The sequence below is a fragment of the Ardenticatenales bacterium genome (assembly GCA_020634515.1).
Classification (GTDB): Bacteria; Chloroflexota; Anaerolineae; order Promineifilales; family Promineifilaceae; genus JAGVTM01.
In genome coordinates this window covers 519,043-576,713 of the sequence record JACKBL010000001.1, presented here as the reverse complement: position 1 = coordinate 576,713, position 57,671 = coordinate 519,043, and the positions used below count along the sequence as shown (strand labels likewise).

The window sequence follows — 57,671 nt, the reverse complement described above, 5'->3', positions numbered from 1 at the left end:
CCCGGCATAGCCCGCTACAATGACTTGTGGATATGGGATAAGCAAGAAGACACCTTTTACCCGCTGACCGACGTGCATCCTGAGTTGACGTCAGGCTCTCTCCACCCCCATTTCAGCAATGATGGCACGCAGTTGTTCTGGAGCAATCTCGAAGGAGCCGTCCCGGACGGAGACCCCTACCACGTCTACGGCGATATAGGGCTGGCCGTCGCCGATTTCGTCGCCTCGCCCGCACCCCACCTGGAAAACGTAACCTACTACAACCCGGGCGAAAATCCAGTCTACTTAGAAACACATGGCTTTGGTCCTGACGACAACTGGCTCTACTTCTCTTGCACCCCGCACGACAACATGGAAGACGTCAGCGCCGACATCTGCCGCATGGACTTCTCCAATCCCACGGAGATCACCTCCCTCACCCATACCTCTGGCCTGAATGGCGAATTTGCCGCATGGGACGAGCATGCCCACCTCTCCCCGCTTAACGACGCCTATGTCTGGGCTTCATCCCAACCGTACGACGTGCCCGAAAACAATATGCCGGCAATTAACGAGACTCTCAGGCTCGACCTATGGCTCATGGGCACGGATGGCAACAACCAACAGCGCCTCACCTATTTCAACGAGCCTGGTCATCCGGAATATACGGGGTACCGCGCCATAGTTTCCGACAATGATTGGAATCCCGATGGTTCACAAGTGATCATCTACGTCCAATTCCCGGATAACGTTATGAGAAACCATATCTGGCTTCTCTCGCTTGAGCCACCCGCGGGCACGCCTACGCCCACGCCCACGCCGACCGAGATCATCGGCACCCCTACGCCAACTATCACGCCACCTCCAACAGTTACACCGACACCGACCCCTGTCAATGCGCCCGTCGTCAACCTGCTTAGCCCGCTTGATGGGGCTGAACTGACGACCCGTCATGTCACTGCTACATTCACGACCAGTAACCACGACATCGGCGCGTATGGCGAGTCACACATTCATTTCTATCTGGACGACTATCCCGAACCCTTGATGTTCTTCAACGGGAATGATCCTGCCCAGTTTGGGCAACAAACTGTCCAGGTCAACTTTCAGCCGACGGCCCTGGCGACCTGGATCAGCAGCGACACCCTACGCTTCAACAATCTGACCAATGGCCTGCACACCCTGACTGCGCGGCTTGTAGATGCCCAGGGCAATGTAGAAGATAACCCGGGGGCTTCGCAGACCATCACATTCACCGTCAATGTTCCCCCGGATGATCTGGCGATGCCCGCTGCCCTGATTCTGGTAAAAGAGGAACCGAATCCCAATGATGGCATGGGCGCTGTTTTTGACAGCCAGCCGGATGTCGTTGGCGACCTGTATCTGCTCAGTCCCGTTGCTCCCGATGGCGTCCTCACCCCGCTGACCAATGTAGCCGCTGTTGGCGGTGGCGTGACAGATCCCGAACTCTCCTGGGATGGCCAGCGCGTGCTTTTTTCCATGCGCCAAAACGCTGACGACACCTGGCATATTTGGGAAATGAACCTTGACGGCAGTGGTCTGCAGCAAATCACCTTTGACCCACCCTTTAGACACATCAATGATCAGGACCCGGAGTACCTTCCTGACGGGCGAATCATTTTCGCCAGTGACCGTCGGCAAATATTCCAGTCGCGCCCTTTTGCGGGGGTGATCACAACCCAGCTCTACACCGCCAATGCCGATGGCACGGATCTGCGCATGGTGGAGCCTAACCCCAGCTCCAATATCAACCCGCAGGTATTCCCCGATGGACGGATTTCCTTCGATCGCTGGGACTATCTCACTTCGCTGCGCTCCCGGTATACGGTGTGGGACATGAATCAGGATGGCTCCAGCGGATTTGTTTCCTACGGCGGCTTTTCTCCGCCCTTCTACCCCCCCACGGAGAACGCTATTGGCATTGAGCGACGGTCTCTGGCAGATGGACAGATGGTTGGCATTTTTACCACCCGCGAACAACTGCCAGGCCGGATGGGCATCTTTGACAATCGCGGTGGAGACGTGGCGGACCTGCCGGGACCCCTCTATGTTGGGCCGGAGGGCCTTTATCGCACGCCGAATACGTTGACGAGCAATGAACTGGTTTTCAGCTACTCCGCCATCACGGATACGTTAGAGGCGCAATTTGGCCTGTATTCCATGTCCTGGAGTGGCGAGCAGGTGCTGGTTGATGACCCGACTGTTTCGACTGCGCACGGTCCGGGCACGAACTACTTCTTCCGTGTCTATAACATTCAGTTGGCTGAACCGGGTCGCATCTATATTGAGGTCACCGGCAGCGCCGACCACAATAACGACGATGAAGATGACGATCTGTGGGTCATGATTGATGGTGATGAGTATCTCGCTCGCTTGACTCAGAGACTCGATGGCGAAAAGATTCACAGCCTGACGCACACTTTCCGCGTTGATGTAGACCTGAATGCCGGCATACACGAAATCAAAATCGCCGTTGATCGCACCCCCACCCTGGAGCAAGTCCGAATCGTACACACCATCCAGGCCGGGGAACCCGTCCTCTTGTACGACGATCCGGCGACCAACGAAATATCCCCCATCCCCGTGCGCTCCCGTATTTTGCCTCCCACGCAGCCGGAAAACATCAATCCCGAGCGCAATTGGGGCACCTTCGTCGTGCGCGACACCAGTCTACGCGGCGACGCCAGCCAGCCCGACGATCAGTCCCCCGAAGGCGATCCCAACTACCCCTACCATTTGGACCCGACGCAACTGGCCGGGCTGCGCGTCTACCAGAGCATAAACAGACACGATCTTGACGAAGACATCCTGGCCGGCGTCTCCTTGTTTGAAGCGGTGCGCGTGATCGGCGTAGCGCCCTCCAATGAAACGGGCACAACCATCTTCACCACGTTCGCTAATCACACAACCGCCTGGGACCTGATCGGCCACAACGGAGCCGCCATTGTCCACGAACGTGTATGGAACTCCGTGCAACCAGGAGAAGTACGTTCCTGTACCGGTTGCCACGAAGGTCCGTTCCCCTACACGCCCCGCGAGATTGGCCCCCTCCCGGAGGCAACGGACCTGCGCGCCCGTGGCGAAGTCTACACCTTTGTAGACCATGCCCTCCCCATCCTGCAAAATCGCTGCCAGACGTGTCACCTGGGCGATAATCCGGGAGGCGGCTTAAACCTGCGCGGTGATCGGAACACCTTTGATGCCCTGGTTACTCCCGTCCCTGAGCGTTTGCCAGAGGCCTATATGCAAAATGGCGACGCGCGCGGAAGTTTCTTTTTTCAATTACTCACCGGCGACGCCCACGGCGACGAGATACATCAGGCGCGTATCGACGCAATCAATAGCAGCGTGGACCACACAGCCCTCCTAACCCCTGAAGAATACTTCAAGCTGGCTACCTGGATTGACACCGGCGGCGGCTTCGCCTATCTCATTGCCGGCGAAGCAACCACCGTTCCCCAGGTGATCGGTGTCCTCCCGCCCCCTGACGGCAACAACATTCCCCAAAACAGCGGCATTGTCGTCCGTTTTAATGCCCCCATTGATCGCGCCACGGTCGACCAGGACACTTTCACCCTGATAGCCGATGGCGCGCAAACGCCCGTCGCCGGTGACTGGGCGTGGGGCGGCAACCGCGAACTGCTATTCCGGCCCATCGCTCCCTTGCCTCAGGGCCAGTACGAACTCACCCTCGGCGGTGGTATTTTGGACATCAAAGCGGACACCGTGGGACAGCCGATCACCACCACGTTCAGCATCAGCTTCACCGTCGCCGCGGAACAGGATGTCGCCCCGCCGCAGATCGTCCAACTCCTGCCGGATGGCAGCCTCACGACGCCTATCAGTCCCGTTGTCGCCCGCTTCAGCGAGGCTATCAACCCCGGCAGCATCACCGAACACACCCTGTGGGTCAAGTCAGCGCAAGGATACGACGTAGATGGGCGTGTTGGCGTCAGTAGCGACGGGCGGGAGGCCGCTTTCGTCCCCTGGCAACCTTTTGCCGCCGGTGAGTCTTACACGCTCTATGTCAGTGGCGATGTGCGCGATCTTGCCGGCAATGCCTTAGGCGCACCCGGCAGCGTCATCTCCCACACGTTCACTATCCAGATGGCACCCAATCCGCAACACCATAGCCTGATTGTCGCGGCGGATGCCGGCATTGACGCAGAAGCCCTCACGTTCAATACCAACGGCGACCGTGTCCTCGTTGCCAACCAGTATGATGACGCCGTGACCCTCTTCGACAGCACAACCTGGGAAGCGCTCAGGACCTACGACCTGAGCGTGGGCGCCGGCCCACTGGACGTCGCCTTCTCACCCGATGGCGACCTGGCCTACGTCCTCAACTACCTGGGCAACAACGTTCAGGTATTGCGGTTAGCAGACGGCGCAACACTCACCACTTTTGATGGGATGGGAGAACCCTACCGCCTCGCTATCAACCAGGCGGGTACAACCCTTTACGTCACCGACATTGGCGACCCACCCGCCGTACATCAACTGGACGTGGACCCCAACAGCCCCGGCTTTGGCCAGATTACCCGCTCCCTGTCTCTGACCGAAATTCCACACGACATCGTCATCAATCCTGATGACAGTCTGCTCTACATCACTTCCAACGAGAGCCTCATCACCCTTGATGCCGATCTATGGGTGCGAACAAAGACCATACCGACCACCTACGGATCCGTGAAGAATGTGACGCTCTCTCCCGACGGGCGTCAGGCCATCATACCCGACACAGACCGGCGGATTCTGCAGGTCTTTGACCTGATTGTAGGCCGACACGTTATCGATCTTCCCTGGGAGGCCGTACCGGAATATGTCGTCTATAGTCCCGACGGGCAATTCATCTACGTCACCGAACAGACCACCAACGTCATCGCCATCTTGGATGCGGCCACCTTGCAGATCGTTGACCATCTACCCATCTCGGTTGCCGCAGACGGAAATATCGCCGCCCTGGCCTTTGGCGCCGATGGACACACGGTTGTTGCCCTGGAGAACAACGTAACCAGCAAATTGTGGGTCTTCTACCGGGCCGATCAAAACGACGTCACGCCCCCGATGGTTACGCAGACATGGCCGGGTGATGGGCAAACGGGAATTCCCGTATTTGGTCCGGTACACATTGACCTGTCGGAAGCCGTTGACAACCTCAGCGCCAATGAGCAGACGGTTTTCCTGACGGATGGCAGCGGCGTCGTGAGCAGTACCGTGAGCGTGGATGCCGGCAATCAATCCCTCTGGCTGCACCCCCTTCAATGGCTGACGCCGGGCATCACCTACACGCTGCACATCAGCACCGGGCTGCGCGACCTGGCGGGCAACCCACTGGCGGCGGAAGTCACCAGCGCATTCACCGCCGCCGCCACGCCGACGCCGGCCCGCCTCGGTTTGTGGGTGACGCCTGCCGCCGGCAACAACTTGCGCGGCGTGGCCGTCACCCCGGATGGCGGTCGGGTGCTGGTCACCACCTATGGGGGGACACTCCGCTTCTTTGACGTAGACAACTGGGATAGCCGCTGGCTGGACCTGGGAGGCAGTGCCGGCCACATCACCATCAATCCGGCGGGCACGCTGGCCTACGTCCTGCGCCCGACCCAAAACGACGTGGTGGTGATAGACCTGGCTGCGGAGACGCCCATCGACATGGATGGTCAGACCGGCGGGCTGCAAGGCATCCCCGTGGGCGCGTCTCCCTTCCGCTCTCTGCTCCATCCCAGTCAACCCCTGCTCTATGTGGTCAACGAAGACAGTGGGGATGTCTCCCTCATCGACACGTTGACGCGGCAGGAAATTGCGCGCTGGCCGGTCAACGGCGTGGCCGCGGAAGACAACAATGCCCACGGCATCGCCCTCAGCGCCGATGAGGGACAGTTGTACGTCACCTATGACAGCACGCTGGCCGTCCTGGACGCCGGCGACGGCCACCTGGTGAAGCAGTTGGACGGCTTCTCCGCTTTTTCGCTGCGGGACGTGGTCGTTCCGGGGGATGGCAACCAGGTGTGGGTGGCGTCCGCCACGACCAACGAATTGATCGCCATCGACATGCGTACAGACACGGTCGTGGCCCGCATCCCCACGGGTGAAATGCCCACCTGGTTGGCGCTCAGCCTCGATGGCGAAACGCTCTATGCCATCAACAAGAACGATGGCGGGGTGTCCCTGTACCACTGGCGCACGGGTACGCTGTTAAGCCGGTATGACAACGCCGGCGCCGCCAACGGCCTGGCCTTGAGTCCCGATGGAGAATGGGTTTACGTGACAAACGAGGGAGCCGGGGAGGTTTTGGTCTACAAACATGTCAATGTGTCAGACGCGACCGGACCACAAGTGCTTGCGCTGCAGCCCCATGACGGGCAGGTTGACGTGCCGCCCTACGACGACGTGCGTATTGACCTGTCGGAAGCGGTGGGCATCTTGAGCGCCAATGAGCAAACGGTTTTCCTGACGGATGGCAGCGGCGTCGTGAGCAGTACCGTGAGCGTGAATGCCGGCAATCAATCCCTCTGGCTGCACCCCCTTCAATGGCTGACGCCGGGCATCACCTACACGCTGCACATCAGCACCGGGCTGCGCGACCTGGCGGGCAACCCGCTGGCGGCGGAAGTCACCAGCGCGTTCACCACCGCCGCCACGCCGACGCCGGCCCGCCTCGGTTTGTGGGCGACGCCCGCTGCCGGCAACAACTTGCGCGGCGTGGCCGTCACCCCGGACGGCAGCCGGGTGCTGGCGACCAACTATGGGGGAACGCTCCGCTTCTTTGACGTAGACAGCTGGGATAGCCGTTGGCTGGACCTGGAAGGCAGCGCCGGCCACATCACCATCAATCCGGCGGGCACGCTGGCCTACGTCCTGCGCCCGACCCAGAACGACGTGGTGGTGATAGACCTGGCTGCGGAGACGCCCATCGACATGGACGGTCAGACCGGCGGGCTGCAAGGCATCCCCGTGGGCGCGTCTCCCTTCAGTTCGCTCCACCATCCCGACCAGCCCTTCCTCTACGTGGTCAACCAGGAGAGTAGAAATGTCTCCCTCATCGACACGTTGACGCAGCAGGAAATCGCACGCTGGCCGGTCAACGGTGGGGCGGAAGATGGCCACGCGCACGCCGCCGCCCTCAGCCCTGATGGGCAATACCTGTATGTGACTTACGATGGCGGCCTGTCTATCCTGGATGCGGCGAATGGAGAAATGGTAAAAGCGTTTGATGATCTCCCCGGCTGGGGTTTCTCTGGCATTGTTGTCGCGGACAATGGGGATCGGGTATGGTTCGCTTCCCCGGCCACCAATCAGTTGCTCATGCTTGACACACGTATTGACGCCGTGACAGCCCAAGTATCGGTAGGCAACATCCCGACCTGGCTGGCTCTCAGCGCCGATGGAGAAACGATCGTCGTCAGCAATCAGGGCGGCGGCGTTTCCCTGGTACACTGGCGTACGGGCACACTCGTCAGCCAGTATGATTTCTCAGGTCCGGCGTATGGACTGACACTCAGCCCGGATGGGCAGCGAATTTACGTGGCTAATGACGGGGCGGATGCCGTCATGGTGTACCAGTATGGTGAACTGTCGGACGTGACGCCCCCGCAAGTGATCCAGGTGCGACCCGGTGATGGAGAAAACGACGTGCCATTGTACACGTCGGTGATCGTTAGCCTGTCGGAAGCCGTTGACAGGTTGACTGTAGATGAGCGGACGGTGTGGCTGAGTGCGGGAGACAGTGTGGTCAACGGCACGTTGAGTATAGGGCTTGAGAATGATTTGGTCTGGTTCCGGCCGGATGTCTCTCTAAACCCAGGTGTGACGTACACGTTGCATATAAGTTCTGGGGTGCGGGATTTTGCCGGCAATGCACTGGGCGAGGAAGTGGCGACTTCGTTTACGACGGCCACGCCACTGGATCCCGTGACGTTGGTTTCCCGCCCGCAAGCGTTTTCCAGTTACAGCCCCATGGCGCTGGCCATGTCGCCAGATAACGCGCTACTGGCCGTATCTAATCGCTGGCAAGACAAGGTGACGCTGCTTAACCCGACGACAATGTGGCCGACGGCGCCTCTTATTCCCACCGGCGATGAGCCAAAAGGGCTGGTGTTTAGCAACGATGGCAGTTTGCTTTATATCGCGCACGACGGCACTGATTCGCTGGTGGTGCTTGATGTCGCTACGCGGCAGGTGCAGCAGACGTTTACGGGGTTGGTGGATGCGGAAATGGTCGTTTTAAGCCCGGATGGGACGATGGCGTATGTAACCGGGTATACGGGTGGTGGGGTTGATCTGATCGATCTGAGCAGCGGGCAGGTGATCCCGCAGTGGCACGTCCTGGACAGGCCGGGTCAGCCGGTTTTTGCGCCAGATGGGACGTTGTATGTGCCGGCATTTAACCGCCTCTGGCGCTACAATGACGATGGCACCTGGACGGACCTGTACATGGGGGGCTACTACACGCTGGATATTGCCATCAGCCCAGATGGTCGCTATGCGTTCCTCAGCCAGCCATCGATGGATCGCCTGCAAATCATCGACCTGTACCTGTGGCAGGTGGTAGCATCGCTCTCCGTACCGGACGATCCGCGTCAGATGGCATTGTCATCCGATGGCCGGGTGCTGGTTATGGTCAGCACCGGGGCCGGCGCCATCCAGGTCGTGGACATCCTCACCCTGACCACCTTGAACACGACATTTATGCCGGGCAGCTCCCCCCTCTCTTTGGCCTGGGACGAAGCGGATGACTGGCTCTTTGTAGGGAACCTCAGTGGCTTCCAGGTAAGCAGCTTTGACTTCGTCTACCCGTAGGGTATCAACGAACGCGCGTTTAGTATGTGCTGAACGTCACATGAAGGACTACAAAAGTCTTTGCCGGGCGTATGGATGTCGATGCTGGACTGAGACTTTTGTAGTCTACTGGAGTCTGGCGAAATCCACATAGGGTGGCCGGAGTCGCGGCTTTAGCCGGGTCCAATGCCATATGGGGGCCGGCTGAAGCCGCCACGCCAAAAACGCCAGTGTCTAGAGTCTATTTTCAGGGTAACGGCTTTGGACCAATTTTCTCTACCGTCCGAAGATAACTTCACACTTTTTACGGACGGTTACTGACTGAGGAAAACGGCTTCGCATTCGGCGGCGGGACGTTTGACCCGGCAAACTTGTACCGCCCAGCGCACCTGATGGGAGAGACAGACGGTGCGTTCCTTGCTATTTTTGCCCGTCACCCGTAGGCGCGGCGGCAATCCATCCAGATACAAATCGCGCGGATGCAAGGGGGCGACTTCGGCTCGAAAAACACAGGGTGGGCGACTGGCGGCGATCCCGAGGCGACTCTATAATTGCCACTTATGGGAAAGCGATTGGACGGTCTGATCATCAAGGCACAAAGCGGCTTCTTCACCGTGCGCACCGCCGCGGGAGATTACGTTTGTCAGCTTCCGGGACGACTGAAAAAAGAGCGGCTGGAAAGCGACCTGGCGGCGGCGGGGGACCACGTTACCATTTCCATCCTTACCGAAGACACGGGCATGGTTGAAACCATCGCCCCGCGCCAGCGCGTCCTCTCCCGCGCCCGTCCCAGCGGACGCAACACGCGGGACACCCTCAGCGACCGCGAACAAGTCCTCGTCGCCAACCCCGACCAGGTCGTGCTGGTCTTCTCTGTGCGCCAGCCTGCTCCCAGCCTGCGCAAACTGGATCGCTTCCTCGTCGTCGCCGAACGAAACGACCTGCCGGCCATCGTCTGCGTCACCAAAACGGACCTGGTCCCCCTCGCCGAGGCGGCAAAACTGTTTCAACTGTATGCGGACATTGGTTACCGGGTTCTCTACACCAGCGCTCATACTGGCTTGGGATTGGATGAACTGCGCCGGGTGCTTGCCGGCAAAATCTCCGTCCTCACCGGCTCATCTGGCGTGGGAAAAACCAGCCTGCTCAACGCCTTGCAACCCGGCCTCGGCCTGCAAGTGCGCGCCGTAAGCCAGGCCACGGAAAAAGGATTGCATACCACTCGCTACGTGGAATTGCTCCCCTTCGCCGGCGGCTACGTGGCGGACACGCCCGGCATCCGCAGCCTGGCTCTCTACGACATAGAAGCAGATGAACTGGACGCCTATTTCCGCGAGATCGCCCCTTTGGTAGCCGCCTGCCAGTTCAGCGACTGCACCCACGCCCACGAACCCGGCTGCGCCGTGCGCCAGGCCGTAGCCGATGGTCGCGTCTCCCCCGCTCGCTACGATAGCTACCTGCGCTTGCGCGAAGAACAAGAAATGCTTGACCAGGCCGCATATGGGTTGTTATAGTATTGTTGTTTATTGTTCGGCGTCTTTTCTTTTTGGCCGCGGAGGGAAGCAACATTTAATTGGCGAATTCGTGAATTGTCGAATGGCTAGCGCGAAAAGCATTCAGCAGTTCCACAATTAATGATGCCCTTCTTCTCCACCTGACTGAAACACACGTGATCGGTCTATGACTGGAGATTCTTCATGAGACGGATGGGACTATCGTTGCTGGGGTTGCTACTCTTGGTAGCCTGTGGTCAGGCAGCACCGCCGCCAGACGCAAGCATTGCCGCGCCCCCCGCGATTTCGCCGGAATTTACCGCATTTTATGCGGATTATGGGGGACTGCGCACATTTGGCTACCCGCTGACCGGCACGTTTGTAGACCCGGACAGCGGCCGCGTGGTGCAATATTTTCAGAACCTGCGCCTGGAGTTGGCTTCCGGCGATGGGCAGGTTGAGGTGACGCCATTGGGCAGTTGGGCGCTGAGGGAGTTGGGGACGCAGGATGATGGCGCGGATGCCCCTGCCGCGCCCTTCCGTGATTTCTACGAACAGTATGGGGGGGCTACGTTGTTTGGCGCGCCGCTGTCCACCCAGCGCGAAGAGGGAGGGCGCTGGGTACAGTATTTCCGCAACGCGCGCCTGGAGTGGCATCCTGAGGAACCGCCTGACCTGAATGTGCAGGTGGCGCAACTGGGGCAGGTTCACTTCCTGCGTTCGGGAGCCGTCTACACTTACTATCAACAACGGCGTATCCAGGATTTCATCCCAGATGATCTTGCCGGCATTCAAGAAGTCACCCTATCCACCTCCATCCGCTACCCGATCCTGTTCGCCGGAGACGAGCAGCATCTCATCGTCACCGTGCGCACCCCGGACGGGTACGCGGTTCCTGACGCGCTCCTGCGCGTGACCATTCGCTACGAGGATGGAAGCACGCACATAGTGACCATGCCGCCCGCGGACCGTGCCGGCATTTCCGAGACAACTGTGCTGCTGGACGATTGGCAACCGGGACGTACCGTACACCTGCAAGTCCAGGCAGAGTCAGTCACAGGCCGCGTCCTGGGGAAACACGGGCTGAGCTTCAAAACCTGGTGGTAAGGAACGGAAATTAAATAAGACAACGAAGTCGTTCCCTTACCGTTCCTGCAAACGGACGATGCCATTCCATACTTCATTTCATCGTCCGTCCTAATTCGGAACGGTCTGCGCCGGCAGGCTACTGAAATATCAGTACCACCGGCTGCGGCACAAGAACCGTCATCACCCGTTCCGGCAACATGAAGGGAACATCGTAGATCAACTGCCCATTCGCCTGATCCGTAAACATCTTGAAGCCACCATACTCAAAACCCGGCTCACTCGCATACTGTAAATAGTTTCGAATCTTTGGGCCGGGGGGGCCATAGCCATCACCATCAATCACCAACTCCACATGCGGATAGTTGATGATGTCTTGCTTGTTGGTGAACATACTATCCTTGAACTGATGCACAATCAGCACACGGTTCACACCCATTTCCAGCGCGATTTTTTCCATTTCCGCCTGCAACTGATTAATGTCCGCCGCATCCAGCGTACCCAACTGAATGCCCGGCTCCTGCTCATCATTCATGGCAAATTCGGGGTCCACCGCCAGATGTACATGCGGATAATAGAGAAACTCACGCACCCGCTCGAATTCATCCATGAGGTTGGCGCGGCCAATCTGCAGGTCAAGAACAACGGCGGCGTTGTTACGCTCCGCCGTAACCAGCCAATCATAAATCAGGCTTTTGTCGATCTGTCGGCTGCACAGGGGGTAGGCGGAACAAGACTTGGCGACGGTCGTAATCATGTGGAAGGTGGGGATGGAGTAACGCCCATCCGTCACCCAGGGCTGGTACTCCGCGATGACACCGCGCAGCATTCGCACCGTTTCGTTGCGGTACTGATTACCCAGGATGCCGAGGCCGCGCCCTTCCGGGCTGCCGTAGAAGGCCACAAGGCGAAACTGAGTCAGATAGGGGCTGGGGCTGCCGGGTGAAATAGCCAGGGGCGGCAAGGGAGGCAAGGGAGCCGGCGGCGTAGCGGGCGCAAAGTTCGCGGGATCCCACAACCAGGAGAGAATCGGCCAGGGTGGTGGTTCGGGAGTCGGCGTAAGCGTAATCGTGGGGGTATCGGTAGGCAGCGGTGTATTCGTCGCCGTGGCTGTGGCGGTGCCGGTGGGTGTCGGGGACGGCGTGCCCGTGGGCGTTTTGCTGGGAATCGGCGTTGGCGCGCGCGGGGAGGGGATAGACGTGGGCGTGTTGATAGGCAGGAGGGTGGGCTGTACGTCGCTGACGGCCTGAGGAGTGGGGGTGACAATGGGCGCGGGCGGATTCGCAGGGGTACGCGCACAGGCAGCCGCTACGATTAGCAGGAAGAAAACAGACAAATAATGGCGAATTTGGGTAAATGTGCTAATGATGCACCCCTTTTGCGGTGAAGCGGTATGTGTGTTGGCGGATTTGGAAAGGAGCAATCCGCCACGAAAAGTGTCCCCTCGGGAAGAGCGGGATTGATGACGGCCCTAAATCCAATGTCCGGCGCGAATGCGCCGAATTTCGCGGATTTTGGTTATTGGCTGGAGTCTGGCGAAATCTACATATGGTGGCCGGAGTCGCGGCTTTGGCCGGCTCAAACCGCCATATGTGAGCCGGCTGAAGCCTCCACTCCAAAAAAGCCAGTGTCCAGTTATTGACAGAATATCGCATAGATGCCTGGCTCAATTCGTGTGATTCGCGCTATTCGCGCCCAGCAAAGTGGAATGCTGAGGATTGGCCGCAATATAAGTGAACAAACTTGACAGGTCCGCGGAGACCTGTCAGGTACGCAGTCCAGGTCATGCAATCGCCGGTCTGAGTCTCATTCAATCCGTGGCGCGCAAGCGCATCTCGCGCAGACGCCGCCGACCCGCGCGGCCCAGGCTGCGCAGCGGATGCCACGCCCACAGCAGCAGCAGGCTGGCCGGGTTTTTCACCTGATAATAATCGGCCAGGTAGGTGCGGCCAGGGAAAAGGACGCGCCAGGGACCGCGCAGTAAGTCAAGAAGTCGGTCAGTGGTCAGCAGCCGCCACACAATGCGACGCCCCCCATAGAGCGCGCGCGTGCGATTGACCACATCGCTTGGCCGCAAATAGCGGCCAAACAAGGCCCGCTTCCAGGCCGCGGGCGCGAGTTGGTGTAGCAGGGCGACGGGCATGGGCGTGCCCAACAGCGCCTCTGTGAACCATAGAGAAAAATAAGCAACCTGCACGGCATGGGTTCCCTGCGCCAGGCGCACAAAAGCAGGCCAGAAATCGGGCTGCCCCTGATAGTGACGAACGACGCGGTCAATGTCCAAGTAGTGACGCAAGCCGAGATCGTTGAAACGGTGTTGCAAGCCTGTGTGCAAGCAAAGATGCAGGAGCATGGCGGCGGGCGCAGGCTGCCAGAGATTGGCTTCCGGATCCAGGGGGATGGCCGTGGCCCAGATATGGTTCAGGTCCAGACGGGCCACCTGGCTCACCAATACCACCTGGCGCAACGGCCAATGGAATTCCAGCTCAATTTGCTGCCCCAGGACCCATTTGGTGAGGCGCAAATGCCAGCCGAATTCCTCCATTGCCGCCCGATTCTGCTCGCCAGCCTGCGCCTGCTCCTGGTGCAAGATGTAACCATCCGCTTGCAGGGCGGCCAGGGCAGCTTCCGCCTGGCGCGGCAACACGGCTACATCCAGGTCGCCCATAAAGCGCAGTGCGACGTTGTCGTACACTGTTTGCGCCAGCGCGCCTCCTTTGAGGACAAGCAGGCGAATGTCGTAGGTTTGCAGCATTTGCCCCAGGCGGCGCAGTTCCATGAGGCGCACGTGGTTAGCGGAAAGGTTTTGGTAGTAGCTGCGTTTGAGATGGTCCAGGGTGGATGGGGGAATGCCGGCATTCCCCTTCAAACGCTGATAGACCAGTGGAGCCAGGCCATCGCTGACGGCCCGCCGCACGAAAGTGTTCCAGTCAAAAGCAGCAGAAGTAGTCGGGAGCGGTTCCCCATTCCGCAGGCAGGCTACCAGGAAGCGCTGTTCCGCCAAACCCAGTGGCGGCCACTCGCGGGCCGACTTATGCACGTAATCTTTGCCCATATTTTATTGTGGGCCTGTTCGTCGTGTGTGGAAAAGGGCAACATATCGGCGGCGTGCCGACGGTTGCCCCTGGCTTCAGGATGATCGTGACGGTGCTGTGTTGCTCCACTCGTTGTAAAGCCGGACGAGATTGGCGTAATGCAAATCAGCTACGAACCCATTGAGGGGGATACGTGATTTGCCGCAGCTTTCAATGGAAATGTTCTCCAACGCGGAGGCGGGTTTGCCGGCATTTATCACCTTCATCACCTTATTCTTGATCATCTTCAAATACGCCAGGTCACTTTCAATCAGTGAACGCACCTCGCCCCGCAGAATCACCTCACCATGTCCTTGCACCACACTATCCGGCGCAAGCGACAACATCGCGTGCATGGACGCCACCAGATCATCATAGCTGCCATCAAACAACGTAGGCACAGGCATTGCCGTATCCGAGGCAAAAAGAATCCGATCATTCACCACAAACGCCCCAATCAAGTCCGCGCTGTGCCCCGGCAGATGCAGCAGTTGCACCGTCTTGCCGCCCAGGTACAAATTGAACTGGCCCTGGTCAAATACAATATCCGGCAAAACGACCTGAATACCTTCAAACTCCGCATTTTGCGCCTGCGTCTGCGCCAACCCTTCGCGCCCCTTCGTATCCAACAATTCACGGCAAAGGCGATGGCTGACAACCTGGGCGTAGGGAAAGAAAAAAGTGCCCACCGTGTGGTCGGCGTGGTAGTGCGTGTTGATGACATAACGGATTCGCTGCCCCAGGCGAACTTCCAAGAAATCGCGCATGGCTTCCGTTTCATCAGGATAGAAGAGGGTGTCAATGAGAATCACACCTTCTTTCGTGATGATAGCTCCTGCTGTTACCTGCGCGTAGCGGTGGCTGCGAAACACGTAAATATCGTCAGCAATGCGCTCACGAATCATTGATTATCCCTGATACAGTAGTTGATTGACATAGAAAAGCCCCTGATAAGGTATCAGAGGCTGTTGTACTTTCACCGCGTGCCTGGAACCAGATGCCATCTTGCGTCCTTGGCCCGTTTACCCGGTTGAACCGACTTCTACCTCAATACTCTTTCCGGCTTCGTCGTCAGCGACAGGAAAATAACCAGAGCAGGGACCCGGCGATTGTGCAAACGAAAATGTGTTTCTTGACGGTCAATTCGCGCTGGACCATGTCACGGGGGATTGTACACATCATTGCCCGCCGTGCCGTGTGAGCCTCGTGGTTTGAACCTGCTCAAAGCAGGTGGGAATCTTTTCGTGAAGAGTCTGCCTGGCCGCGGCTACTACATATCCTCAACGTATCTTCGATCCCCTTAATGAATGCGTTGGCTCAACGACTGAAGCCCATCACGCACACGGCAGGATTGAGCCGATATTAACACAGTCAAATGGCGATTGCAACTGAATGTGAGCAGGGCACGCTCTTCTATTCGCGGCGGAAAAGGCGCGTTTGCCGCGCCAAATAGCGCCCCTTTGCGGCGTTAAGGAGAGCGTCTACCAACCAGGCATTAGCGCACGGGACTGCCAACGCTGCCGTTGCACAATGCGCCCGGTTCGGGACCGCCGCCACGATACCGGTCAATAAAGGCCTTGATTCGCCTCGCGTCTACGCCATCCAGCACCAACCGCTTGCCCCAGGCGGTGAGGACGATCCGCCCTTGCAAACCGGGGTAGGGACTCATGAGGACGTAGCTCTCGCCCACAATCTGGTCTTGCAAGGCCGTGACCTGGGGCGCGGGGAGATCGGGGTTGTAGGCCAGCCAGACCGCCCCATGTTCTAGCGAATGGACGGCGTTGGCGGTATCTATGGGCGTATCATAGATGCCGCAGTTTTGCCAGGCGAAACCATGTTTGCCGCCCGCCGGCGGCAACGACTGCCCTTCGTAGCTGATGGCGCTGTCGTGTCCTCGCAGTTGCGCGCCGAGGTCCACGACGCCGGGAAGATCGGGGCGGGTGGTCTGGTAGATGGCGTAGGCGACGAGGATGATGACGAGAATGCCGGCAGGCAGCCAGACACGCAGCAATCGTCGGCGCCGCTGCCGTTGCGCTTGTTCTTGCCGCTGCCGTCGCTGGCCTGGTCGGGCGGAGGAGGGGGAGTGGGTCATGGGTTTTGAAGAATGACGAGTAACGAGTGACGAATTACGAATAATGACGGCGTCCTCCGTCTCTCGTAATCCGCTCGTAACGACTAACGCTCTCTGGAGATTGGACTAATTTCACCAGAGAAAATGGGGCCAATCTGGCTTGGCAGTTACATCCGCTCTTTCTAACTGTATCTGTTTCGGCGTGGCGCGGCAAAGGAGTTTGTTTGGTTCAGCCATTCATATTTTGCCAGGGTTCATGTGGGAGCGGGGCCTCATGAGATAGGAGGTAGGGGGGCGAGACGAACATAATGCGAAAGTTGCCAGAATAGGTTATAGTTCTGGAGTACTAGTCGCGCATCATTGACTCACTCTAAAATCCATTCGCTCACCGTTTATGTCCTGGCACAAACGCACGATCTGGCTGTTATTTGCCTTTCTCATGGCGCTGGTCCCCGCGCACAAGGCCGCAAGCGTAGCTGATGACACGCGCCAGATCATCCGCGTCAACCGCTACGAATTTGACCCGCTGCGCGATGGGGAACCGCCATTGCCGGCATTTCTCCACGCCCCCACCAACGAAAACGGACTCTACCTCACGCAATTCGTCGGCCCTATCCGCGACACCTGGCTCACCCAATTGCAGGAAAGCGGCTGGCGCGTGCTGCAATACTACCCACATTACACCTACCTGCTTTGGCAAGACGGCCGCGCCGCGCCTCTGGCCGGTCGTTTTGATTTCGTCCGCTGGCAAGGTCGCTACCATCCCGCCTACAAAATCAGTCCCGACCTGGCTCGGCCATCGGCGCTGACGGACGCGGATGGGCGCATTCGCCAGGTAGACGTGATGGTGTATGACGATGGACACCTGCCGGAGACGCTGACCGCGCTGCAAAGGTTGGGGGCGGAACTGGTGCAGGTTTTCCCGGCGCAGCCGGACCGCGCTTTCTATGATGCCATCGTCGTTATGCCGGCATCCGCCCTCTCCACCGCCGCCCGCCTGCCCGCCGTCCTCTGGCTCGGCTACGCCAGCCCGCGCCCCCAACTGGAAGACGAAGCATCCGACCAGATCGTGGCCGGCAACGTGGCCGATGGCGCGCCGTGGCCGGGCTATGGCGACTGGTTGGGAAACGTGGGGTACGATGGCGACGGCGTCACCTGGGCGGTGATTGACACAGGCGTTGATTATGACCATCCAGACTTGAGCGGGCGCATCGGCGGCGGCTACAGTTTTGCGGGGGCGTGTGACCCGCCGGGGCAACCCGGCAGTGATTGTGAGGGGGGAGGGCATGGGACGCTGATTGCCGGCATTCTCGCCGCCGACGCCACCACCCACCTCACCGACAACGACGGCTACCTCTACGGCCTGGGCATAGCGCCCGCCGCCAGCCTCTTCGCCATGAACCCCCTCTCTGGCGACAGTTGGCCCCCCGCCGGCGGCTGGCAAGAAAACAGCAAACGCGCCCTGCTCGGCGGAGCCATTGGTGGCAACAACTCCTGGACCACCGGCGAAGGACTGCACCACGGCTACCAGACCAGTGAACGCATCCACGATCTAATGGTACGGGATGGCAATTTTGACACCCTCGATGCCGCCGAACCGTTTATTGAAGTGTTTTCCGCCGGCAATTACGGCAACAACGGCGTCACCGCGCCCAAGGAAGCCAAGAACCTCATCGTCATCGGCAGCAGCGTCAGCTTTCGTGCCGGCAACATTGACGACATCTCCAACTTCAGCAGCCGTGGTCCCGCCACCGACGGGCGCATACTCCCCACCGTCGTCGCACCCGGCGACATCATCGCCTCCACCCGCGACGACAGCGGCAGCTTCTGCGACACCCCCATCCCCGGAACCAACGGCCTTTACGCCCTTTGCAGCGGCACCAGCTTCGCCGCCCCCCACGCCTCGGGGGCCATCGCCCTCCTCGCCCAATGGTGGCGCGCGCAACACGACGGAGCCACGCCCAGCCCGGCCATGAGCAAAGCCCTGCTCGTCAACAGCGCCGAAGACCTGGGCACGCCGGACATCCCCAACGCCGGCGAAGGCTGGGGACGCATCAACCTGGCCCCTCTTCTCTCCCCCACCGTACCCATCCTGACCTTCGACCAGGAAACCATCCTCGACGACAGCGGCGCGGTGTGGCAGCTCGACGTGCGCGTCGTTGATCCCACCCAGCCGCTAAAAATCACCCTCGCCTGGTCGGACGCCGCTGCCGCCCCTGGCGCAAACCCCGCCCTCGTCAACAACCTGGACCTGATCGTCCTCAGCGGCGGCATCACCTATCGCGGCAACAACTTCGCCGCCGGCTGGTCAATCAGCGATGGTCCCGCCGACACCCTCAACAATCTGGAGAACGTTTTCCTGCCCCAGCCAGGGACCACCGCCGTGATCACCGTGCGCGGCGCCAATATCGCCGGCGACGGCGTACCTTACAATGGCGACCTCACGGATCAGGATTTCGCCCTCGTTTGCACCAACTGCGCGCCGCTGCTCACCGTCACGCCCGCCCGCCTGGACGTGTGCGCCCCCGCCGTCGCCGCCTACGCCGTCGCCCTGGGGCAGGTTCCCAACTACGCCGACCCCGTGTGGCTGGAGGTGAGCGGCGCGCCCGTGGGAGCAACGGCCTCTTTGGACCAGAATCCACTGCCGCCGGGCAGCACCACCACCCTGCACGTCACGAGTACAGACCAGGCGGTCGAAGGACTGTATACGCTGACCCTCACCGCCGCCATTTCCAACACCAACCGCAGCCGCTCCGTACGCTTGGGATTGGCGCATGACGCGCCCGATCCGCCACTGCCGCTGCTGCCCGCGGACGGGCAGGGGAACGTGCCCCGCCAGCCCACCCTACGATGGACGGTGGCGGACGGGGCGGCGCTGTATGACCTGGAGATCGCCGCCGACCCCACTTTTGCTACGCCCGTGCTCACGGCCACGAACATCATCACGCCCGGTTTCACCCTGCACCGCCCCCTGGAGGCGAATACGACCTACTACTGGCGCGTGCGCGCCCACAATGCCTGCGGACTCAGCGCCACGTCGCCCCCCTTTTCCTTCCTCACCGCGCCGCTGCCCGGCCTATGCAACGCAGGCAGCATCCCGGTCAACGTCTACGAGACGGGTTTTGAGACAGACGACGCGGGCTGGACGCACAGCGGCCTCGGCGATACCTGGAGCCTGAGCGGCGACCGCGCCCATGAAGGCAGCATCAGCTTCCATGCGGAAGACGTAAATATGCTCAGCAACCAGTCGCTCGTCTCGCCGCCAATCATGCTGCCCACGGACGCCGCGCCGCTGGCCCTGCGCTTTTGGAACTACCAGGCGATTGACGACATGGCAGGGGGCTGCCGCGATGGGGCGATTTTGGAGATCGCGGCGGATGGCGGTGACTGGGCGCAATTGGAAGCAGAACTGCGCACGGATCCCTATGATGGTCCGGTCAGCGATGCCTGGAGTAATCCGTTGGCGAACAGGTTGGCCTGGTGCGGCGATCCGCAAGATTGGATGGAGTCGATTGTGTCTTTGGATGGGTACGCGGGCCAAACGGTGCGGTTCCGCTATCGCCTGGGGACGGATGTGGCCTTTGGGCGGGAGGGATGGTACGTGGACGATGTGCGGGTGCAGGCGTGCCAGCCTGCGCCATATGCAGCGGCGCTGACGGGGGATAGCGTGGTGGATACGGTGGCGAATACGGTGATCACGCACACGTTTTGGCTAAAAAACCTGGGACCGGACGACTTGTATGAGGTGGCGACGGTGGGGGGGGGGTGGCCGACGGAGGTGGTGACGCCGCTGCCGCTGTCGCTGGGGTATGGGGAGCAGGGAGAGGTGGCGGTGCGGGTGACGGTTCCCCCGATGCCGGCATTTCGCCCCCTCGCCAGCGACCTCTTCACCCTCCAGATCACCTCCCTGCACGACCCCAACCTGGTTCTTACGGCTACGGGGACGACGAATGTGTTGCAAATGCCGGCATTCCTCTGGTCCGGCGAAACCGCACAAGTCGGCGTCTACCACCATGCACTCACCTACACCCTCACCCTCACCAACGTCGGCCCCGTAACGGACACTCTATCCGTCGCCATTCAAGGGCACACCTGGGAAACAACCGCCGATCCGCCCACCATCCCCCTCACCCCCGGCGAAAGCAGCCAGGTAGCCCTCATCGTCACCGTCGGCGCGGGAGACGCGGACGACGCCCACGTCCACTTCAACTCCGCCCTGGCCCACGGCACCGTCGTCAACGTCACCCTACACTCCTCCACCCACCTCACCTACTTCGGCATCTTTCCCGGACGTTGATTTTGAAACAGCCCCCTGTCCCCACAATTGCATCTGTAGCGGAATTGTTTGAACACATTGTTCATGCGGTGATTATCAGACAGACGCCTCCCTCAGTTGTTCAACCAATAAGTGTACTGTCGTTGATGGATTATCATAGGCAGGTCTGGAATTGCCACTGTAAACGTCAAGCAATCTTCGCGCATTTTGCATAGCGACGGGCTGTCTGTCCTCAAGCAATTCATACATTCGAGGATTATTCTTTTCATATGAAAATCCCAGGCGCTTACTCAACCGTTCCCGGTATGTGCGGCGAGAAACAGCCGTGTTATGATAATCGAAGTGCAATAGATACCATAACTCAAAAGCTTCGTTCGAGTAAGCGACACAAATGTTCTTCGCGCGCGCCATTTCAATGGCGCCGTTAAAGTGGTCAACGGGAAAGTCATCCTTGTCCATTACAACCCAAACTTGATCGTAATTGCCCTGCTCTTTAAGCTTGATGGCCTCCCGAACTAAACGGATGGTGTTATCGCCCATCCCTTTCACATCGTATATTTCTCTTGGTACACGAAATCCCTCGAAATAATTAGGCTCCGTTTTGCTACCTTCACAAACAATCAGAAACGTTTTGCGCAAGTTGCGCCGGTTTTGTCGTCTTTGTAACCCGTGGCGATTGCGTCTACTCATCTCCTCCCCCAACCAGGCTTTTGATATTGCGGATATAAGGGATGGCCCCGTATTTGCCGGCAATATAATCCGCCTCAAAGGAAGCATCATTGCGTATCTTGTATTCCACCAAAGAATACAAGTCAGTTGCTCCATAGCGGTTCTTTTCGGTAAACCAGATTTGATCCCGACGAAAAAATCGGTTGTCCAGCAAATTCGCGTCATGGGTTGCAAATATCAACTGCGCATTCTTCGGATTGGTGTCATTCGAATTGAACAACCTGACGATTTCACGGGTCATCATTGGATGCAGACGGGTGTCAAGTTCATCTACAAACAAAACACGTCCGGTTTGAAGCGTGTGTAAAAGCGGCCCAGATAAAGCAAATGCCTTCTTGGTTCCTTCTGATTCATGATCATCCATATCAAATTCAACCAACGCTGTCTTTTGCCCGGATTCGGCGTACTTCTGATGCTTTGTTTTGACAATGGGGACAAACCACTCACCATTTGACAAAGCGTTTCGCAAATCATTGGGAACATTGTCAACTTGTTCTAACAACATAGAAAAAAATTTGGGATCCGAGTTACGCTTTTCTGCAAGGACATCTAAAATGCCAAAATCCATGCGTCGCATGAAATCCTGTATTTTGAGAGCAATTGGCGTTTGATTGACCATCTGATCGACTGTAAACCCCAAATAAGCACGATCATTCAGGCCGGAAATAAGACCAACTTTACGGAACCAACTCACAATTTTGCCGGCAGTTTCTCCATTCCACTGATCAACCACCGATAGAAATAAAGCATTGGACCTGGTTCTGTCCTCTAAGCCCTTACCCTCCTTAAAACCCTCTTTGATAGCAATCTTATCGTCTTCCCGCCAAAACAACTCTGTTTCGCGCTTGACGGTGCGGAATAACCACTCCGCATGAACCTTATTAACGCTAACTTCAAACCCATAACGATAGCGAATGCCATCCTGTACGAAAATCACCTCAAAAAAAGATGGGGCTTGTTCCGTTTCCGCACTCAAAAGAAATGGCTCTACTTTAATAAGGTCTTCGGAATTAGCATCAGTTGACCTAAGTACAAACCGCCTCATGAAAGAAAAGGCCCGAAACAAATTGCTTTTTCCACTTGCGTTAGCCCCATAAATCGAGGCCGATTTGAGTAGCGACACGTTGCCAACCTGGAAAACGTTTTCTGTGTCAATCTGCTTGTTTTTCGAAGTTATTCTGGCGGCGACCATGCTCAACGTCACCACATCCTTGAACGAACGATAGTTTCCCACACTGAAATTGATCAACATTTTTCAGCCTCTTACAGTGAAATGTGAAATTTTCTCGCGTAAACACGAATTAATTCGTCATTATTTGATACTAACAGTATTAAAGGGAAAAGCAAAGAATCTGTCTGGCAATCCGCGCGTACGGCGCTTCTGCTAGATTGGCAAACATGCCGCGAATCCCTGGACATTTGAACCGTTGCATAGCCATGCCCCTTGTCGCCACGACAAAAGAAGGCCACAATATGGGGCATGATACCGCGCACGAACCAGGAAACCCCGCCTCGCGTTCGACTCTCGCCCCCCATTCGCCTGCGGCTGAAATCCGCGCCCTTCTTTGGGGCTATGCTGTCGCTGCGGGAGCATTTGCCGGCATTCCCCCCCGACGCCCCAAACCTCCCCCTCACCCTGCTCACCTTCCACCCCGGCTACCTCGCCGGCTCCTACGAGGACAGAGACTACTTTGAACGCCTGTCGCCGCTGTTGTTCCAGTGGGCGCGGGGGCGCTGCCGCCTGCGCATCTTCACCATCAACCATCCCGGCTACGACCTGCCACGCGGCGCGGTGATTGACCCCTTCCGCCTCGGACCATACAGCATTCGCCACCAGCCCCTGGCAATTGAAGCGGCGCTCTCCTGGCTGTTGCGGCAGCGCCTGGCGCGGGAAAGGGAAGTGGCGTGGATCGCCTATGGACACTCCATGGGGGGGCTGGCATTGAGCCAGTTCCAGGCCGCGCCGCTCAATGACCTGATGGCCCGCCAGAACCGCCGTCTCCACTTCGCCCGCATCCTTTCCGCGCCCGCCCTTTTTGTGCATCCCGAGACACGCGCCTTCGTCGGGCAACTAGACGTCCTGCACACGCTCAAGCTGACGGTGGGACGGTTTCCCCTGTACGCCCCCATCGCCACCGGCCTGTATCAGGCGTTTGCCCCCCTGTTTTACCGGCGCGACGCGGCCCGGTTCTCAATTGATGCCTGGGCGGAGTTTGGCGACTTTAGCCGCCTGGATCCGTTTGTGTTATTGAAACAGGGGCGAGAACTGCTGCGTTTTAAGGCCATAGCGGCGGGCGGCGCGGACTTGCTGGCGGGGACGCACGTTATTTTGCCGCGGGGGGATGGGATGATTGATTTGCCGGCACTCACCGCCCTCATCCACGAAGCGCAACAGCAAGGCCACACCGTCACCGCGCATGAGGTTGACAGCACCCATTTGCTGGAACTGGACGACGCCGCGACGGCGGCAAACGTGGTACGGCACGTTATCCGCACAAGCTGGGAACGCCATCCCATCTGACGGCAAACGGCATCCCCCTGACGCCCCGCCCCCTCACCGCTGCTCAATGGAAGCACGTACACGCGCGGCAAGCGCCTGGAACGCGGGTGTGGCCTGCAAAGCAAACGAACGCGGACGCGGCAGCGCCACATGCACGCGGTTGACGATGCGTCCGGGCAGTTCGCTCATCACCAGGACCTCATCCGCCAGATAGACCGCCTCCGTAATGCTGTGCGTGACCATGAAAACCGTCACCGGGCGGGCATGCCAGATGCGCAGCAGCTCCTCCCCCATCCGTTCCCGCGTGAGCGCGTCCAGCGCCCCAAATGGCTCGTCCAGCAGCAGCAGCGCCGGCTGATGCACCAGCGCCCGCGCCAGTGCCACCCGCTGCGCCATGCCCCCGGACAACTGCGCGGGATAGCTTTCCTCAAACCCGCGCAGCCCCACCAACGCCAGCACCTCCATCACGCGGTCATGCGACTGCGCGCGGGAGAAGCTCTGCAATTCCAGGGGCAGGCGCACGTTGTCATAGGCGGTGCGCCAGGGCATTAGATTGTGCTGTTGGAAAACAACGCCGATGGGGTCGGGAGCCAGGTGGGGTGGCTCCCCGGCGACGAGGACCTGGCCGGCGGTGGGCGTAATTAGGCCGGCAATGAGACGCAGGAGAGTCGATTTGCCGGCACCAGACGGCCCCACCAACGTCACAAACGCCCCCGCCGCCACGCTCACATTGATATTGCGCAGCACCTGCCGCTGTCCATCAAACGACTGGCTCAGGTGCGCGATTTGGATGAGCGGTTGGGAGGTTGCCATACGGAAAGCCGAGAATTAACAAAAGAAGGAGGCGGCTATTTCTGGATGAACTGGTTGGTGAAGCCCGCATCCAGGTTATCCACGGGCGCATCCAGCAGCCCGGCATCCAGCAGGGCCTGCTGCGTGTTAGCCCAGGCGGTGGCGTCAATCGCGCCCAGGTTCTGCGCCTCCCACAAGGGCACGGAGGCTTCCAGCACGTTCATGCGGCTATCGTCCAGGCCGTCAACATATTTCTTGCTGATCTCGTAGGCGGCAGTGGGGTCCGCCAGCGTATCCGCCAGGCCATGCAATGTGGCGTCCACGAACCGCCGCACCAGATCGGGGTTTTCCGCGATCACCGTTTCGTTGGTGATCAGGCCATTCGCCACAAGGTCAACGTAGTCAGCCACCTTGAGAACGTTAATCGCTTCCCCCAGCGCCTGAAGCTGAATTGGCTCATTGTTCACGTAGCCGACTACCGCTTCCACCTGATCCGTGCGCAGCGATTCCACCTGCGTGAAGCCGATTTCCGTGGCATTAACCTGGTCGGGGGTGATGCCGTTGGCCGTGAGCAGGCCCACGTAGCCGACGTAGCTGGCTCCAAAGAAGAAAGGCAATCCCACGCCGCGGCCAACGAGGTCCTGGGGTGTCGTGATCTGGGCGCTGGCTTTGCTGACAATGGCAATCGGGAACTTCTGGAACCACTGCATCACGTAGACGACGGGTACGCCCTGCGCCCGCGCCAGTATCGCCTGTTCGCCGCTGACAATGGCAAAGGGCAGCTCATTGGCCCCCACCAGAGCAACACCGTCCGTCTCAAAACTGTAATCAAACTCGACATCGAATCCGGCAGCGGCGTAATAGCCTTTGTCCGCAGCCACGTAGTAAGGAGCGTACTGGGGATCGGGGATATAGCCCATGGGCAGGCGGATTTTCATGGGGGCGACAGGCGCGGCCGAGGTTTCCGTTGCCGGCGCGGACGTTTGCTCACCGGTGCAACCTGCCAGCAAGATCAAGGCCAGTAATAAAATCAGTGGTTTGGTTTTCAACGTTTACTTCTCCAAGTGGGGTGATTGTTGGTTATGGCGTACGCTGCCATTGCAGGAGACGTTTCTCCAGGATGGCAACAATAGCATACATAGTGAGGGCGATGGCCGCAAGGGTGATGAGGATGACGAAGACGAGGTCGGTTTTGAATTGGTAACGGGCGGTGACGAGGAGGAAGCCGAGGCCCTGGCTTTTGGGCTGCACGAATTCGCCCACCAGTGTGCCGATGACGGAGAGGGTGGCCCCCACCTTGAGGCCGGCGAGGACGATGGGCAGGGCGGCGGGCAGTTCCAGTTTGCGGAAGATTTGCCAGCGGGTGGCACGCAGGGCGTGCATGAGGTCGTATAGTTCGGTGGGGACGGAGCGCATGCCGGCAATTACATTCACCAAAATCGGGAAAAACACGACCAGAATCGCCACCAACACACGGCTCCAGTAAACCGACCGCACCCAAATCGTGAGCAAAGGGGCGATGGCGATCACCGGAATTGCCTGCGAGGCAATGAGATACGGAGAGATGAGCCGCTCCGCCAGTGGCGAGTTCGCCAGCAGATACCCCAGCGGGGTTGCCACCAGCAGGCCGATAAACAGCCCGGGGATGACCTCACTGATCGTAATCCAGGCATGGCGCGGCAGGCGACCATCCGCCATCACCAGGCGAAACTGGCGGGCCACATCCAGGGGACCCGGCAGGATGAAGCGGTCGTACTGCCCCAGGTGGACAAAAAAGTGCCATCCGAGCAAAAACAACAGCAGTGACAACGGAATGACAGCCCAAATGGGCTGCGAACGCAGGGACGAGAACATTTTTCTTCTCAATGGTTGACAGGGGGCAAGGGACGCGGGGAAGCGCAGTTGCCGGCATGTGCCCTAAACAACAAAACCCCACTTGCGAAAAGTGGGGCAGCGTTTAAGAAAGCATGGACCGATCTATGCGACCTACCTTCTCCCATCCAGACTATCACTGTCGGCTCTGGAGTCACACCAGATCCACCTGGGGCATCGGTCTGATGCGCCAGGGTCGCGGGCTTGGTTTGCGCAAACCTCACCGCCGGTCGGGAATTTCGCCCTGCCCCGAAGGTTCATGGGGCCGTCGGAGGCCCCGTATGCGATTTTTGACTCGTATACTCATTATACTTGCCTGCCGGCAGCCGTCAATGAAACGTAACGGCTCATCCTCTCGTAGGTTGAGCTTGTCGAAACCGATAGGCGCGGGCGACAAGAGGGTTAGGGCGCATCCGTTAATAGATTTGGATTTGACGGATGCGCTGGAAGGGTTCTTGCTTGATGGATAGTCCAAAGGTAACTGCGAAGCTAGATTGGACCAATTTTCTCCGGTGAAATTGGTCCAATCGCCAGAGAGCGTTAGTGGTCACGTCCAAAGTTGGTTTTGGGCGAACCCTCGGTGAACGATTGTTTTCTTGATATCCAGTAAACGCGCGGCCACGCCCCCTGACCACTATTTTTTAGTTGTGTTATAATGCGAGGCGTTGTGTTTTTGATTCATGAGGAAGGAGATAAACATTATGACAAAGCAAGCTGTGAAGCAAAACCCGGCGAAGAAGGTTGCCCGCGACAACTCAATCTGGGGTCGTTTTAAGCGACTTTCTTTTTCAGAGAAGGTGATGTACGTTCTCAGTATCCTTATCGTGCTGGCGATGGTGCTGGGGCTGTTCATCAGTTTTGCGCCGCAAGCGATTCAGTAAGACTGAAGGGGCGGGGTGTTCTGGTGCGCGCGCTCCATGTCTGGTGCGAGCGCGCTCCATGATGGAGAAGGCGGGTTGTTTGTTGCCGGCTGTGCCGGCATTTCCTTCAAGAAACGTAACAACTAACGCTCTCTGGAGCTTGGTCCAATCTGGCTTAGCAGTTACCAAGAACCAAGCAACAAAATGAGCAGCACAGCCACCAGCGCCACCCCGCCGTATTCCAGCCCGATCCGGGCGCTGAACTGGCGCAGGCGCTGCTGTTGTATCAGTCCGACAAGGACGTAGAACAGCACGAACAGCAGTAGTCCGGCGCGCAGGCTGGAAAGAGGCCAGGCGTTTAGCGCCCAAGCCATCTGCCCCATCAAGATCGCCGTCATGCTGCCGTAGATAAGGGCGTCCGCGGGATTGCCGGCATTGGACCAGAAATAGCGCGTCGCCAACAAAAACATCGTCAGCCCTGCCAACAAACCTGTGGCCAGCCCGCCCAGGTGCTGCGCGTGCACAACCACCAGGATCGTCACCGCCGTCAGATGCACACAGACCATGAAGGTCCATTGCCAGGCAAAGCTGCGTGTCTGACTCCGCGCCACGGCCCCATATTCCAGGAACAGCAGCAGGGCAAAGACCAATCCGCCGCCCAATAGGGCGATGCCCCACAATACCGGATTTTCTACCTGAGGCAGCGCCAAAGCCAGCGCCAGTGACCACAATGCCGGCACAATCGTGTACATATAGCTGGCGTCAATCGGTTCCTGGCGCGCACGCGGGTGGCTGTACACCAGCGACATGACACCGGAAACGGCCATGCCCACAATGATGCAGCCGATGAGCAACCCACTGGAAACGGGCAGGGTGGCATCCATGCCCAGGCGCGCCAGGTTGAGCGGACGTGCCGGCATTTGCAGAAAACGAGACAGCGCCAACGCCAGCAGCAGCGCCCCCGTAATCACACCCAATCGATCTCGATCCAGCGGTGAAGTCTCCTTCATGAAACTATTCTAAAGCGGAACAGACGCGCAGGCGAATCCAGCCCACCCGGCCACCTCTGACAAGAGGCGCGTTTGCCCTGTTGATTGTGCCGCCACCTGGGTATAATCTGAGCATGTCACCTATTTTGCCCAGTTTGTGGTATTTCCTGGCCGGCATCGGGATCGCCATCCTCATCAATGCCCTCGCCGAAGACCTGCCTCGCCGCATTCGTCCACGCCTGCCCCACTGTCCCCATTGTGACCAACCCTATGCACCGGCCCGGTGGCTGGCGCTGACGCGCCGCGGCGTGCCCTGTTCCCAATGCGGACAACCTCCGCCACGGCGTCCCATCATCGTGGAAGCGGTCACGCCATTGCTGTTTGCCGCCCTGCCCTGGCTCGTCCCGCATCCCGTCACCCGTCTCTTCACCGCCCTCTACTGCGCCGTCCTGATTCTGATTATTGTCATTGACCTGGAGCATTTCCTCGTCTTGCACATCGTTACCCTGCCCACTACCTTACTGGCGCTGCTGGCCAGCACCATCATCCCCGACCAGAACTGGCGGCTGGCCCTGGCGGGAGCCGGCAGCGGGTTCCTCCTGTTTTTTCTCTTCTACTGGGTGGGGCAGCTTCTGTTTGGGGCGGGCGCGCTCGGCTTCGGTGACGTAACGTTGTCGCTAATGCTGGGAGCGATGCTTGGTTTTGATCGTATTTTTTTCGCCCTGCTCCTGGGTATCCTTCTCGGCGGTGTTTCCAGTCTGGTCTTCATCGGGCTGCGCCGCCGTGTCCATTTTCACATTCCCTATGGGCCGTATCTGGCCGTTGCCGGCATTCTCATGCTAATCTGGGGGCGGCAAGTCTTCCTCTGGTACACAAGTTAACGGCCGGTAACGATGACAACCAGAGATTTCGTTACCCAACAGTAGCTGCTAATGAACGGAATCAAAGAAGACAACGACGTTGTTTCCTTACCGTTCCTTCAAACTAACGATGCAATTCCGTACCTTATTTCATCGTCAGCCCTAATAGGGATTCTTGAGGATTAGCCGTGAACATCATAATCAAGTCGATCACCAACATCGATGACTATCACAAAATCGAAGATTTGCAGCGGCGCATCTGGGGCATGACGGACCTGGAGACAATTCCCGCCCGTTTCATGCACGCTCTGGCGCATAACGGGGCTTCGCTGCTGGGCGCTTATGATGGGGATAAGCTGGTTGGGTTCAATTTTGGGGTGCTAGGCACGGCGGAAGGGCTGCGGGATCGTGTAGACCAGGTTGCCGCGGCTCGCTTGAAGATGTATTCTGTTATTATGGGCATTCATCCTGATTACCAACATGCCGGCATCGGCTACGACCTCAAACTGGCCCAACGAGAATTCGCCCTCCGCATCGGCATCCGCCTCATCACCTGGACCTACGATCCGCTGGAGAGCCGCAACGGCTGGCTGAACATCGGCAAACTAGGGTGCGTATGCGACAGCTACCTGCGCGACTTCCACGGGCAAATGAGCGGCATCAACGCCGGCCTGCCCACCGACCGGTTTGAAGTCTCCTGGTGGGTGACGGGCAATCGCGCCAAGAGCCGCACCGGTGACCGCGTCAACAAATACGGCGAAAAACGCAGGCGACACCCATTGGAACTGGACGCCATCCTCGGCGGCGGGGCATTCCTCATCAACGAAGCCATCTTCAACGCCGCCGGATTTGCCACGCCGCCGACGGAAATCCTGCCGGCTACAACACGTATCCTGCTGGTGGAAATCCCCTCCAACTTCCAGGCCATCAAGAAAACGGATTTCCCTCTGGCGCAGCAATGGCGGCAGCACACACGCATCCTGTTTGAAATGCTCTTTGCCCAGGGATATGTCGTCACCGATTTCGCCCGCAAGCAAGAGCCGGACCAGCCATTACGCACCTTCTACGTCCTCACCCATCGCAACACCTGATGGACATTCCACAATCAGCGGATAACGGGATATGTATCGCGGCGGTTTGCTGTGCCAACTTCAGCCGACAGCCCGCCAAAAGTGATACGACCAACCGCCAACCAAATTTCAAGCGAGTTACAAACTCACCCAACAAGGAGTATTTACCATGACTGAAGCAGTTGTTGACTATCAAATGCGCGTAGACCTGGCGCTTCCCTACGATGAAGCCATTGCGCGCGTGACCGCGGCCTTGAAAACGGAAGGATTTGGCATCCTCACGGAAATTGATGTAAAAAGCACGCTGAAGAAGAAAATCAACGCGGATTTTCGCCGCTACGTCATTCTGGGAGCCTGCAATCCCCCATTGGCGTTTCGCGCCTTAAGTACGGAACTGGAAATCGGCCTGATGCTGCCCTGCAACGTAATTGTCTACGAAACAGAGGATGGCGCGGGATCGGTTGTGTCAATCGTTGACCCGGAGGCCATGTTGGGCGTCGGAGCCAGCGCGGCGTTAAGCGATGTGGCCGCGGAGGCCAAAGCGCGATTGCAACGGGTGGCGATGGCGCTGGCGGATTAAGTGGTTGTCCGCAATTAAGTTAGCGGAATTGTGCGGACAGCTTGTCAGTAGCCGTCCGATGAAAACGCGAACTTATTTTCGGAGGGCTACTAAGGCCGCCAATTGAATGAAGCGTGGCCCTGCATCGCCAGCTTGAAAGCCAGGGAGTGGCGTAGCCGCCCGTCAGGTTTGCCACAAGTAACGACGAACCCCGCCGCCTGAGCCTGTCGAAGGCAACCTGGGCTGCGACAAGCCCAGCTTACAAGAGGGTTAGCCGTTTTGGATTGGCGATGAAATAAGATGCGCATGACATCGCCAGTTTGCAGGAGCGGTAAGAAATGACTTCATCATCTTGCTTAATTTCCGCTCCTATGAATACCGATAAGAACCGGTTTCTGGGCTTTGCGCGTGGTTTCGTCCGGGGAGAAGAAACCGGGTTTTTGGCCCAGATGGCTTTTTGCGGTAGAGTCAATAGTCACGCCATAAGTCAAAAATGGGGAAGAGGCTCTTATGTTAGCGAAGGTGGTTAGCTGCGCGATTGTGGGGTTGGAGGCAGAAATTGTTGAGGTGGAGGTGGATATTACGCGGGGATTGCCGGCATTCACCCTCGTGGGACTCCCGGATGCAGCCGTGCGCGAAAGCCGGGACCGCGTCCACTCCGCCATCAGGAACAGCGACCTGCGCTTCCCCCCCAACAAACGCATCACCGTCAACCTGGCCCCCGCCGACCTGCGCAAAGAAGGCCCCGCCTACGACCTGCCCATTGCCGTGGGCATCCTGGCCGCTTCGCAACAAATCTGGTTCAAGGAGTTGGAGCAGGCGATGTTCATTGGCGAACTCTCGCTGGACGGCACGGTGCGTCCCACCAAAGGTATTCTCTCCCTGGCGGCACTGGCGCGGGAAGCGGGATATGGGCGGGTGTTTGTCCCGTCGGAAAACGCCCCCGAAGCCGCCCTCATCCCTGATATTGACATCATCCCCGTCGCCAGCCTGAGGCAGCTCGTCGGCCACCTCACCCACCTCAACGCCATCGCGCCGCTGGCCCTCGACCTGAGCGCCCTCTACGATGCCGAACCCACCTACGCCGCCGACTTCGCGGACATCATGGGGCAGGAACACGTCAAGCGGGCTATGGAAGTGGCCGCGGCGGGTGGGCACAACGTCCTCATGTCCGGGCCGCCGGGCACGGGCAAGACGCTGGTCGCCAAATCGCTGCCGGGCATCATGCCGCGCATGTCCGTGGATGAGGCCCTGGAAGTGACCAAAATCTACAGCGTGGCCGGACTGCTGCCGGCAGACACCCCCCTGATCCGCGAACGCCCCTTCCGCTCCCCGCACCACACCATCAGCTATGCCGGGCTGGTCGGCGGCGGCGCCTGGCCCCGCCCCGGCGAAATCTCCCTCGCCCACAGGGGCGTCCTATTTCTGGACGAGTTGCCGGAGTTTGGCGACCGACTCATTGAGGTGCTGCGCCAGCCGTTGGAAGGGCAGCCGCGCGAGGTTTCCATCTCTCGTGCCTCCGGCACGGTCACCTATCCGGCCAACTTCATGCTCGTCGCGGCGCAAAACCCGTGCCCCTGCGGTTACTTCGGCGACCCCACGCACGCCTGCTCCTGCTCCAACAGCATGATCACGCGCTACCAGAAGCGCATCTCCGGACCGCTGCTGGACCGCATTGATTTGCATGTGGATGTGCCGCGCGTGGATTTCGAGAAGCTGGCGGGGAAGCGGCGGGCGGAGCCGTCCGCACAGGTGCGGGCGCGGGTGGAAGAGGCACGCGCGCGGCAGAAGGCGCGTTTTGCCGGCACAAAACTCTACAGCAACGCCGACATGGGCGCCACCGAAGTGCGCCAGTTCTGCGTTCTCGACGACACCGGTCGCCGCCTCATGAAAAGCGCCATGAGCCAGATGGGCCTCAGCGCCCGTGCCTTCCACCGCATCCTCAAAATCGCCCGCACCATCGCCGACCTGACGCAGCAGGAGCAAATCCAACCCGCCCACCTGGCGGAAGCGCTGCAATACCGCCCCCGCCAGCCTTGAGGGAACATCCCCCCCTCAAAACGCCCGATCACCCTGCAAAATGATCACATGCCTCCAGACGCGATTACCGAAGTTATTTCTTCAAGCCCAAAGAGACCTTTAAGGACTGGCGACGAAACAAGATGTGCATTGCATCGCCAGTTTGCAGGAGTTCCCCATGAAAGTTTTGTTTATCGGCGGCACCGGCATTATCAGCTCGGCATGCAGCGCGCTGGCGGCGGCGAGAGGGATGGAATTGTATCTGCTGAATCGCGGGCACACGACGAGGAAAACGCCGCCATCCGCTCATCTTGTGCCGGCAGACATCCGCGATCCCCAATCCGTCACCAACGCGCTGCAAGGGCGAACATTCGACGTCGTCGTGGACTGGGTAGCCTACACCCCGGAACACATCGAAACCGATCTGGCCTTGTTCCGCGGGCGCACCCGCCAGTACGTCTTCATCAGCTCCGCCTCCGCCTACCACAAACCACCGCCGCACCTGCCCATCACCGAATCCACGCCGCTGCACAATCCCTTCTGGGGCTATTCGCGCGCCAAAATCGCCTGCGAAGAACGCCTGATGGCCGCGTATCGCCAGGAGGGATTCCCGGTGACGATTGTCCGCCCTTCGCACACCTACGACCAAACCCTGCTGCCCATGCACGGCGGCTACAGCGTGGTAGACAGAATGCGACGCGGGCTGCCCGTACTCGTCCACGGTGATGGCACGTCCCTGTGGACGCTCACTCACCACGCCGACTTTGCCCGCGGCTTTGTGGGGCTTCTCGGCCATCCCCAGGCTATCGGCGATGTGTTCCATATCACGTCAGATGAACTGCTCACCTGGAACCAGATTTTTCAGGTTGTGGCGGCAGCGGCGGGCGTCACGCCTCAGTTGGTGCATGTGCCGGCAAAATTCATCGCCGCGTTCGATCCAGAATGGGGCGCCAGCCTGTTGGGCGACAAATCCCACAGCATGATTTTCGACAACAGCAAAATCAGGCGGCTGGTTCCCGACTTTCGCGCGACGATTCCCTTCTGGCAAGGCGCGCGGGAGATTATGGCCTGGTACGATGCTGACCCACGCCGGCAAATCGTCAACGATTCGTTCGAGCAATTGCAGGATCGGATTATCTCCGCATACCGGTCGGCATGGCCGGCATCAATCTGAGGCGCGCCGGGCAACCGTTACTTAAGGACCAGATGGTTGGTTTTGTGCCGGCATTTCCCCCATATCCACGCGCATCAAAATAGTGATACAATGATAGTCTATCTCGTGAACGATACATCCGCCTGACGGAGTTTTGTCTTGTGACCCATGATCGCACCCGCTACCAAAAAGCAGTAAAAGTCGGGCTTGCATACAACAGCCAGCAGCAATGGAAAGAAGCCATCGCCGCATTTCGCGTTGCCCTCGCCGAAAACCCGCGCGAAGCGGAAGTATACGCCGGGTTAGGAGCCGCCTGCCTGGGACTAAGAATGTATGATCGGGCGCTGGAATGCTATAAGCTGGCCGCCCGCTATTCACAGGGAAACATCATCCACCTGAACCAGGTTGCCGACGTGCAGGAACGCATGGGCCAATTGCGCGACGCCAGCCGCACCTACCTGGCGGCGGGCGAAATCTTCCTGCGTCTGCGCCGCCTGGACGAAGCTATCGACAATTGGGAACGGGCCGTGCGCCTGGAACCGGATTTGTTGGGGGCGCATCAACGCCTGGCAATGGTGTTTCAACGGCAAGGGGACATAAAACGAGCGGTGCGCGAATATCTGGCAATTGCCCGCATCTGGCAGGGCCAGGGGGAACCGCAAAAGGCGCTGCGAATGTGCCAGGCGGCGCTGCGGCTGGACCCGCAAAATCGGGACGTGCTGACGGCCATGGACCTGGTAAGATATGGCGCGCAACGATTCCCTGACCCAGAACCGGCGGAAGTGGTGCCGGAGATCATGGAAGCAGCGGAGACGAATACGTCGTTGACGGAAACGGTACGGCAGTTGGCGTCTATTTTTGAGGCGGAACGGCAGGGTCGGGAAGAACCACCCGCCCCCACCACGGCGGCGGACGCAATCGTCGCCGCACGGGGGCAGGCGCAAAACGAACTGGCGGAAGAGATTTTCCGCGATGAAGAGGAAGATGAGGCCGCGAATTTGAGCAAGTTGGAGCGGGACGCCTTGATCGGGCAGGGAATGGATTTTGAGATGCGCGGCTTTCAGGAAGAAGCCATTCGCTGTTATGAGAAGGCGATAAATGGGGGGTTGCAATTGCCGGCAGCCTACTTCACCTTAGGTATGCTCTACCTGGAAGGAGGCCACGCCACCGCCGCCCGCCAGGCGCTGCTGCTGGCCGGAAAAGACCGCTCCTACCAACCCGCTTGCCGCGCCGCCCTCAATAAGCTGCCCTAGCGCCCCCGCCGCACGTGCCGGCAAATTACGTCGATTCCTCCGGCTTGATCTCGTTTGCCACCGCCTCCAGTTCCGCTATCAGGCGGTTGGAGTTGATGTTTTTCAGCAAATAGCGGCGCGCGCCGGCCTGGAGCAGCACCTCCCGCTCCACTACATCAACGAAAGAGGTGAGAACAATCACACCCTGGTTTGCCGCCGCCAACTTTCGTACGACGTCAATGAGTGAATAGGGCGGTTCCTTGCGCGTACTCAAACCCAGCAAGACGATATGGGGCAAAAGCTCCTGTGCATGGTGCAAGCCTTCGCGCAAGTTGTCATCTACAGCTACGATAGAAAGATGGCCCGCCGAACGTAAACGAACGACCAATGCCTGACGTACGGCGGGATGCTCGTCAATGATGAGCAACTTGATTGGATTCATACTTGCTTGTTGCGCCTCACGGTGAAGCGGCTGGACACCAAGTTGCTGAGCACCCATCCGAAACTGTAAGTCATTAAAACGTAGTACGCTAACCTGTTCCATAACTGTCTCACTTTTCGCCCACGATACCCACAGGCAACCAGGCGAGCAGGCGGAAACATAGGAAGCCTGGCAGCATATCTGTAATCGGCACGAATTGCACGCGCAATGGGTCCTCTGGGCCTGGCGACAGCAGAGGAGAATGCCGGCATTTTACGAGACCCCTTCCCACCTCTCCAGTAATAAATGTCACCCAATGCCCATGACGCATGTCATGCGGACAAAACAGACAATCCCCCTCTCCCTGGCACACCGGAGACAATCACTAACGACAAAAGTCACCCGCAAAAAGTGACATTTCCCACCGCCCCCCTTCTCCCCAATCCCCTACACTTGGCATAAATACGCCAATTCTTCATCCCTCGTCCTTCGTAACTGACAAGGAAATCAGCATGAGCAATATCGTAACAACCAAAGGCGAAATCCTGCAAGACCCACCCTTCGTGCAGTTCCTGCTCAATGACCCCCGCGCCGGTTTGGTCTGGTTCTTCCTCCGCATCTGGCTCGGCTGGCAATGGGCATATGGCGCCTGGCAAAGATTACAAGACCCGGCCTGGACTACTACCGGCGAAGCCATGAAGCAGTTCTGGCAGCAAATGGTGGCCGTCCCCGACACGCCCGGTTGGTACAGAGCCATCATGCAAGCCCTGCTTAACGCAGAGGCATGGAGCTGGTTTGGCAAGCTCGTCCTTTACGGGGAACTCATTGTGGGCATCGCCCTGATCCTGGGTTTATTCACGGGCGTCGCCGCCTTCATTGGCGCCTTCATAAGCTGGAATTTCATCATGTCCGGCTCCATCAGCGCCAACCCCATCATGTTCTTAATCGCCGTTGGTCTTATCATGGCCTGGAAGGTGTCCGGCTACGTCGGCTTCGATTTCATTCTGCTGCCGTGGTTAGGCACACCGTGGCGCGGCAGACCACTGCGGCTACTTAATCGCAATTTACTGAAGTAAGGGGAACACCCGGCATCCAGGCCAACGGGTGCTGGGTTTACGGAGAATGTCTAAAAGGGGAAGGCGTTCGTTTCCAGGCGATGTACGCCACTAGAGAGGGAGTTCCAGGCAGATCGTAGTCCCTTGCCCCGGCGCGGAATCAATGGTGAAGGAACCACCTTGCTCTTCGGCACGGGCACGCATGTTAGAAAGCCCGTGCCCCGTGGCGTGGACGCGGCTCTTGACGTTGAATCCCCGCCCGTCGTCCGTGACCATCAGCGTTACTCTCCGCACTTCCCAGGTGACGGTGATGGCAACGTGGCGCGCGCGGGCATGACGGGCGATATTTGCCAGGGCTTCTTGCGCGGTGAGGAACATAGCGCGGGCAACAGAAGGGGGAAGACTGGCTATGGTTTTTGCCGGCACTTTCAAAGTCACCGGCACCATCGTATTCGCCTGAAACTCCCGCGATAACCTCCCCAATCCTTGCCCCAGGTCCCCCTCAAACCGCCGCGGTCGCAAATCCAGAATAAAATTGCGAATATCCCGGATCGCGTCATTCAACCCCTCAATTGCCCCGTCAATCAACGTCATCGCGTCCTGCGGGTCATCCATCAACGACAGCCGCGCCGATTCCAGCGTCAGCCCCACCGCATAAATCGACTGAATCACCCCGTCGTGCAGGTCCATGCCAATGCGCGACCGCTCCTCCACAATCGCCAGCCGCCCCACCTGCTCATATAACCGCGCATTCTGGATCGCCACCGCCGCATGTGCCGCCAGCAGCGTCACCATCTCCTGATCCATCGCCGAAAACGCATCCGTCTCCAGCTTATTCGCCAGATACAAATTACCCAGAATCTTGCTGCCGACCAGGATGGGCAGTCCCAAAAAGCTATCCATGGGCGGATGACCGGGCGGAAATCCTACCGAACGCGGATCATCGACAATTCGGGGAATGCGAATTGGGCGGCGATCCCTGATAATGGCTCCCAGCAGCCCTAATCCGTGGGGCAAATGGGGAATATGGGCGGCATCCTGCGCGGACATGCCGCTGAAAACAAACGCATCCAAATGCCCATCGGCATTGGGCACGCCCAGGGCCGCATACTCCGCGCCGACCAGTTCGCGGGCCGAATCCACAATCGATTGCAGCACTTTCTCCAGCGACAGCTCGCCCACAATAGCCAGCGTCGCCTGACGCAGCGCGGCCATCTGGCGATCTCGCAGCTCTAGTTGTTGCTCATGTTCCTGGCTACTCTGCCACAATCGCGCCATTTGGATGGCGATGGCCGCATGTGCCGCCAGCAGTTCAATGACAGCCTGATCCGCTACCGTAAACGCATCCGCTCCCTCCTTCTCCGCCAGATAGAGGTTGCCCAATATCTCCCCCTGGGCCATCACGGGCACGCCCAAGAAGTTTTCCATGCGCGGATGCCCGGTGGGGAATCCGGCGGAACGGGGGTCGTCGCTGATGCGCGACGTGCGAATGGCGGTCGGTTCTCGCAGCAGCGCGCCCAGCAGGCCTTCTCCGAGGGGGAAGTGGGGGATGTGGGCGGCGTCTTCTGCCGGCATTCCCGCATACACAAAAGTCGCCATCTCTCCGCTCTTCCCCGGAATGCCCAGCGCCGCGTAACGCGCCCCACCAAGCTGGCGCGCCGAAGCCACTATCTGGTTCAACACATCAGGCAAAGAAAACGTATTGGCGGCAATCGCCAGCGCCGCTTCATGCAGCGCTTGCAGCGCCGACGGGGAGACCATTTCCGTGTCAGGCATATTGTTCGTGAAGCTCAAGCATATCAAGATTGGCTACATCACCCATATCATAAGTAATCGCTCAGGTGATGTTGCACGGCATAGGCAGCCGCTTCCGCGCGATTAGAAACACCAAGTTTGGAGAAGATGCTGCTGACGTAGTTGCGCACCGTGCCTTCACTCAGGAACAACGCCTCGGCAATGCCCCTGTTCGTGTGCCCCTCGGCAATTAGGGCCAACATACGCATCTCCTGCGGGGTCAGGTCGGCGAAAGCGGCTTTTTCTTCATTCTGGATTGCCTGGCGAATTTCCGTGAACACGCGCTGCGTCAGCGACGGGTCAAGCGCGGCCTCGCCGCGAGCCACCGACTCTATGGCGTGTATCAAGGCGTTGCTGCCCACCTGCTTTAACACGTAGCCGCTGGCCCCGGCGCGAATGGCCGCAAACAGCATCTCATCTTCCGCGTAGGAGGTGAGCATAATCACTTTGGTGTTGGGCAAACTGGCGGTGATGGCCTGGCAAGCCTCAATGCCATTGCCGCCGATGATGCGAATATCCATCAAGACCATGTCTGGCTTGTATTGTAGCGCCTTCTCTACCGCCTCGTCCGCGGCGGAAGCCTCCGCTACGACGGTGAAGCCCGTATGGCGCTCAATCAGGCTTTTTAAGCCTAACCGCACCACCTCATGATCGTCAACCAGTAAAATCCGTTGATTTGCTGTGGTCATAGCTGTATCAAAAAAGTCAGGACGCCGCCTCAACCAGGCGCGTCACCATAGATGAAAAGCACGGTACTCTGATGTGCAACAGACGAGGTAAGTGCGTCGCACCTGTACGCTTGCATGAATGTTACTCAATCCACCGTAATTGTACCACCAAGGACGATGGTAAGCAGGGAGTGTGCTGTATATGTTGCCGGCAGGCGCTCCACGAACGCAAACGCCGCGCACAGTACAATGTGGGGGTTGCGCTCGTCGCCATTCTGGCGTATCTTGTAAGCATAGGCGGCCAAAAGCAAATAATCGCCACGGGAAAGCCACGATGCACACACAGAATAGCTTGCAAGTATTGTTGGTCATATCCGACGATGCGTTAGCCACGGAGGCAGCGGCATTGTTGGCGTGGAATGAGCGTTTCTCGTTTCGCTGGCGGAGGGCGACGTCGCTGGCGGAGGCGCTTGTTTGTGTAACGCATGAGGATGTAGAAGTGGTGGTGGCGGATCTGGTGTTGACGGATAGTGCCGGCATTTCCAATTTCATCCGTCTACAAGAAGCAGCGCCCACCCTTCCTATTGTTCTCCTCGCCGATGAAGCCAACAGCCACCTGGGAACCTATCTCCTGCGCCTGGGGGCCAAAGACTGTCTTCTCAAAAACACCCTGGCCCAGATCGGTCTGGCCGAAGTTATCGCCTATGCCTTTGAGCGGCAGTGGGGCACCAGCGACCTGGAAGCAGAAAACCGGTTCCTGTCCGCCGTGCTGCACACCGTGCAAAGCCTGGTGTTGGTGCTGGACCGAGAAGGGCGGATCGTGCAGATGAACCACGCCTCCGAGATAGCATCCGGCTACACGCAAGAAGAACTGCGCGGAAAATATATCTGGGAGCATCTCATTATGCCGGCAGACATCCCCTTTGTACAAGGCATCTTCACCCGTCTGCATCCGCGCCTCTTTCCCAACCAGTTCGTCAATCAATGGCGCACCCACGAGAACACGCTGCGACTGATTTCCTGGTCGAACACCGCCCTGCTAGACAGCGCCGGACAGGTGGAGTACGTGATCGGCACAGGGCTGGATGTGACGGATACCCACGCGGCGGAACAGGAACTCCGCCGCAAGGACGGACTGTATCGCGCACTGGCGGCCAACATTCCCCAAACGACCATTTTTCTTTTTGACAAGAATCACATCTGTTTGCTGGCAGAGGGGGAGGGTCTGCGAACGTTTGCGGACCAGGAGAAGGAATACATGGGCAAACGCCTGCGCGACGTCGTCTCTCCGTGGATGTACGAAGTGATTGCGCCGGAACTAGACAAGACATGGGCGGAGGAATCCGTCACCTTTGAGTGGGCCACCGATGGCCGCGCTTATGCCGGGCAAACGGTGCCGGTGCGCGATGAGGAGGGGGAGATTTTTGCCGGCATGATGCTCATCCGCGATGTAACCGAACGCAAACAGGCCGAAACCCGACTCGTTCGCGCCGAACGACTGGCCGCTCTGGGACAGCTTGCCGCCAGCCTGGCCCACGAAATCAGTAATCCCTTGCAATCCATCAGCACCTACCTGGAACTTGTCCTGAATTACCCGCTGCAAAGCGATGAAGCCCGCGAATTCCTGCAAGTTGTACAACACCAGGTACGCCACCTGGGAACCGTCAGCCAGAACGTCCTCGGCTTCGCGCGCGCCCAAACGAATAACCGCCGTCTGATCGATCTCGCCGCCCTACTGGAAATAGTACTACAGCTCACCGCGCCGGAACTGCAGAGCCACAACGTGACCGTCCGGGTGCGGCAAGAGCCTGTACCACCGGTCTACGGCGTCTCCGACATGCTGCAACGTGTCTTCCTCAATCTGATACTCAACGCCATGGAAGCCATGCCTGCCGGGGGCACACTGCAAATAACGCTGGCTCGTCAAAGTGAGGAACCCGATGCCGGCATACGTATCACGTTTCAAAACCCAGGGCCGCCCATACCCGAGGATGTGCTGCCACGCATATTCGAGCCATTTTTCACGACCAAGCCGGATGGCAGCGGGTTGGGTCTCTGGATCAGTCACAATTTTGTCCAGCAGCACAATGGCGAACTCTCAATACGCAATCTGCCGGATAGCGCAGGCGTGCTGGCGACCCTGGACTTACCCGCCGCCACATAGAATCTTTCGCGCAAATTGATGATGGAATTATTGTAACTATTCGCCAACGCTTCCCGGAAACTGTTTTGATGCGAATACGACAACGAGAGATTGACATAAAGAGTGCATTCACATCTTTCTGGAAGATCTTTTCGTATCCTCTCAATAAAGGGGGGGTACGTTGGTTGCGTCTGTCGAAACCAATGACCTTCGACAAACTCAGGCTGCCTTCCCCCCAAATAACCAGAATTCACTACACGCTTTGGGTCTGAAATTGAGCTTCCGGGAAGGTTTCTTGGTCCAGCTACGCCTGATGTTGAATAGGTGCAAATTATTTTGCAATGATATTGCAATACCATTCACGTCGTTTTTCGGTAAAGTAAAATTCGAGTCAGAGCGCTCATAGGGGCTTATCCATTTTCAGATCGGAAATGGGTGACAATCTTACGGTTTTGGGTTATCGAGCAGGAAAACCAGGGTTCCTGGGAACTGCGTCCATTTCCAGAGTTGAACCAATGTTGCCGGCCACAACGAAACCCAAACACACCTGGTAGTCAATCTTCACCCACTATCTTCAAGCCCAACGTGCTCCCCGTTTCGGTCCAGATGTGCGTCCATACAGAAGGGCGACTGACGGTTAATCGAAGGGGATCGTCCGGTTGCGCGGTCGTTTTAGGAAGCCGGACGCTGGTCTAGAGCAAGCAGTACGCCAGATCAAAGCAACAAGTGCAAATGCCTGTCACAGTTCAAGGGGAATGTGCTTCCACGCACGTCAAGGAAGCAAGCATGACCGGTGAGCGCATTGCACCTATAACATGTGGTCCAGAAGCAACTTCCCATTAGGCCATTGCTGATTGGAGAGCAGCACGGCCATCAAAAGACATGTTAAGTGGCTGTCCGCCATTAAGTTAGCGGAAATGGGCGGGCAGTGGCTATCCATGATAGCGGCTATCCATGATAGCGGCTATCCATGATAGCGGCTATCCGTGATAGCGGCTATCCGTGATAGCGGCTATCCGTGATAGCGGCTATCCGTGATAGCGGCTATCCGTGATAGCGGCTATCCGTGATAGCGGCTATCCGTGATAGCGGCTATCCATGATAGCTTGGCATTAACCGTCCGCAAGACGTGTGAAGTTATTTTCGGACGGTTACTAATCTGACGGACTATCGACAACGTGCCGGCAGGGAATACTTCCTGACGCTGTTGCCAATTTTCATACGGAAAAAAAGCCATGAGTGAATCAACCCAAAACAACACGGATAAAAACCATCATACCATCCTCCTCGTCGATGACGACGAACATATTCGCCGGTCACTCTGTCGCGCCCTTACGCTGCAGGGATACGCCGTTGCCGAGGTAGGTTCCGGACCCGAAGCACTGGCCTACTTGAAGCAAGAACGGGTAGACCTGATGCTGCTGGATATGCGCCTGCCGGGCATGGATGGATTGCAGATCGCGGAGCGGGCGGCACAAACCCAGCCGGACATGGCAATCGTCATTCTTACGGCCAATCCGACAGTCGAGAGCGCCATCGCCGCTATTCGCCTGGACCCCATTATCAATTATTTTATTAAACCGGTGAGCATGGCGGAGTTGACCCAGGGCATTCAGGAAGCATTGCAGAAGAGGGCGCGGCAGGCGCAGCAGACGCACCTCTTCCAGGTTGTCTCGCATACGATAGATACCATGCGGCAAATGGGCCAGGAGCTATCGTCACCCCCCGCTCTGTTTGCCTCCGCGCACAAGAACCCGGATACGTTACCCATTCACCTGAATACCCAGACGCGGATTGCAATTGTTGCCTCTCGCCCAGACCATTCCGTGGAGTTGACGGAAGGGGAAGCAGCGGTGCTAACGGCTCTGATAAATGCGGCGGATCATGTTTTGTCGTGCCGGCAATTAGTGCGACACTCCCTCGGCTACCAGGATGTAGATGAAATCCAGGCGCAGAGCGTCATCCGCCCCTACATCTTCCGCCTACGGCGCAAAATCGAGCTTGATCCACAAAACCCCACCATCATCCGCACCGTGCGCGGGCGCGGTTACATGCTCAACGCCGTCCACGCCACCTTCGGTTAGGATTTTCCACCTCCTCCGTGCGACGCGCGTTTGCCGGCACCCGCCTCCCAGACGCGCGTCGCCACGCCGCAAATTATTCTGCCATGCAACTGAGCGTTCGCGCTACCCCGCCCCGGCTATACTGCTGATAGCGCGTGCTCGCCGTTCAACTCGGAGCTTTGCGTGGAGTCCTTATGCGCCAACAATCAAATCGGCTGACTCGCCCCGCCTTCCCGGTACGTGGCCCCGGCGCCGTCATGGTCGCCTTCCTTCTTCTCTTCCTTTGTCTGACGGCGGCCCCCCCACCAGCTGCCTACGCCAACGGTCCTACCACCGTTTACCTGCCATTCCAGTCCACCTCCGTGCCTAAACAATGCCTGGCCCTCTCTTATGTCAATCAGCCCGGCATTTTCGATACGGCGGTGGCGCTGGGCTTTAACTGTTGGCACACGTGGACAACCTACAATTACAACCAACCCGGTCAGTACAAGTTCTTCCATGGCCTGGAAGTACGCCACGGAGCGATTTATTTTCCTGACTGGCGCTCCTACTTACAACAGACATTGCCATCAAGCTTCAGCGGTTGGCTGTTCGTTGGCAACGAATGTGATTTGCCTTATCCTCAGTGCGACCTGACACCGGCGGAGTTGGCTCAGGTCTACGAGTGGATTCGCGCCGCATTCCCCAACGCCAAATTGGTCGCTCCCCATCCCGCATGTCCATCGGCGGAGTCTGTAGCAAAAATGCCGGCACGCTACCGCCACATGCCCCACTGCCTCGACTACACCCTCGCCTTCCTCCAACTCATCGACACCCCCCCCGACGCCACCGGCGTCCACTGCTACACCGCCACACCCACCTGCCCCGAACTCGCGCGCACCTTCCACGAAGCCACGGGCCTGCCGATTTTCGTCAGCGAATGGACCGTGCGCCAATCCTGGGGCAACGCCGCCGAAACCACCGCCGCCTGGCTGGCCGCCCTGGACGCCACGCCCTACGTCCTCGCCCACTTCTACTACGCCATTGTCCCCGATCCGTGGACGGACGGCCTGCTTACTGTTGATGGCGGCTACACCGCGCAAGCGCAGGCGTTTCTGGCGCGATGATGGCCGCATCCACCACGCGGCTCCATCACGTCATCGTGCCACGAAGAACTGATGATGAAATAAAGCACGGAATCGCATCGTCAGTTTGCAGAAACGGTAAGGAAACAACTTCGTTGTCTTATTCAATTTCCGTTCGTCAGGAGCGCGTTGCCTGGGGGTGGCGGCGAAGCTGGACGATGAGCGTGCCCACGACGACGGCGAGGAGGCCGCCGACCTGGCGCGCGTTCATCGTTTCGCCGAGGAAGATGACGGCCAGCGCGGGAATCTGAATGACGAGGGTGTTGTTGATGATGCTGGATTCCACGGCGGGCAGGGTGCGCAAGGTGTGGTTCCAGAGGGTGAAGGCGAAGGCGGTGTGGATAACGGCCAGCCAGATGATGATTAACCAGCCGCGCCAGGTGAATGCCGGCATTCCCTGCACCCAAACACCCGCCACCAGCAACAACGTCGCCCCAAACCCCATGCTCACCAACGTGATGCTCAACGGCGGCAGCAGGCGGGCGCGGTTCAGCGCGCGCCCCATGAGGGCGGAAATGACGTTGGCGAACATGCCCACGAAAATGATGATCAGCCCCACGACCTGACCCGCGGGGATGTTCACAGGCCAGAAGTACAGCAGCGCGCCGGCCACGGTGATGGCAATACCCAACCACTGCCAGAGCGTGGTGCGTTCGCGCAGCAACAGCCCGGCGAGCAGGGCGACGACAATGGGGGTGAAGCTGAGGACGAGGGAGGTGGGGATTGCCGGCAACAGCGACAGCGCCACAAACTGCGCCCCTTGCGTCACCGTGTAATAGACGAATCCCAATAACAGCAACTGCCCCCAGGTCGCGCGCGGCAACGTCCGCGGCGCCGTTAGCTCACCACGCCGCGCCGCCAGCGGCAGCAGGCAGAGGAAAGCGAGAAAGTAGCGCAGTCCGGCAAACGTCAGTGCCGGCATATCTTGCAAGCCGACCTTGATCAGCACCCAGGACATCGCCCACAGCAGCGTGACAAAAAACGCCTGCAAAACCGCTTTTGTATGTTCGTTCACGAGTTGGCCGCCACATTTGACTCTACTGAAAAAGGCCAAAAACCCGGAAGTTCATGTCAAATCGTTTGTTTGCGGTCGTTGTCAACGCTTTTACATATAACGGGTCGTCGCTGTCAGATTTGAGTTTTTCCATAATGCCGTCTCAGTGGTCGTCCGCAATGCTGTTAGCGGAACTGTGCGGGCAGCTTGCGAGTAACTGTCTCCAAAGTAACCACCTTCGAAAAGTGTGAAGTTACTTTCGGACGGTTGCTTAAAGTAATCTGGCCTGGACAGGCCGGTTTTCAGTTTCCTGCCCCTTACCGGACGTTGGTTTGAGGTCATTGCCTGGCGCGAATTCCGCTTCAAACGGATGGCCGTTTTGCCAGCCGAGTTTGCCGTTTTGTCGGAATCGCTCCAGGCGGCGGATGCTGATTTCACAATAAATGGGGTCATTATCAACGGTGAAACAGCGACGTTTTTGGATTTCGGATGCTAACAAGGTCGTGCCCGAATGGGCGAAAAAATCAATGACCAGGTCGCCGGGCCGGGAACTGGCGTTTATGATGCGCGCAATGGATTTGAGCGGTTTTTGTGCGTAGCAGCCAGAAACGTTTTCTTCCAGGCGATAGAAAACTTGTTGAATGTCTACCCAGACATTGCCGGCACGAATGTTAGCCGATTTGCCCCGTTCTACGTTCTCTGTTTTCCGGCCATTTACCGTTTTGTAGTAACCCCGCAGAATCTTAGGGATGTCCGTGTATTGAACCTCAAAGTGGGGCGCGCCTTTGACGTAGTAAAGGAGTTCCTGACGCACAGCCATCCAGTTTTTTTGCGTGCCATACCCTCTCTGGTTTCGCATGGTAATAAAACTGCGGGGCACGAAGTCAAAATCCCGCATCATGATCATGAAATCGGGCAATGGTTGAAAATGGTTGTTCTGATCGGCCCCGAGCCAGATGTATAGGGCGCTGTTTTCGTCCAACCATGTCCAGGTGTTTTCGACCCATTGCCGGCACCAGTTTATGAATTCGAAAACGCTTCTTTCTTGAAAGGCGACCAGATTGTATGGCGGGTCATGAACGGCCAAATGTGCGTGTTCGCCAGCCAGTAAGCGTTCGATGTCGGTTTGATTCGCGGCGTCCAGGCAGCCAGCTTTATGCCCGCTAATGGAGTCCGTCCAGATTTCGCCAGGATTCAAGCGGCAATAGGGCAACAACGCATCTCTGAGGTTTTCATGGGTGTCCAATCGCGGTAATGGATTGTTTTTCATCTCCACGTCCTCTTGTTTTCCATCCTGGGTGCGTTTTGATGGGCGGAGAAGACGGCGCGCGCCGCGCGCACTACCGTACATGACAACATCTTCCCGGAAGCTGTTCCCCAGGGGCATCATCTGGGACTAAGCTTCCGGGAAGATCATTCTCAGGGAAGCCCCCACGCGCCGCGCGCACTACCGTACATGACAACATCTTCCCGGAAGCTGCTCCCCAGGGGCATCATCTGGGACTAAGCTTCCGGGAAGATCATTCTCGGGGAAGGGGGATGGTGAATGCCGGCATTTCCCCATCACCCAAACAAATCATCATTAATCTCATCAATCGTGCGCGGGCGGGCAGGCTGTCGGCCACGCATTTCGTCCCAGAACTGCTGGTCGTAGCGGCGGGAGCGCACCGGGATCGGCATTTTGACGCCCCAACCCAACAGCAGCACCTCCTCCTTTTCGCGCAGGCGGGCCAACATACCGCGCAGTTGGTCGCGCCCGGCCAACCCCGTGAGGACGGCGCGGATGTCGTCGTCGTCCCCCAACCAGCCGGTGATGCGCGTGCCCAATTGCGACATAATCTCATCGTCAATGCCCGATGGCCGCTGGTCCACCACCAGCAGCGTCACAAAGTATTTGCGCAGTTCGCGGGCGATGATGCCGAAAGCGGTCTGGCCGGCAAGCTGTGGATTGAGCAGCTTGTGCGCTTCTTCGATGGCAATGAGCAGGGGGCGCGGCGCCGGTTCGCCAAAGGATTTGTGCCGCTCGGTGCGCCCCACCCAGTGGGCGCGGATGCGGCGGGTGAGGATGTTGGAAACCAGCAGATAATCCAGGTCGGTGTCGTATTTGCCAAAGCTGAGGATGACGTGGCGGCCATGTTCCAGCTTGTCTACGATGGCGCTGACGGCGTCGCTGGCCGGCTTCTCGCAGACATAATCCCGGTCATTGATCAGGGCGAGCTTGCGGTGTAGCGCCTCGGCGGCCTTCTCGTGGACATTGTTCAGCCGCGCCCAAAAGGCCACGGAGTTGGGCGCGGGCACGGTTTTGCCGCTTTCGGGGTCCGTTTCCACCGCGCCCGGCTCCAATTTCATGAAGCGGCTGAACCATTTTGCGCCAAAATCCCGCTCCAGCGCGTTCAGGGTGACGGCGGCGCTGTCGGTGAGGTTGAGGGCTTCGCCGAGCAGGTTGATGTCGTTGGTCTGGAACTCATCCAGACTTAATTCCAGGGTGAAATCGGGGGCATTGCCGCGCACCTGCGCGCCGCGCCCCAGGGCGGCCACCTGCACTTTTTCGCCAAAGAGGGATTTGAGGCCGAGGACGCGGCTCTCTTTGTCGGCGTCGATGTCGTCGTAGGCGTACTCGTTGTGCATGTCGAAGACGAGCGCGGCGGCCACGTCCAGGTTCATCAGGCCGGCCAGCGCCATGCGCGTGAGGAAGCTCTTGCCCGTGCCGGTGGCCCCAAAGATGCCGCTGGAGCGTTTCACGAAGCGTTTCAGGTCCAGGGAGACGGGATGGCCTTGTTCGATGGTGTGGCCGATGACGAAATCGCCGCCGAAGATGTCGGCCACGTCGCCGGCGTCCGCCAGGCGCGCGGCGGCGTGGTGGGCGGGCACGGTTTTCACGGGCTGCGGGCCGATTTCGCCGCGCTCCAGCTTCTGCTGATATTCGCGGTATCCTTCATCGCCGTACTCCGGGCCGCGATCCAGCATGAGGGTGGGGTACATGGTGAGGGTGGTGTAGAGGGTTTTGCCGAGGAGGGCCTGGCGAATGGCGGGTTGCAGGCGGTCGGTTTGTTCGTCGGCAAAGCGGGGGTCGGTGGCGCCGAGTTGCAGGTCGGTGACGAGGCCGAAGTAGCGCCAGCGCCCGCTGTCGCAGACGAGGAAACTGCCTTCCTGCACGGTGTCTGCCGGCACTTCCAGGCGAATCCGCAGCCCTTCTTTGAGGCCGCCGCCAATGATGTAACCAATGGCATCATCCATAATGTCAATCCATGATGAGTGGCTGTCCGCCATTACATTAGCGGAAATGTGCGGACAGCGGCTGTGCATGATAGCTTGTCAGCAGTCGTCCGATGAAAACGTGTCGTTATTTTCGGACGACTATTTATGTGAGGCGCGAAACGCTACGCCAATGCCGGCATCGCCTCGCTGAGGGCTTCCAGGGTGGGAATAAGAACGTCGTAATTGCTGCGCAGCAGTTCGATCAGTTCCTGCGTCACTTGTAGCGCCCAAGCGGCGTCATCGCCACGGCGGCGGTAGATGTCCAGGATGTGGGCGACGAGAAGCTGATCGATGGGAATGCCTGTGCCGGCATTTCGCAAAACCAGGCGCAAGTATCCCAACCGTTCGCTAAAACGGCGCACCTCGTCCGCGTCCAGCACCATGTACACCGGGTCCAGATTCAGCGGCGGGCGGGGCGGGAGACCGTGGTACAGGTCACCGTTAAGCTGGTAGCCAACGACGAGGATACTCATCTCAATCGGCAGCAGCCGGTTGCGCCGCTGGTCGCTGATCGCCTCCGGGCGGGGCGTGTCGGCCATCACCAACCGCCGCACCAGCGGGTCATCATCAATGTGCATGTCGTAAATGAGGCCGTAGATGGCTTCCCGGTCGTCCAGGGGCTGCGCCTTCACCAAACCGCCAAAGGCGGGCGTTTCCAGTTGGGCCACGCGGCAGCCGACGGCAAAGCCCGCCGTGCTGGCGCGCAGCACGCGCCCTATCTCCACGTCAACAAACGCTTCATCCATCATCCTTCATCCTTCCGCCTTTTCAACGCAGTTCGTGCCGCGTTTTGCCGGCACGCCCAAACCCCTTGCCTCCCAGTTTCCCCGACACCTCCGCCTCAATACCCAATTGCTGCATCTTCAGCGCAATCCAGTTGTTGAACTCTTCCTGATCCTGCCGCCCCACCACCGCCATTTCATCGGCGCGCGTGATCACGTAGGGATAATCGCCCAAAATCTGGCACTGATCGTAAAGCAGCGCATGGACCGTGGCAACCGCCTCCTCGTCGTCCGCCACCCAGCGGGGAATGTCTACGCGGACGATTTGCTTCGCGCTATTGCGCGCGTCGGGGGAGGCCGCGTTCAGGTAAAAGAAGCAAATCTCGTTGGCCGCGTCGTGCTGGCGATAATGGTCGTTGTCGTTGGAGAGGTCCACGAAGACGCGGCTGCGCTCGCCAGGGGCCAGCAGGCGGTCGAACAGATCGGCGTCGGTGAGGTTGGCCCACTGTTCCTGCCGCTCCAGCATGGCGTGAAAGTCCGTCTGCCGGGGTTGCAGCAGGCTGAGCAGGGCCAGGACGGACCCGCGTCCGGAGCGGCTGGTGTAGCCGGCCATGAGGCCGCCGCTGTCGCGCACTTTGGTCATGGCTTTGAGCCAGCCGGCCACGATGTCGTTGCGTTCCTGATTGGGCACGGCGCTGGCGGGCCAGTAGAGGAGGCGTTGGTCCATGATGGCGAGGAGGGGGTGGGGTTCGTGCCGGCATTCCCAGGCCATATCCGCCAGCATTTCAATCTCCGCCAGGTCCCGCCGCGCCCCCACAAGCGTGCCATCCACCAATCCCCCATTCACGAACAGATCATCCTCGCGGAAATGCAGCGTGGGGCGGGTGAACTCCGTTGGCGGTTCGCCACTGCCGTGGTAGTAGACGATGCCGCCCACGTTGAGCAGGTAGTACAGAAAGGCGGCGTGTCGGTCGGGCAGGATTTGCGAGCCGTCCACGGCTATCAGCGTTGCTTGTGGGGGGCAGGTGGGCGCGGGAATGCCGGCATCCAGCGGGTCCCGTTCATCCAGTGGGCGCGCCAGGCGCAACGTCGGCTTCTTCGCCTCCACCAGCATCACGCAGGCGGCAATCGCGCCCCAGTTCGTGGCATACTGCGCCAGTTTCGCCTCCGCCTGCGTCAGATCATCATCCTGCTGCCGCAGCCGTCGCAACTCATTCTGGCCCATCTCCTCCAAAACCGTCGTCAACCGCTCAAATTCCAGACTCATCGCTTGTACCTCGACAACCATTCAAAAACCGGGTTTTTAGGGTTTTTCAGCAGCCGCGAATCAGCAGCAGTATAGCACAAAATTTCTTCTTTGGCGGGGCGTAGGCCGATGATCTGTAATGGCTGATGGGGTTGGGGCGGGATAATGCCGGCAACTGGAGTACACCACCAGTCTCACATCAGTAACCCCTCCCGAATAGAAAGCGGCCCAATCCCATGAGGAGTTGGGCCATTTTGCTCACGGGTGTGTTTCAAATGGGTTGCTCAGGCTGCCCGCGCCGTAGGACAATTTGCCGAAATTGTCCCTTCACGGCGGAGGACAATTCAGCGAATTGTCCTACAGCAAGCAGCAGTCAACTAAAATGAAACACACCCTTTGCTCACCTACCTGTTTCCCGTCTGGGCAACAAGGTTATTTGGAAATTGCCGGCATCAGTTCCGCCAGAATATCGTTCATCGTCACTTCCGCATTCGCTCCGGCGGGCAGCACCACGGACGTGGCCGAACCGGTCCAGGTTGAATCCATGACGCCATTGATGTTTGTGTCGAGTACAACAAAGAGCGTGTAGGTGCTTGCCGGCAAATTAAGCGGCACATCGAGCGACCACGTGGCCGGCAGCGGGGATTGCGTCAACATAACGGGCGTAATCGACGGTGTCCAGCCGTTGCTGTTTTTCCACAAGGTTCCCACAGGTGTGGATAAACCCACCCACCATTCCGCTTGCTGCCCCGTTTTTGTGCCCGGATCAATTGTCGCGGAGAATGTGGTTCCACTCCCTGCCGGCACAACCGCCGTTTCCGCCTGCCCGTTCGCCCGCACATCCACCGTGGGCGCGAAGTCCAACGCAAATACGTAGGCAGAGCCGCTCTGACCCGTATTCTCCCCGTCAGCAAACGGCGCGCCAACCAGAACACGGTAATTGCTTACGGCCACGGCGCTGCCCAAGCGAGCGCCATCAGCCCCATCGCTGGCGGTCAACTTGCTGCGTTCTACCCAACTACCGTTTTCCTGACGGAAGATATAAGCCGTGCCGGCACCAACGCCCATTGCATTATCGTCGTCATCAGCGCCAACAATAATGTAGCGACCATCCATATCTACTGATTGACCGAAGTGGTCTACGTTCGCTGTATCCAGAGCGATGAGCTTGGTGTTAAAATTCCAATTTCCATTCGATAAACGGAAGAGATAAACTGCGCCAGCATCATTGGCGACCTGATTATCCATCGGGGAGCCAACAACGGCATCGCCGCCACTGATGGATACAGATATGCCATAATTGCCATCTACCGTTTCTGGGGGCGTCAACGGCATAGGTGCGTCCCAAATGCCATTGTCGTGTTCAAAAACATAAGCCTCGCCGTTATTGCCGGCAACAACCCGATTTCCATCAATGTCCACACTACGGCCAAGGTGTAGCTTGGTTGAGTTAGAAACAATCAGTTTCTTAAAGAGTACCCAGGCATTTAGCAGGCGCGTATACACATACACGGCGCCATTACCATTACCTACTTCGTTATCTCCAGGAGCGCCAATAGCAATAAACTCGCCGCTAATGGCTACCGTCTGCCCAAATAGATATTCAGCCAGCCCATTTGTGGGCGTAATTGTATCCATATAACTCCAATCCTCCCCCAGCCTTTCGTAAATGTAAACAGCGCCAGGGGAACTCTCATCACCATCAGCGCCAATGACAGCATACGAGTTATTGATAGCTACAGCTTTCCCGAAATTGGACGTAGATCCAGGATTCTGCTTTGTCTCCACAAGTACCCAACTTGAGCCATTCCATTGATAGATCGAAGCCTCTTCGTGTTGGCTTCCCACAATGGCATAATTGCCGTAAATATCGACAACCGTGCCGAATTTTTGATTGTTAGTAGGGGTTTCTTGCAGCAATTTGGTTTCCGTATGGGCCAACGGTGACAGGTCGGGTGCGGTGCGTACATCCTCCGCGGGGGAAGACGGCTCCCCGCTTGCGGGCGCGGCATCCTGCGCATGCGTCATGGCTCCCCATTGCGTACTACTCAAAAAAATGAACATAAAAATAGCAGCAACCAGTGACAAGGCTTTACGCCACATTTTCCACTCCTTATGTGGTTATGATAGATGACTGCTCAAATCCTGCGCAACGTCGGGATCGAACAGCCATCAAGATTGGGTGACGTATAACTTATCCACTTTTCCGCTGAAATTTCTCTAGCCTGGCTACCCAATTGGGGGAAGACACACGAATCAACCATCTAACAAGTCTGGCATAGGGGAACCGGAGTGGAGGCTTTAGCCAAACCCGATAGGTGGGCCGGCTGAAGCCTCCACGCCAAAATCGCCAGTGTTCTGACCCTGAAACAGATAGCTGCTCTACTCAATCCAGATGGGCGACGAAAGCGCCTCGTCGTTGCGCCCGTTGGCGTCGTTGTCGTCATTCTGGCGCACGATCACGTAATAGTAGCTAGACCCCACCGGCGCGTTATCCGTCAACGTCGTCTGGAAGCAGTTGCCGCTCACGGGCTGCGTCACAATCAGCACGCCATCCCGATAGAGCCGCACCTCCTGGAACGTGTCGCCACCGGCGTCGCAGGCGGATATCTCAAACGTGCGCGGCACGCCCGGTTGCCCCGTCACGCGAGACCCCATCGGATACCCCTCGAAGCGGAAATCGAGTTGCAGGTCTTTGTCTTCCGTCGCATAGAAGCGGCGGTTGCGGTAGGCGTCAATAATGGATTCTCGCGTCAGGTCCTGCGCCAGCACCGCCGTGCGGAACTCGTTGCGCGTGCCATAATCCACGCTGTGGTTATCCTGCCCCCCCAACGCGCCCAGGTACCAGCCTTTGCCATTGCCCACGTCAATAAACGGCGTGTCCGTAAACCAGCTTCCGCCATAATAAAACTGGTCAAAACCATCGTTTTTGTTGAAGTTCTCGATACCCACCATCTGCGGCACGGCGGCGGCATTCAGACGCAGGTGTAAGAATTCAATGAACAGGTAATCATACTCGCCCGGATGGTTGAAACGCGCGAACGCCTCTGGACGGGCCACCAGATAGTCAAAGAGATCAACGAGGCCAAAATCGGACAACGCGTTGGTGTAATCCTCGCTGTTCAATACGTTAATGTGGCCGAGGATCGGATTGCTCCATTCGAAACCCCATAACGTCGCAAATTGGCCCGGCGCATAGGTCGCCTCAGCCGCGTCTTTCAGGTCCTGCCACTTGTGCTGCCAGGGCCAGATGAGAAGAAGTTCCCCGTGATCGGTGAGCGAGAAGAAATCCAGCCCACCCTGATCGCGGGCATAGACGTAATCGTCCAATGGATTGCCCTGACCGTCGGACAGCTCGCTGTGGGCATGCAGATAGCCGTAATAAATGTTGTATTCGGTGTACGGTTGCGTAACGGTTGTCGTCAGCGGCGTGGCGATTGCCGGTTCGCGGCTCGCGCTGATGATCTGTTGCCGCAAAGTAATGGCCAGGTAGCTGCGCGGGACGGTAGATAACGCCGCCGCCTGCGCCCGGATCAGCGGCGTCACGGCCCAATCAGATTGCGTTACGCGCCGCAGAAAGGCGGCGCACTGCTCCCAACTGGTTTCCGTCTCCTGCCCACGTAGGGCAACGGAGAGCGCAAAGCCGCGGGATACCGGTTCGTGCTGACGATAGAGGTTGAGGAAAAGGAACTCCAGCGGCGTGGGGGGGCGCTGCTGGGCTAACTGATAGGCAAGAACAATGTGTTCCTCCCAGGTTGTGGTGGCGGCATACGCGGGCGAGTCGAGGTAATTGATGAGGGCGGTCATTTGGGTCTGGATGCCGGCATGATCTATTTGCATCGCCCTGTCATCTGGGACTGGTGAAAAAGATGATGACGAACCATATGCAGGCAACAATCCAGGAGCGAGCATTATCAAGACCAAAAGACAAAGCATTAAGGCACGACTACTTTTTTGGGGCAAGCGATTCATGTGGATCTCCTTTGATAGCGTGGAAAAATCCGTCATTTGTCCACACAGTCTATAATCTATCGCTGCAAGTTTAGCGGGAAGGTACTTGCTCAGCGCCATTTTAGTGTAAAGGCAAGCTTTGGCGCAAAAACCCCAACCCATAGTCAAGAGATCGTCTAGAAAAATCCGCTGTGTTGCAAGTCAGAAGGCCACTTCAGGCACATCCAACGATTCGGCATTTTGTTTTGGGACGCGCCCCAAGCGATTTTCCAGGGTGCTGCACGGTCAAAGGACATTCCTGAATACATCACCAACCAGGAAGCTTTATGTGTACAACTGAGATCTGATTTTGTTCTGCTGGCGTGGGGGATATGTTTTAAGAATGGCTCGCAAGAGTGATCTAGTTATGTGAGAGGATATTTCTGGCTAATTCTTCTGGGATACCACAGGCTATGATGCCTTCTAAGGTAGCCTGCCGCAGCGATTCTGGCGAAGGATAATGGGTCAATATTCGTTGGCACTGTAATGCATCAAGGCCTGGGATATTTATCAAGAAATCTTTTGCAAACTGTCGCAGGTTGTTTTCATAAAGCATTTGCTCCAGGTAACCAGCGGTCTCAATGAAGTCGCTGTGCTGAAAAAATATCTTTGCCTCCTGCATGTGATTGTCGACACGTCTTGAATCCCATTGGGGCTGAGTTGCCAGCGCTTCTATGTAAGTCAGTGCGTGCTGACGCGTAGCATTGCCATGGCACCAGAAGTGCGCCAACAGACCAAAGAAAACATGAACAGCTTCGCATACTTCTGCAAACTCAGGATCAGATAAATCTGGAAATTCCGTAACCTTAGTATGAAATTTGTCGAGAGCGGCAACCACCTGGCGCGTTTCATTCAACTCAAGACCTGCTTTACCAATACGAAAAAAAGCATGCGCGTAAGCAATAGGTGCCTGTAGCGCCAGTTCGTCGTAACCAGTCAAGATCGTTGCCGTTACACGGGGATTGCGCATGGTAAATGCCTGAACCATCACATTTTCTAGTTCCTGCAACACTCCAACCAAATGCATTTCTTTGTTGTTATTCTGCTCCTCCTCCGCTACGCTCTCTGTACCGTGTCCATTGATGCTCATCCTGGTTTCAGAAGCCTTGCGAAACATGTCTTGCAAGGTATTCATTGCGTGTATGTAATTCCGTTCATTACCTGCCACAACCGTTTCTCGCACAGTACGGGCTAGGTGGACCCAGGAATCCATTGCTAGATTGAGGTCAGCCAGACTGGACAATGTGTCCAGAACTGATTCCTTATCGCGCCCGGCGTCACAAAACTCGCCCAGTTCCCCAATACTTTCCAATACAGTTTTCTCGATACATCCGTTATTCTTCCTAACTTGGTGTCTGCATTGTTTGGCAAGGTCAAACAAGAGATAATCTTTGGTAAAGGAGATTAGAACGCCGATGAAAAGGGCAGTAATGACGACGTTGAGACCAAGGATACTTCCGGCGATAGCATCCACATGAGCTATGAAAAAATCGCGTACTAGACAACCTAAATTTAGTATTAAACCGTCACATGATATTTTGGGCGATGGAACCAAATACCCAACAAATAGCATGATCGAAAAAACCACCAGAGCAACTACCCATTGCGGTTTCAACACATCAGCCAAACCAATTTCCTGGCCTCCAATAACGATCTTTCGCGTGTGCTTTTCCCGAATGGCCCGGATCTTGGCGGGGATAGTAATCAATATGGAGGGTAACGTAATGCCAAATATCAATAGCCCAGATAATACTTCAATGTATGAGGGGATAAAGGATACAGAACTCATTTTGTTTGCTCGCTGTGGCTAATACTCGGGCACTTAACATGGCTCATGATTCTGCTGTGACTACTTTGACAATGTCACATTCGCTATATGTGGAGAAGTCTTCTTCAAGACCCCCCAGATATATCCCTTCCGCGAAATCGGTATACTTAAATTACAGGACTGAATTTCTGGATCAATCACCACATATGCCATTCTCAAACTCGCTGAAGCGCTTCTTTTTGCAGAACATCTGTCTAGTATGACCTGTCGTACTACTCTCTGTGTATGTTTTGGATAAGCTCCAACAAGGTGTTGCTGGGCATGCCGGCCGTCTTTTGTTTGTAGCAACTTCCCTCCGGTTCGAAGTTTATGCGTTCTAACTCATCACACACAGCTCTTGCCGGATCAACGGAAAGAATACCAAACCGATGGATATTGTGATAAAGAATATTAGAAGGAAGATCTATTTCATAACCCCTCTGTGGTTGCTTAAATAGATTGAGGAGCAGGTGTAAACCGAGGCGCGGCGGTTGTCCGGAACGCGCAAGCTTCTGATCGAGGTCGATCCACGAATGCTCTTTGCCGGGAGGCATACGCAGGTCAACGACAATCACTTCATAGGTCTGACGCTGAAGGAAATGAATTGCTTCAGAAATGGTGACAGCCAAAGTCAAATCGTAGTCACGGTGCATAACTACGGGAATTGCCAACCGCTGTAAATTATAGGCGGCATCATCTTCAATCCAGAGAACATACTTCTTAACGGTCATATATATCACCGGACAATAGGCATCGTAACAATTACCGTTGTCAAAAAAGGGTCCATCTTGTCAGCATTTCCACCGGGAAAAGCAGGGCGACTGCGCACGTCAATCTGTCCACCGTTTCGTTTTAATGTTTCGCTGGCGTCCGCTAAACCAATACCTGTTCCCACCCGGCCACGATCCGTCGCCAAGCGGCTGCGAAAACCAAACAAGAAGATCAAACCAGATTCAATTTCGTCAGGCGGAAT

General features: G+C 57.8%; 40 protein-coding genes, 1 other RNA gene and 1 riboswitch (2 of these 42 only partly in view). Of the genes, 16 read left to right on the top strand and 25 right to left on the bottom strand.

Going from position 1 to position 57,671, the window contains the following annotated elements; translation table 11 throughout:
• Positions 1-8,799 carry the 3' portion of an Ig-like domain-containing protein gene (locus tag H6650_02175; protein MCB8950799.1) on the top strand. Its footprint begins 420 nt before the window's first position, so the window shows 8,799 of its 9,219 coding nt (coding positions 421-9,219); its start codon lies off the left edge, out of view; its stop codon occupies positions 8,797-8,799.
• Between the two features lie 293 nt (positions 8,800-9,092).
• Here H6650_02175 and H6650_02170 read toward each other — a convergent pair whose 3' ends face one another.
• Positions 9,093-9,263: a hypothetical protein gene (locus H6650_02170; protein ID MCB8950798.1), complete on the bottom strand. Its 171-nt coding sequence runs from the start codon at positions 9,261-9,263 to the stop codon at positions 9,093-9,095.
• Positions 9,264-9,338: 75 nt separating this feature from the next.
• On the opposite strand from H6650_02170, the gene rsgA reads away from it, so the two are divergent.
• Both rsgA and H6650_02160 read left to right on the top strand, forming a co-directional pair.
• Entirely contained in the window at positions 9,339-10,292 is a 954-nt protein-coding gene (gene rsgA / locus H6650_02165; GenBank protein ID MCB8950797.1) for a ribosome small subunit-dependent GTPase A, read from the top strand.
• Positions 10,293-10,475: 183 nt separating this feature from the next.
• Positions 10,476-11,378, top strand: coding sequence for a hypothetical protein (locus H6650_02160; protein MCB8950796.1), 903 nt, complete (start codon positions 10,476-10,478; stop codon positions 11,376-11,378).
• 118 nt (positions 11,379-11,496) lie between these two features.
• On the opposite strand, the gene H6650_02155 is transcribed toward H6650_02160, so the two are convergent.
• From H6650_02155 to H6650_02135, 5 genes are all read right to left on the bottom strand, one after another.
• Positions 11,497-12,693 (bottom strand): hypothetical protein, encoded by a 1,197-nt coding sequence (locus tag H6650_02155; protein MCB8950795.1) that lies wholly within the window; start codon positions 12,691-12,693, stop codon positions 11,497-11,499.
• Between the two features lie 474 nt (positions 12,694-13,167).
• On the bottom strand, positions 13,168-14,412 hold the full coding sequence (locus H6650_02150) for a nucleotidyltransferase family protein (GenBank protein ID MCB8950794.1): 1,245 nt from the start codon (positions 14,410-14,412) through the stop codon (positions 13,168-13,170).
• 75 nt (positions 14,413-14,487) lie between these two features.
• Positions 14,488-15,336 carry an MBL fold metallo-hydrolase gene (locus tag H6650_02145; protein ID MCB8950793.1) on the bottom strand — a complete coding sequence of 283 codons (849 nt, stop codon included), beginning with the start codon at positions 15,334-15,336 and terminating at the stop codon, positions 14,488-14,490.
• Positions 15,337-15,609: 273 nt separating this feature from the next.
• Positions 15,610-15,786: non-coding RNA, 6S RNA (gene ssrS, locus H6650_02140), on the bottom strand.
• A 140-nt stretch (positions 15,787-15,926) separates the two neighbouring features.
• The gene (locus H6650_02135) at positions 15,927-16,523 is read right to left on the bottom strand and encodes a DUF3105 domain-containing protein (GenBank protein ID MCB8950792.1); all 597 of its coding nucleotides are present in this window, start codon (positions 16,521-16,523) and stop codon (positions 15,927-15,929) included.
• 373 nt (positions 16,524-16,896) lie between these two features.
• On the opposite strand from H6650_02135, the gene H6650_02130 reads away from it, so the two are divergent.
• Positions 16,897-20,799, top strand: a complete 3,903-nt coding sequence (locus H6650_02130; protein MCB8950791.1) for a S8 family serine peptidase — start codon at positions 16,897-16,899, stop codon at positions 20,797-20,799.
• 75 nt (positions 20,800-20,874) lie between these two features.
• Here H6650_02130 and H6650_02125 read toward each other — a convergent pair whose 3' ends face one another.
• Both H6650_02125 and H6650_02120 read right to left on the bottom strand, forming a co-directional pair.
• Positions 20,875-21,468 carry an RloB domain-containing protein gene (locus H6650_02125; protein ID MCB8950790.1) on the bottom strand — a complete coding sequence of 198 codons (594 nt, stop codon included), beginning with the start codon at positions 21,466-21,468 and terminating at the stop codon, positions 20,875-20,877.
• On the bottom strand, positions 21,461-22,759 hold the full coding sequence (locus H6650_02120) for an ATP-binding protein (protein MCB8950789.1): 1,299 nt from the start codon (positions 22,757-22,759) through the stop codon (positions 21,461-21,463). Before H6650_02120 ends, H6650_02125 begins: the two co-directional genes overlap by 8 nt.
• A gap of 228 nt (positions 22,760-22,987) precedes the next feature.
• Here H6650_02120 and H6650_02115 point away from each other — a divergent pair, with 228 nt between their 5' ends.
• Positions 22,988-24,028: a hypothetical protein gene (locus H6650_02115; protein ID MCB8950788.1), complete on the top strand. Its 1,041-nt coding sequence runs from the start codon at positions 22,988-22,990 to the stop codon at positions 24,026-24,028.
• 33 nt (positions 24,029-24,061) lie between these two features.
• On the opposite strand, the gene H6650_02110 is transcribed toward H6650_02115, so the two are convergent.
• Genes H6650_02110 through H6650_02100 form a run of 3 tightly spaced genes read right to left on the bottom strand, consistent with a single transcriptional unit; the run spans position 24,062 to position 26,653 of the window.
• Positions 24,062-24,820, bottom strand: a complete 759-nt coding sequence (locus tag H6650_02110; GenBank protein MCB8950787.1) for an ABC transporter ATP-binding protein — start codon at positions 24,818-24,820, stop codon at positions 24,062-24,064.
• 35 nt (positions 24,821-24,855) lie between these two features.
• Positions 24,856-25,848: an ABC transporter substrate-binding protein gene (locus H6650_02105; GenBank protein ID MCB8950786.1), complete on the bottom strand. Its 993-nt coding sequence runs from the start codon at positions 25,846-25,848 to the stop codon at positions 24,856-24,858.
• A gap of 31 nt (positions 25,849-25,879) precedes the next feature.
• Positions 25,880-26,653, bottom strand: a complete 774-nt coding sequence (locus H6650_02100) for an ABC transporter permease (protein ID MCB8950785.1) — start codon at positions 26,651-26,653, stop codon at positions 25,880-25,882.
• A 130-nt stretch (positions 26,654-26,783) separates the two neighbouring features.
• Positions 26,784-26,932, bottom strand: a riboswitch (FMN riboswitch).
• A gap of 440 nt (positions 26,933-27,372) precedes the next feature.
• Between H6650_02100 and H6650_02095 the strand changes: the two genes are divergently transcribed.
• Positions 27,373-27,552, top strand: a complete 180-nt coding sequence (locus tag H6650_02095) for a hypothetical protein (protein ID MCB8950784.1) — start codon at positions 27,373-27,375, stop codon at positions 27,550-27,552.
• Positions 27,553-27,713: 161 nt separating this feature from the next.
• Here the strand turns inward: H6650_02095 and H6650_02090 are convergent, their stop codons facing one another.
• Positions 27,714-28,541: a hypothetical protein gene (locus tag H6650_02090; GenBank protein ID MCB8950783.1), complete on the bottom strand. Its 828-nt coding sequence runs from the start codon at positions 28,539-28,541 to the stop codon at positions 27,714-27,716.
• Positions 28,542-28,654: 113 nt separating this feature from the next.
• On the opposite strand from H6650_02090, the gene H6650_02085 reads away from it, so the two are divergent.
• From H6650_02085 to H6650_02060, 6 genes are all read left to right on the top strand, one after another.
• Positions 28,655-29,401 (top strand): prepilin peptidase, encoded by a 747-nt coding sequence (locus tag H6650_02085; protein ID MCB8950782.1) that lies wholly within the window; start codon positions 28,655-28,657, stop codon positions 29,399-29,401.
• Between the two features lie 167 nt (positions 29,402-29,568).
• Positions 29,569-30,471 carry a hypothetical protein gene (locus H6650_02080; GenBank protein MCB8950781.1) on the top strand — a complete coding sequence of 301 codons (903 nt, stop codon included), beginning with the start codon at positions 29,569-29,571 and terminating at the stop codon, positions 30,469-30,471.
• A 175-nt stretch (positions 30,472-30,646) separates the two neighbouring features.
• Complete coding sequence (locus H6650_02075; protein ID MCB8950780.1) at positions 30,647-31,030, top strand: DUF302 domain-containing protein; 384 nt, start codon at positions 30,647-30,649, stop codon at positions 31,028-31,030.
• Between the two features lie 489 nt (positions 31,031-31,519).
• On the top strand, positions 31,520-33,049 hold the full coding sequence (locus H6650_02070) for a YifB family Mg chelatase-like AAA ATPase (protein ID MCB8950779.1): 1,530 nt from the start codon (positions 31,520-31,522) through the stop codon (positions 33,047-33,049).
• A 157-nt stretch (positions 33,050-33,206) separates the two neighbouring features.
• The gene (locus H6650_02065; protein MCB8950778.1) at positions 33,207-34,202 is read left to right on the top strand and encodes an SDR family oxidoreductase; all 996 of its coding nucleotides are present in this window, start codon (positions 33,207-33,209) and stop codon (positions 34,200-34,202) included.
• Between the two features lie 140 nt (positions 34,203-34,342).
• Complete coding sequence (locus H6650_02060) at positions 34,343-35,434, top strand: tetratricopeptide repeat protein (protein ID MCB8950777.1); 1,092 nt, start codon at positions 34,343-34,345, stop codon at positions 35,432-35,434.
• 25 nt (positions 35,435-35,459) lie between these two features.
• On the opposite strand, the gene H6650_02055 is transcribed toward H6650_02060, so the two are convergent.
• The gene (locus H6650_02055) at positions 35,460-35,855 is read right to left on the bottom strand and encodes a response regulator transcription factor (GenBank protein ID MCB8950776.1); all 396 of its coding nucleotides are present in this window, start codon (positions 35,853-35,855) and stop codon (positions 35,460-35,462) included.
• 491 nt (positions 35,856-36,346) lie between these two features.
• On the opposite strand from H6650_02055, the gene H6650_02050 reads away from it, so the two are divergent.
• A complete protein-coding gene (locus H6650_02050; GenBank protein MCB8950775.1) occupies positions 36,347-36,910 on the top strand; it encodes a DoxX family membrane protein in 564 nt (187 codons plus the stop codon).
• Positions 36,911-37,000: 90 nt separating this feature from the next.
• On the opposite strand, the gene H6650_02045 is transcribed toward H6650_02050, so the two are convergent.
• Together H6650_02045 and H6650_02040 are read right to left on the bottom strand one after the other, a co-directional pair.
• A complete protein-coding gene (locus H6650_02045; GenBank protein MCB8950774.1) occupies positions 37,001-38,665 on the bottom strand; it encodes a GAF domain-containing sensor histidine kinase in 1,665 nt (554 codons plus the stop codon).
• Between the two features lie 47 nt (positions 38,666-38,712).
• Positions 38,713-39,372 (bottom strand): response regulator transcription factor, encoded by a 660-nt coding sequence (locus H6650_02040; GenBank protein ID MCB8950773.1) that lies wholly within the window; start codon positions 39,370-39,372, stop codon positions 38,713-38,715.
• A gap of 313 nt (positions 39,373-39,685) precedes the next feature.
• Between H6650_02040 and H6650_02035 the strand changes: the two genes are divergently transcribed.
• From H6650_02035 to H6650_02025, 3 genes are all read left to right on the top strand, one after another.
• The gene (locus H6650_02035) at positions 39,686-41,515 is read left to right on the top strand and encodes a PAS domain S-box protein (GenBank protein ID MCB8950772.1); all 1,830 of its coding nucleotides are present in this window, start codon (positions 39,686-39,688) and stop codon (positions 41,513-41,515) included.
• Between the two features lie 1,214 nt (positions 41,516-42,729).
• Entirely contained in the window at positions 42,730-43,578 is an 849-nt protein-coding gene (locus H6650_02030) for a response regulator transcription factor (GenBank protein MCB8950771.1), read from the top strand.
• A 173-nt stretch (positions 43,579-43,751) separates the two neighbouring features.
• Positions 43,752-44,663 (top strand): hypothetical protein, encoded by a 912-nt coding sequence (locus tag H6650_02025; protein MCB8950770.1) that lies wholly within the window; start codon positions 43,752-43,754, stop codon positions 44,661-44,663.
• 136 nt (positions 44,664-44,799) lie between these two features.
• Here the strand turns inward: H6650_02025 and H6650_02020 are convergent, their stop codons facing one another.
• The 10 genes from H6650_02020 to H6650_01975 all read right to left on the bottom strand — a co-directional run.
• Positions 44,800-45,696, bottom strand: a complete 897-nt coding sequence (locus H6650_02020) for a DMT family transporter (protein ID MCB8950769.1) — start codon at positions 45,694-45,696, stop codon at positions 44,800-44,802.
• A gap of 250 nt (positions 45,697-45,946) precedes the next feature.
• Positions 45,947-46,945 carry a site-specific DNA-methyltransferase gene (locus tag H6650_02015; protein MCB8950768.1) on the bottom strand — a complete coding sequence of 333 codons (999 nt, stop codon included), beginning with the start codon at positions 46,943-46,945 and terminating at the stop codon, positions 45,947-45,949.
• 293 nt (positions 46,946-47,238) lie between these two features.
• Positions 47,239-48,912, bottom strand: a complete 1,674-nt coding sequence (locus H6650_02010; protein MCB8950767.1) for an ATP-binding protein — start codon at positions 48,910-48,912, stop codon at positions 47,239-47,241.
• 143 nt (positions 48,913-49,055) lie between these two features.
• Positions 49,056-49,682, bottom strand: a complete 627-nt coding sequence (locus H6650_02005) for a hypothetical protein (GenBank protein MCB8950766.1) — start codon at positions 49,680-49,682, stop codon at positions 49,056-49,058.
• Between the two features lie 19 nt (positions 49,683-49,701).
• Positions 49,702-50,922 carry a DNA double-strand break repair nuclease NurA gene (locus tag H6650_02000; GenBank protein MCB8950765.1) on the bottom strand — a complete coding sequence of 407 codons (1,221 nt, stop codon included), beginning with the start codon at positions 50,920-50,922 and terminating at the stop codon, positions 49,702-49,704.
• Between the two features lie 411 nt (positions 50,923-51,333).
• Positions 51,334-53,004: an FG-GAP repeat protein gene (locus H6650_01995; GenBank protein ID MCB8950764.1), complete on the bottom strand. Its 1,671-nt coding sequence runs from the start codon at positions 53,002-53,004 to the stop codon at positions 51,334-51,336.
• 279 nt (positions 53,005-53,283) lie between these two features.
• Positions 53,284-54,741 (bottom strand): CehA/McbA family metallohydrolase, encoded by a 1,458-nt coding sequence (locus H6650_01990; protein ID MCB8950763.1) that lies wholly within the window; start codon positions 54,739-54,741, stop codon positions 53,284-53,286.
• A 511-nt stretch (positions 54,742-55,252) separates the two neighbouring features.
• Positions 55,253-56,680, bottom strand: coding sequence for a hypothetical protein (locus H6650_01985; protein ID MCB8950762.1), 1,428 nt, complete (start codon positions 56,678-56,680; stop codon positions 55,253-55,255).
• Positions 56,681-56,931: 251 nt separating this feature from the next.
• Positions 56,932-57,429 carry a hypothetical protein gene (locus H6650_01980; GenBank protein MCB8950761.1) on the bottom strand — a complete coding sequence of 166 codons (498 nt, stop codon included), beginning with the start codon at positions 57,427-57,429 and terminating at the stop codon, positions 56,932-56,934.
• 5 nt (positions 57,430-57,434) lie between these two features.
• On the bottom strand, positions 57,435-57,671 hold the final stretch of the coding sequence (locus tag H6650_01975; GenBank protein MCB8950760.1) for a PAS domain-containing sensor histidine kinase. Its footprint extends 1,542 nt past the window's final position; only the last 237 of its 1,779 coding nucleotides appear in the window; the start codon falls outside the window, past its right edge; its stop codon occupies positions 57,435-57,437.

Bases quoted from the DNA above. Each gene is read 5' to 3' on its own strand.
- rsgA (MCB8950797.1), top strand. From the start codon at position 9,339: ATGGGAAAGCGATTGGACGGTCTGATCATCAAGGCACAAAGCGGCTTC.
- H6650_02160 (MCB8950796.1), top strand. From the start codon at position 10,476: ATGAGACGGATGGGACTATCGTTGCTGGGGTTGCTACTCTTGGTAGCC.
- H6650_02150 (MCB8950794.1), bottom strand. From the start codon at position 14,412: ATGGGCAAAGATTACGTGCATAAGTCGGCCCGCGAGTGGCCGCCACTG.
- H6650_02145 (MCB8950793.1), bottom strand. From the start codon at position 15,336: ATGATTCGTGAGCGCATTGCTGACGATATTTACGTGTTTCGCAGCCAC.
- H6650_02135 (MCB8950792.1), bottom strand. From the start codon at position 16,523: ATGACCCACTCCCCCTCCTCCGCCCGACCAGGCCAGCGACGGCAGCGG.
- H6650_02130 (MCB8950791.1), top strand. From the start codon at position 16,897: ATGTCCTGGCACAAACGCACGATCTGGCTGTTATTTGCCTTTCTCATG.
- H6650_02125 (MCB8950790.1), bottom strand. From the start codon at position 21,468: ATGAGTAGACGCAATCGCCACGGGTTACAAAGACGACAAAACCGGCGC.
- H6650_02120 (MCB8950789.1), bottom strand. From the start codon at position 22,759: ATGTTGATCAATTTCAGTGTGGGAAACTATCGTTCGTTCAAGGATGTG.
- H6650_02115 (MCB8950788.1), top strand. From the start codon at position 22,988: ATGATACCGCGCACGAACCAGGAAACCCCGCCTCGCGTTCGACTCTCG.
- H6650_02110 (MCB8950787.1), bottom strand. From the start codon at position 24,820: ATGGCAACCTCCCAACCGCTCATCCAAATCGCGCACCTGAGCCAGTCG.
- H6650_02100 (MCB8950785.1), bottom strand. From the start codon at position 26,653: ATGTTCTCGTCCCTGCGTTCGCAGCCCATTTGGGCTGTCATTCCGTTG.
- H6650_02095 (MCB8950784.1), top strand. From the start codon at position 27,373: ATGACAAAGCAAGCTGTGAAGCAAAACCCGGCGAAGAAGGTTGCCCGC.
- H6650_02090 (MCB8950783.1), bottom strand. From the start codon at position 28,541: ATGAAGGAGACTTCACCGCTGGATCGAGATCGATTGGGTGTGATTACG.
- H6650_02085 (MCB8950782.1), top strand. From the start codon at position 28,655: ATGTCACCTATTTTGCCCAGTTTGTGGTATTTCCTGGCCGGCATCGGG.
- H6650_02075 (MCB8950780.1), top strand. From the start codon at position 30,647: ATGCGCGTAGACCTGGCGCTTCCCTACGATGAAGCCATTGCGCGCGTG.
- H6650_02070 (MCB8950779.1), top strand. From the start codon at position 31,520: ATGTTAGCGAAGGTGGTTAGCTGCGCGATTGTGGGGTTGGAGGCAGAA.
- H6650_02065 (MCB8950778.1), top strand. From the start codon at position 33,207: ATGAAAGTTTTGTTTATCGGCGGCACCGGCATTATCAGCTCGGCATGC.
- H6650_02055 (MCB8950776.1), bottom strand. From the start codon at position 35,855: ATGAATCCAATCAAGTTGCTCATCATTGACGAGCATCCCGCCGTACGT.
- H6650_02050 (MCB8950775.1), top strand. From the start codon at position 36,347: ATGAGCAATATCGTAACAACCAAAGGCGAAATCCTGCAAGACCCACCC.
- H6650_02045 (MCB8950774.1), bottom strand. From the start codon at position 38,665: ATGCCTGACACGGAAATGGTCTCCCCGTCGGCGCTGCAAGCGCTGCAT.
- H6650_02040 (MCB8950773.1), bottom strand. From the start codon at position 39,372: ATGACCACAGCAAATCAACGGATTTTACTGGTTGACGATCATGAGGTG.
- H6650_02035 (MCB8950772.1), top strand. From the start codon at position 39,686: ATGCACACACAGAATAGCTTGCAAGTATTGTTGGTCATATCCGACGAT.
- H6650_02030 (MCB8950771.1), top strand. From the start codon at position 42,730: ATGAGTGAATCAACCCAAAACAACACGGATAAAAACCATCATACCATC.
- H6650_02025 (MCB8950770.1), top strand. From the start codon at position 43,752: ATGCGCCAACAATCAAATCGGCTGACTCGCCCCGCCTTCCCGGTACGT.
- H6650_02015 (MCB8950768.1), bottom strand. From the start codon at position 46,945: ATGAAAAACAATCCATTACCGCGATTGGACACCCATGAAAACCTCAGA.
- H6650_02010 (MCB8950767.1), bottom strand. From the start codon at position 48,912: ATGGATGATGCCATTGGTTACATCATTGGCGGCGGCCTCAAAGAAGGG.
- H6650_02005 (MCB8950766.1), bottom strand. From the start codon at position 49,682: ATGATGGATGAAGCGTTTGTTGACGTGGAGATAGGGCGCGTGCTGCGC.
- H6650_02000 (MCB8950765.1), bottom strand. From the start codon at position 50,922: ATGAGTCTGGAATTTGAGCGGTTGACGACGGTTTTGGAGGAGATGGGC.
- H6650_01995 (MCB8950764.1), bottom strand. From the start codon at position 53,004: ATGTGGCGTAAAGCCTTGTCACTGGTTGCTGCTATTTTTATGTTCATT.
- H6650_01990 (MCB8950763.1), bottom strand. From the start codon at position 54,741: ATGCAAATAGATCATGCCGGCATCCAGACCCAAATGACCGCCCTCATC.
- H6650_01985 (MCB8950762.1), bottom strand. From the start codon at position 56,680: ATGAGTTCTGTATCCTTTATCCCCTCATACATTGAAGTATTATCTGGG.
- H6650_01980 (MCB8950761.1), bottom strand. From the start codon at position 57,429: ATGACCGTTAAGAAGTATGTTCTCTGGATTGAAGATGATGCCGCCTAT.